This window comes from Priestia sp. ST2 (genome assembly GCF_055810735.1).
In genome coordinates, this window is the sequence record NZ_JBVVNT010000009.1 from 1 (window position 1) to 57671 (window position 57671).

Sequence of the window (57671 nt, forward strand, 5' to 3'; positions counted from 1 at the left end):
TAATCAGTTCGCTCGACTTGCATGTATTAGGCACGCCGCCAGCGTTCATCCTGAGCCAGGATCAAACTCTCCGAAGAAATGTTTGACTTGCTCAATTTAAAAAATAAAAATTAACGTTGACGTTTGTCGCTTTGTTCAGTTTTCAAAGTTCAACCGCCGCTCTTAAGCGACTTTATCATCTTATCAAGTTATCAACGTAATGTCAACAACTTTTTAAAATTCTTTTTTTAGCTTCGTTGTTAACGGTATGTCTCAACGACGCTTTATAATAATAAAATATATTTTAACTAAAGTCAACGGTTTTCAAAGAAAAAATTAAAAACTATTATTTATAGATTTGAACAACGACTGCTGCAACGTATTATAGTAAATATTATAGACAAAAGCCAGCTGTAACTTTGCCTTCTTTGCTCCTGCGCTTTTACGTATTCTTTTTTATTATTCTTATAGAAGAAACTAAGAAAGAGCTGTCCATTAGACAGCCCTTTCCTATTTCCCTTTAAAACTAGGTCTTCTCTTCTCAGCAAATGCTTGAAGCGCCTCGAGACGATCTTCTGTCGGAATCGTTAACTCATATGCTTTTCGTTCAATTTGCAAACCAGTCTGCAAATCGGCCTTCATTCCTTCTTTAATAGCAAATTTTGCTTGCTGAAGTGCAATTGGCCCATTTTTCAATAAAAGAGAGATAAAAATATCTATTGTTTCTTCTATTTCATATCCGGGAGCCACCTTCGTTACTAGACCACATTCTTTCGCTTCTGATGCTGAGAGACGCTGAGCTGTTAAAATGAGTTCCATTGCTTTTGCTTCCCCAACTAACCGAGGGAGACGCTGTGTTCCTCCTGCGCCTGGTATAATCGCTAAGCTTGTTTCCGTTAAACCCATAAGCGCTTCGGTTGAAGCAATCCGGAAATCACATGCTAAAGCCAGCTCCATTCCTCCTCCAAATGCATATCCATTGATGATTGCTATCGTTGGCTGCGGAAGCTGCTCTATCTTCGAAAACACTTCTCCTATCTTGTAAATATTGCGCTTTACCTCTTGATCAGAGAGAGTTTTACGTTCTTTTAAATCGGCCCCTACACTAAAAGACTTTTCACCTGCTCCTTTAAACGTCACAACTCGAATATCTTTTTGAATACGAATTCCTTCAATTACTTCTTCCAATTCTTTAAGCATATCGTAATTAAAAGCATTCATCGCTTCCGGACGGTTCAGTATCACATGGGCGACGTGTCCCTTCATTTCATAAGAAATAGATGACATCCTTTTACTACCTCCAACTTGGAATCGCTTTCATTTTATCGTTCCTGAGATACTTGCTGCTTCAATGCACGACGTAAAATTTTTCCCGTTGTATTTTTAGGAAGTTCTTTTAAAAATTCAATTTCACTTGGCACTTTATATTTAGCAAGGTGCTCTTTGCAATAGGCAATAAGCTTCTCTTCCGTTATCTCTTGATTATTGCAAACCACGTAACACTTCACACATTCACCTAAAGAAGGATCAGGGACTCCGATAACAGCCACTTCTACAATATCCCGATGCGCATATAGCACTTCTTCTACTTCGCGAGGATAAACATTATATCCTCCTACAATAATTAAATCTTTTTTACGGTCAACGATATAAAAATAACCTTCCTTATCCATTCTTGCTAAGTCACCTGTATACAGCCAACCATCTCGGAGAGCATATTCCGTGTCTTCTGGAAGCTTGTAATACCCTTTCATCACGTTAGGGCCTTTGACGATAAGTTCGCCAACTTGTCCTACTTCTACTTCTTCTCCTAGTTCGTTCACCACTTTATTTTCAACATTCATAATAGATGTGCCTATAGAACCGGCTTTTCTCTCTCGGTCAATCGGATTGAAACACGTCACAGGAGAAGCCTCAGATAATCCATACCCTTCTGCTACCATTACCCCAAACTTACGTTCAAAATTGGTTAGAAGTGCCACCGGCATTGATGCCCCGCCTGATATACAAAGCCTTACCGTGTGAAAGTGCTCTTTTTTCCCTTTGTCATGCTGAAGTAAGAAATTATACATTGTGGGAACGCCGGCAAAAATAGTCGCTTGTCGATTTTGAATTAATTCAAATATAGAAGATGGACTGAATTTTGGTTCAATTAATATCGTTCCTCCATTCATTAAAGGCGCATTCAATGAAACAGTTAAACAAAATACGTGAAACATCGGCAAAGCAGCTACGACTCGGTCATTCCCATTTATACTTAAATAATCTGCTACGTCTTGAGCATTTGAATAAATATTCTTATGTGTAAGCATAGCTCCTTTTGGTTTTCCAGTCGTTCCTGACGTATACAGAATGATAGCCACATCTTCTTCTTTTAACTCCAGAAAATCATATGTAGCTTCTCCTCTGTTTATAACTTGCGAAAACGTGTGAAAATAAGAAGGTATATTTTCCACTGTATCTGTCGTTTCACATAAGATAACATGTTCCAAAAATGGAGTGTGTCCAATGATTTTCTTTAAAATAGGGAGAAGTAAATCAACCGCAATAACTGCTTTTACATCTCCATCCTGAAGCATGTAGCTAATTTCATCCGCTGTGTAAATAGGATTAATAGGTATAACAGTAGCTCCTACTCGAAGAGCACCGTACAATCCAATCACAAAATGAGGCGAGTTGCCGACAATCAAAGCGATATGATCTCCTTTTTTTACACCTAATTGCTTCAGACCATCAGCAAACTTAGATACCGATGCATCAAGATTTGCATAAGATGTTTCCTGGTCCATAAAAACATATGCCGATTTTTGTGGAAATTGCTCAGCTGTTTTATGAAGCTGTGCTGACAAATTCATCTCATAACTTCCTCCTTTTAATAATGAATGAATGAACAACCATTCATTATTAAGTCATAATAATGTAAAAATTCTTACTTCTTCTATTCTATTATAATGTTACTGCTGTTCCATTGACAAGACTCATCTGTTTAAAAAGAAAAAAAGCCTGATGTAGCAGACTTTTTTCTTAATAGATTAATTCAACAAACTCTTCTTTTGTAATATTACCAAAATAATGTGGAATATCGATGTCTTCTAAGGCTTGTTCAATAGAAGCTTTTTCATAACGAACACCTGTTAATTTTTCCTGTACTTCCTCGACATCTCCCACTCCAAAGAAATCTCCGTAAATGGTGCAAGCATCGATTTTTCCTTTATTCACTTCTAAACGAACGTCGATTTGTCCCACAGGAAAGCGGTGAGAGTGCTGTAAGTTAAATTTAGGTGATTTTCCATAGTTCCAATCCCATGACTGATAGCGCTCTTTAGAAATTTGATGAATCGTTTCCCAATCTTTTTCCGTTAGTTTATATTCTGTTATATTTTCTTCTCCGTCAAAGATATATCGAAGCAGCATTTCTCTAAACTCTTCCACCGTTACTTTCTGTTCTAAAAATTCGCTGATATTTGCTACTCTATTTCGAATAGACTTAATGCCTTTGGATTCAATTTTATCTTTTTTTACTTTTAACGCTGATACGACGTTTTCAATCTCTGAATCAAAAAGAAGAGTTCCATGGCTGAACATTCTCCCTTTCGTTGAAAACTGAGCATTTCCAGAAATTTTCCGTCCTTCAGCCATTAAATCATTTCGTCCGCTTAGCTCGGCATTAACTCCTAATTTCTTTAACGCTTCCACGACCGGCTCGGTAAACTTTTTAAAATTATGAAAGCTATTTCCATCGTCTTTCGTAATAAAGCTGAAGTTTAAATTTCCTTTATCATGATAAACGGCCCCGCCTCCAGACAGACGTCTCACTACATGAATTTGCTGATCTTCAACATATTTTGTATTAATCTCCTCAATGGTGTTCTGGTTTTTCCCAATAATAATAGAAGGTTCATTAATATAAAACAGCAGATATGTCTCATTAATGTCTAGATGCTTGAGCGCATACTCTTCAATTGCTAAGTTAATTCGGGGATCATAGTTTTTTTGATTATCAATAAATAACATTCATTTTCCTCCTTGTTATTCCCATACATATCCTGATTCAGCTAACGTAAGCGTACCTCTATAATGAGCAGCAGCTTCCTCTACTAGCTGTTGATGTTCTCCATAGTGCGGAAGGTGAGTAAGCATGAGGTGTTTGACACTTGCTTTTGAAGCAAGTGTACCGGCTTCTGTACTTGTCATGTGTCCAGCGCCTCTTCCATCTTGGTTAGCATAAAAATTACATTCACAAATGAGAAGATCTGCTTCGTCTGAGAAGGAAATAAACTCTTCTAAATAGCTAGAGTCCGCTGTGTACACGACAGTTTGATTGCCGGCGCTTATTCTCATGGCATAACAAACGACTGGATGCTTCGTTTTCATAAATTCGATGGTAAAAGGCCCAACTTCAAGTTTTTGACTCGGATCATACTCTACCCCTTTAGTAATTCCTTTATGAGTAAGTTTGTTGAAGCTTTCCTGATCATATGTATGTCCATAAATAGAAAGTTCCTTAACAGCGTTTCCTAGATGAGTCTGAATGAGGCGTGCATATTGAAATACTCCGACATCAGCCACGTGATCATGATGATAATGAGATAAAATCATAGCATCTATTTCTTCTGGCTTTGCATATTTTTGCAGCTGAGCCAATGCACCGCTTCCACAATCAACAAGCATCTGAAACCCATCGTGCTCCACTAAATAGCTAGAAGTAGCTTCTGAAACCGCAGGATATCCTCCCCAAAAACCAATAACAGTTACTTTCATTTCAATCACCCTTTCGTACTATTTTTATTACGTTCAGTATACCCTACTTTTTTTTGAAAACTAACTGAAAGGCACTCGTTTCGGCGATTTTATCGAAATAACTCATTGTTATATAACAAATAACCACTTAGAATAGCAAAATAGGCTAAATTGTTATAAAACATAATTGACATTTTATCATCTGTTATAATACAATGTTAGTAACAAAAACAACGGAGGGGATTTAAAATGTTAGAAAAAATGACTGAATTTTTCAAAAGATTACCCAATAAAAAGTGCGTAGAATGCGGAAACGACATTGAGGAACAGCATGAATGCTACGGAAACAAATGTGATCACTGTCTAGATGTCATGAAATAAAAAAAGCTGAAACTGTTTTATAACAGTTTCAGCTTTTTTTATACGGTCAAACTGCGATACTCGTTTGGCGTAATGCCTTCTACTTTTTTAAACACTTTTCGAAAGTATTTATCATCATGATATCCAATCATATTCGCAATTTCATAGATTTTTAGTTCTTCATTTAGTAAAAGTGATTTGGCTTTATTCATTCTGACTTTCACCATATAATCTGAAATGTTTTCTTGAAATTCTTGCTTAAACTTCCTCGAAATGTATTCACGGCTTAGATAGAAACGTTCCGATATTTCTTGAAGCTTCACATCTCGATGAAAATTTTGCTGCAAATATTGTTCGATTTCATAAATAACGTCGCGATTGTTTTTCTTGCTATACCTTTTTACTACTTTTAAAAAGCGCTTTACTTCACGCTTCTTTCTCTCTACATACTTTGCTAGCTGAAACTGCCCATCTTGGTTATAGAAAAAAGAAAGAACATATTCAGGACCGTTATTTATCGTATAAGGAATGTGATATCTTTTTAACCAATGCTGGCTTAACAGCTGATATTCCTGCTCAAAATGCAGAATTTGCTTTAATGAGAGATAATTTTGTGCTTCAAAAGCTGTGATAATTTCGTTGAATACCGGCAAAAAGGCTTCAAACTTCCCGACTTGCAGCGCTTCTTCAATTTTACTATTATAATCCATCATATTTATTAATAAAGCACTTGCTAAAACGTCTTGCTCGCCGTAGACCTTCACTTTATTTTGATCAAGAACATTGCTTAATAAAAGCGAGTTTTTCGCATCTTCATAGGATTTCATTAGCTGATCAATAGAAGAAACTTTGCACCCTCTTGCAATCCGACAGCTCACGTCTAGCGTACGGCGAATGGCTGTATGTAAAGTCGTCAGTAAAGAGGTTATGCGTTCAAAATCATTCCAAAATATAATAATAATTTCCCACTTATTTGATAAATAACGGAAGGCTACCCCATTTTCTTCTGCCATCAGCATTTCATTGATTACATTTAAAATTGAAAAATAGGCTAAATCCCGGTCACCGCCAAAAGAACGAATGATGGATTCATCTACACGTACAATCCCCACTTCATACTCTCTAGTCAGATGGAAACCAAACTCTTCATAGATTGATTGATTTAGCAAATAATTGTTCATTAACTGCGTCAGTTTTCGATCTCGATAAATCGGCTTCATTTCATTGATTAAACGATAGCTGCTATTATGGACTTTTCTGGACTCTTCTTCTTTCTTCCATTGGGTTACAGCTCGTATAAGCGTATCGTTTAAAATCGAAGGATCCACTGGTTTTAGAATATAATCCGTACTTCCAAAATGAATAGCTTTACGCATATAGTGGTAGTCATCATACCCTGTTACCACAATCGTTTTGCTAGAAGGCGAATTCTCTTTAATCCACTCCAACAAAGCAATTCCATCGATATTAGGCATCTTCATATCAGTAAAAATGATTTCCGGTCCGTGATCCTCGATAAGCGCAATCGCTTGCTCACCGCTATCAGCTTCTATCACATCTGTAATTTCATGCTCTTCCCACTGTCCAAGCAGCTTTATTCCTTCTCTTACATGCTCTTCATCATCCACGATTAATACTTTCATCACTATCCCTCTTTTCTTCAATTGTTGTTAGCTTTATGACAACGGTAAAATCGTGATTTTCTTGACTGCTAATTTGCATTGAAGCATGATCTCCATAGTAGATGCGAAGTCGTTCATAAATGTTTTGCAACCCAATATGCTCATCTGTTTGATTATACGATTGCTGAAGTCTCGTTTTTAATTGATTCAACTCTTGTTGCCCTATCCCTTTTCCGTTATCAGAAACCGTTAGAATCAGTTCTTCACCGTTCAAATCCGCTGAAATCAGTAGCTTTCCGCTTCCTGTACGGGTTTCGAATCCATGCTTAAAAGAATTCTCAACAAGAGGCTGCAAAATCATTTTCGGTATTCGCATAAGCTCTGCTTCTTTTTCGATATTTAACTCATACTCAAACTTTGAACCAAACCGCTGCTTTTGCAGACTTAAGAAAGCTTTTACGTGATCGACTTCTTGCTTTAAGCTAACGATATCCTCTTTCATATTCATGCTGTAACGCATAATGTGCGAAAGTGAGGTTAATAAAGAATATACTTCAACTGCTTTATGCTTAAGAGCAAGAGTTCCAATCGATTGAAATGCGTTGTATAAAAAATGCGGATTAATTTGTGACTGCAGTACTTTTAGCTGCGTTGATTTATTTTCTAATTCCAATCGAAATTTACGTTCAATCAAGTCATTAATTGTTTCTACCATAGAGGTAAAATGCCTTCCTAAAACACCAAATTCATCGTTTCCAAGCGACTTAAACCGCACCTCAAATGATCCTTTTTCCACTTCTTTCATATTGCGAATCAATACGTTAATCGGCTGTGTAAAACGTACTGATATAAAAAGCGTAGCGATAACGAGCATACACAAAAATGGCAGGCCAATTAATACATTCATAAGTGCTGTCTTTCTTGCATCCTCATATAAAACACTGTAAGGAATTCGTTTCACAATGTACAAGTCCTCAAAGGGCTGTTTAAGCTTTTCATACATTAATACGCCTGAGAAGCTTTTATCTTCCCATTCCATGCTATGGTCTTTTTGAGAAGTGAGCGCCTTCACCCACGCGTAGTTTTCATTTTTTCCAATAACCTTTGAATTAGAGGAATACAAAACCTTCCCTTTATTGTTCATTAAATAAAAATCTTCTGACTCTTCATTATATAGACGCTGCGATATAGATTGAATTTGTGTCATATTAATGTCTAAAGATAGATAAGCTAACAACTTGTCTGATGGAATCTCATCAATCCGCTGATGAAAGCTAATAACTTGATTCGGCAGTGAATCAATTAACGTTGATAAATTATTGTAGCTATAAATTTCATGGGTAGGCTCAATCACAAGAAATTTATGATTTTTATTTAAATAAGAATAGTAAGGCTGAGTGTAAATATCATCGTACTTTCCTCTGCTGCTCACTTTCGAATTATAAGCTGTATACGAGTCATGCCCGTTTTCAATGTAAAGATGGAGCTGTTCAATCTCTGGACGAGTATTATATAAATAAAGAAGAGTCCGTGATATTTCCAGTTGATTGGCTCCTAAGTCACTTGATACACCTTCATCTAACACCTTAATAAATGGGTGGTAGCCGTACAGCCTTTTTGTAATATTAGCAATTTCATTTAAGTAATCGCTCAAATCATTGCTTCCGTTTTTAATAACTTGATAGTTGGTAGAAATAAATCGGTTCTTAACCGTTTCTTTTGTGTATTGATACGTAAAAATCGTTGAAATTAAAAATGGAATAACCGTTGCGAATAAGAAAAACAAAATTAATTTCTTGCGTATGCTCCAGCCTTTCACAAATAACCTCCTTTGACTAATGTCATACATTATGACTATTATTATACATTAAAAGCGCTTTCAATTAACTATTATTTTTTCATAACTATGAATCTAACCAGCTATTTTTTCACACCAAAAAGTCCGCGTTTTCCACGCGGACTTCTTGTTTATTTTTTCATTTTTGCCCAAATTGTATCTAATTTCTTCATAAATTCTTCTTCTGTCATTTGCTTGCCTGCGTAAGACTGCATTGCTGCGCCGACTTCTTGAACCGTTCCTTCCGGATACTTAAACCAGTTCCAAGATAATGTTTTACCTTCTTCAGAGTATTTTAAGATATCATCAGATAAAGAATCGATTCCTTTTCCATCGATGTTTTTGAACGCTGGAATGAACTTGAACTTTTCAACTAAGAATTTTTGACCCTCTTTAGAAGAAACCATCCAATTTAAGAATTCCTTCGCTGCTTTTTTATCTGCATCTGGCGCATTTTTGTTTACTACCCAGTTATTTGGAACTCCGATTGCTAATTTATCATTTTTCTTTGCATCGTTGCTGATTGGCATTGGAATAAAGCCCATTTTCATATCCGGATTAATTTTCGTAATCATATTTACCGTCCAGTTACCTTGTTGCATCATTGCTGTTTCACCAGAAGCAAATTGAGTAACTTGTGTATTGTAGTCTGTCGTTAGTGGATTTTTATTTCCATACTTTAACGTTAAATCGAACAGATTCATAAATTGCTTAAACGTTTCATTGCCTTCAAATTTTGCTTTTCCTTCGTTTAGACCTTTAATAAACGCATCTGGATCGTCTTGCTGTGCCATTGGAATATTAAATAAGTGGTTACCTAGCACCCACCACTCGCCGTATCCATTAGAAAATGGCGTAATGCCTTTTGCTTTAAGCTTCTTAGAAGCTGCTTCTAATTCTGACAGCGTTTTAGGTAATTCTTTAACGCCTGCTTTTTCAAATAAATCTTTATTATAAATAAAACCATAACCTTCTAAGTTTAGCGGCTGACCATAAATTTTCCCGTCCATTGTCATCGGTTCTTTGGCGATATCATACAGATTATCTACCCACGGCTGATCAGATAAATCTTCCAATTTATCCTTCCACGTTTGCGCTTCTTGGAACCCTCCATTGTTAAAGATATCAGGTTCATTTCCAGAGGCAAACTGTGCTTTTAATGCTGCACCATAGTCCGCGCCTCCGCCGACTGTTTGGATGTTAAACTTTACGTTTGGATGTTCTTTTGTATATTCATCCGTTAATTCTTTCAGCTGATCTGCAATTTCCACTTTGAACTGGAACATATCAATAACAACTTGATCACCTGAGCCTGTTGATTTACTTGCTTTTGAATCCGTACCTGAGTTTGAACATGCTGTCGCAAATAAAAGTGATGTTGCTAACACGCCAGACATTATTGAAAGCCTTTTCATTTTCATTCGTTTTGCCCCCCTTGATATCTATCTCTCTTTATTTTACCGATTCTAGGACATTTGAACAGGTAACAATATTGAACAACCGAGTGGAAAATATTGAACAACCCCTTCAGCACCCTTCGACAGGTCTCTCTTCTTCCGCAAAAATTTCTATAAATTTTTTGTCTGTTTTATTCCACCTAATAACATTTATAGACAAAATTATGTTAATATGTAGAGTGATAGATTCATAAGAAAATTTATGAATTTTTTTAACTTGTATAAACAAAGTGAAGGGGTTTACATGAAAACTAAAAAGCGCAAAAAAACACATGTCTCATTTCGAATTAACTGGCTGTTTATTGTGGTTTTCCTGCTTTTTTCTGCACTCATTTTACGATTAGGCTTCGTACAGATCGTGTACGGAGAGAACTATAAACGAGAAGTTGAAAAAACAGAAGATGAAACGGTAGATTCACCGGTTCCTCGCGGAAAGATGCTAGACCGCTATGACCGCGTTATCGTGGATAATAAACCGTTGAACGCTGTCACGTACACGCGTTTGAAAGGCGTCACTCAAGAAGACAAGCTAAAAGTAGCTAAAAAGCTTGCCACTCTTATTGATGTTCCTGTTACAACAGACGTGTTTGGCAAATCGGCTGAAAAGAAAGATAAAAATACGATTAAGCTAACAGAACGCGACTTAAAAGATTACTGGATTGCAACTCATCCAAAAGCAGCAGCGAAAAAAATTACCGCAGCGGATAAGCAAAAAGTAAAAGAAGGTCAACTTTCTGAAGATGATTTATATCCTCTTCAGCTAAAGCGCATCACAAAAAACGAACTTCTATCGGTGAAAGATGACCTTGAAGTGATTGCTATTAAAAGCAAGATGGAAGGCGGCTACGCGTTAACCGCGCAAATTATTAAAAGCGGATTAACCGATAAAGAGCTTGCCGTCATTAGTGAGCAGTTGGGTGACTTACCAGGCGTCGATACGACAACTTACTGGGACCGTATGTATACATACGACGGCTTACTTAGCACGCTGCTTGGTAAAATCACATCAGCAGATGAAGGATTGCCAAGCGAAAACTTACAGTACTATTTATCACACGGCTACAGCCGTAATGACCGAGTAGGAAAAAGTTATTTAGAAAAGCAGTACGAAGACGTTCTTCGCGGTCAAAAAGCCCGCGTGCAAAACGTAACAGACCGCTCTGGCAACCTAGTGAGCCAAGAGACCGTTACTGAAGGTCAGCGCGGCAGTGACTTAATTTTAACAATTGATATGGAGCTTCAAAAGCAAGTCGAAGATATTTTAACAAAAGCTGTGACATCCGGTGCTGCTGGTTCACGATTAATGGACCGAGCGTTTGCCATTATGATGGACCCTCATACAGGAGACATTTTAGCAATGGGCGGAAAACAGCTCGTTACAGATAAAAAGACCGGAGCACGAAAAGTACAAGATTTTGCTCTTGGTAACATGACTACTTCTTATGAAGTAGGTTCGGCTGTAAAAGGAGCTACTGTTCTTGCAGGTCTTGACTCAGGCGCTATTCAGCCCGGAACGGTGTTTTATGATGCACCGATGACATTTGCTGGGGGCACTAAGAAAAAGTCTTCACATAATATGGGAGCTACCGGAATCCAAAAAGCGCTAGAACAATCATCAAACGTGTTCATGTACCGTACGGTTATGAGCATGGCTGGTGAAACGTACCGCCCTGGCGGCAGACTGAACATTCCACCGTCTATCTTTAATAAGCTGCGCTCATACTATAGCCAGTTTGGTCTTGGAATTTCAACGGGCATCGAATTAGAAAACGAATCAACGGGTATTCGCAATACTGTAACAAATGAACCAGGTAAAGCGCTAGATTTTGGTATTGGACAGTATGATACGTACACACCGCTTCAGCTTGTTCAATACATTTCAACGATTGCAAACGGCGGCTATCGTATGAAACCCCATCTAGTAAAAGAAATTCGTGAGCCTGAGCTTGATAGTGAACTAAAAGGAAGCGTACAAAGCTCGTTTGAGCCGGAAGTATTAAACCGTATTACAATGAGTCAATCGGAAATTGACATTGTTAAGGAAGGCTTCCGCCGCGTAGTCACAAGCTCACATGGTACAGGGCGTTTACTTAATTTAGGGAAATATCGTCAGTATAACATTGCTGGTAAATCCGGGACAGCTGAAACCTTTAACAAAGGTGTAAGCGTACGTAACTCTACATTCGTTTCATACGCGCCTTATGATAATCCGGAAGTAGCAGTAGCGGTTGTTATTCCTTCTGCTTATGTAGCAGGTACATCTAACACGTTAAGTAAAACTATTACAGGTGATTCTATTAAAGCTTACTTTGACCTTAAAAAAGAAGGCGAAAAAGAAGTAGAGCAAAAAGAAGAAGATGCAAAAACAGGAAATACAGAATTAAACGGCGTAAAAAAAGATGATAATGAACAATAAAAAAGGTCTCGTCATGAGACCTTTTTTGTTTTTTCTATGAAAAAAGCCCATCTCACTGAGACAGACCGCGTAAAAAGTATAGTTCAATTAATTCAGCAATTTTTTCTTCTGAAAGCGGCTCATGCCGTTTTTCCCAATCATAGACGAGTGCAATGTACATTTTAAATAGTAAAAAAGCTGTGAGCTCCGGGTTGCACGGTTTGATTTCTTTTTTAGAAATCGCAATTTCGATTTTGTTTTTTATATAAGTCAAAATCTCTTCTTCTACTCGTACCAGCACTTCTTGCACTGCTGTAGTGCCTAACTGCTGTTCCTGTACCAGCTTCAGCATGAGCTGATGCTCAGTGCGGAATTCTAAGATTCGAAAAATGGCTGCTTGGGCATTTTCAAAAAAAGGACGGTTGCTATCAATGACAGTTTCAGCTGCATCTGTCATTTCTCGAATCATTCGTGTCACAATTTCATCGAATAACTCTTCTTTGTTTTTAAAAAAAGTATAAATCGTTCCTTTTCCGACATTTGCAAGCTTCGCCACTTGCTCCATAGTCGTTGCTTTATATCCAAACAGCGCAAATGATTTTGACGCTGCATCAACAACTGATTGCTTTCGGTCTATCGCCACGTTATCCCCTTCTTTCTGACCAAATGAATATTTCAGTCAACAAGTACGGTTTTACTATAGCATAAGTTTCTTTTGCTTTTCAACCACAATCTCTTCTCTTAGTATAACCTTTCTCTACAGGTAGTAGACAAAAAAGCGGAGCATTGATTCACCGCTCCACTTCTACAGTTGCTGCACATATTTAACCGCTTTTTTAGCCACATCTTCTCCTTGCTCTACACATTCTGGTATACCCAGACCTTCGTATGAGCTTCCCGCTACATAAAGACCGGCCAGCTCTTTTTCAAGCTGTTCGTTCATCGTATCTAGCATATCGTGATGTCCGACCGTATACTGAGGCATTGACTGCTTCCATCTCGTTACCGCGTAAAATTCAGGCTCAGCAGAAATGGTAATGAGCTTCTTCAAATCCTCCAGGACAATTTTGAAAATTTCATCGTCAGGCTGATCCACCACAGCTTCATCCCCGGTTCGTCCAACTAAACATCTCAGCAGCACTTTTCCTTCCGGAACCGCATGCGGCCACTTTTTATTTAGCCATGTGCACGCCGTAATCGTGTAATCGCTATTTCTTGAAACGGCGATGTTCATTGCATCTAGATTGTCTTGCAGCGCTTCTTGTGCAAAGGCTATCACAACAGTAGCTACTGAAGTGGAAGGCATATGCTTCAACGGTTCGAATATTTTATATTCCGAAAGCATAGACTGAGCAGCTGCATGAGGAGAAGTTACAATAACGCTGTCTGCTTTTATGACTTTCCCGCTATTTAACGATAATTCATATGTGGTATCTTCTTTATAAATTTTCTCTACTTTTATTCCTTTTGTAATAATATCAGGATCTATTGCTTTTTCTACCCCATCTACTAGCGATTGAAGACCTTCTTTTAATGTTAAAAAGACACTATTTTTTTTAAACTCCGAATCATCACCGTGCTGTGGGTGAATTTCTTTTAGCTTTTTCATTCCAACAATTAAGCTTCTGTACTTATGTTCAGCGTGCAGAAACTGTGGAAATGTTGATCGTAAACTCAAGCGATCAACGTCTCCTGCGTAAATTCCTGATAATAGAGGCTCAATTAAATTTTCAACAACTTCATCACCAAACCGTCTTCTAAAAAATACGCCTAGCGAACGGTCATCCTGATTTTTTGTCTTCGGTATGAAAAAATCAGCTGCTGCGCGCAGCTTGCCAACAGGTGAAAATAACCCTGTTGTGATAAAAGGAGATAACTTGGTTGGTATCCCCATTACAGCACCATCAGGCAGCGCATGCGGTGTATCTTTTACTAGAATATAGGATTTTCCTTTTTCATTTCCGACTAGCTCCCTGCCTAACCCTACTTCTTTTGCCAGTTTTGTAGCAGCTAGCTTACGCGCTAAAAATGAATCAGGACCTTTTTCAAATAAATACCCGTCTCGTTTGACCGTTTGAATTTTTCCACCAAGCCGATGCGTCGCTTCTATTAGTTGAAGATCAATTGGCAGCTGATGATCCTTTATTTTTTTTTGCAAATAATAGGCAGCTGAAAGACCTGTTATTCCTCCACCGATGATGACAACCTTTTTTCGTCTATCCGTCATGTTATCATCGCCTTTTCTGTAAAATTCAATATAAAGAGAAGCGATTATGGAAATCCATAGCTCGCTTCTTACTTTTCTCTATATTGATTATAAGTTACTTTTCATCCCTGTTCAACGTACAAAGAATCTATATTGACTTAGCGGGCAATCTGTTTTAAAACAACTGTAGCTAACCCATCGATAAATTCAGGCTGTGCATTTGGCATTTCAGGGCGGTAATAATCAGCCCCAATTTCATCTGTCACAACTTTGCATTCATAGTCGTTATCATAAAGTACTTCTAAGTGGTCTGCGATAAATCCAACCGGAGTATACACGAACGATGTATAGCCTTTTTCTTCATGCAATTCTCTTGTTAAATCTTGAACATCCGGACCTATCCATGGTTCAGGCGTATTTCCAGCACTTTGCCAGCCAATTTCGTAATGTTCAATACCAGCTGCTTGTGCAATTAAATCCGCTGTTTCTTGAAGCTGATTTGGATATGGATCTCCTGCTGCAATAATTTTTTCCGGCAAGCTATGTGCAGATACAATCAACACGGCTTTTTGGCGTTTCTCTTCGTCCATTAAATCAAACGTTTGTTTAACACGTGTAGCCCAGTACTGAATGAACTTTGGCTCACTGTACCAGCTTTCTACTGAATGAATGATTGGTCCTCCTAATTTTTCAGCCGTTTCTTTGGCGCGCCCATTATAGGATTTTACGCTAAACGTTGAAAAGTGAGGTGCAAGCACAATGCTGACCGCTTCTTTAATTCCGTCTTTATGCATGGCTTCTACTGCATCTTCAACAAACGGTTCAATATGCTTTAAGCCAAGATACGCTTTAAATTCAATTTCATCCTGCACTTCATTCAAGCGCTTTTCCAGACTTTCCATTTGCTGTTGCGTAATTTTGGCAAGAGGTGAAATGCCCCCGATTGCTTCGTAGCGGTTTTGTAAATCTTCTAAGGCTTCTGATGAAGGTTTACGTCCGCGGCGGATATGTGTATAGTAACGTTCAACATCTTCTTCTTTATATGGCGTTCCATATGCCATTACAAGTAATCCCATTACTTTTTTACTCATGTGTTCGACACCTCTTTATTAGATTCAATACTTGTCTTCATTTTGCCATGAATAAAAAGAAAAATTCAAAGTTTAGCGCTCCAAATTATTTGACAATTTATTGTCTATTTGCAGAATATTCATGAATAAAGGTTGTTAAACGCTTTAACGTTTCCGGCTGAACCTGTGGAAAAACGCCGTGCCCCAAGTTAAAGATGTAACCAGGACTGGCCATCCCTTTATCTAATATTTCTGTTACACGTTCTTCAATAACTTCCCATGGAGCTAACAAAATAGCAGGATCTAAGTTTCCTTGCAGTGTTTTTGTTAAGCCTAATGCACGTGCTTCATCCAGCTGTGTTCTCCAATCTAATCCCACTACATCCAGCGGCAGATCATGCCATTCTTTTGCCAAATGACTTGCCCCTACTCCAAACATAATGAGCGGTACATTTTTTTCACGTAAAGAGGTGAAAATTCGCTCCATAACAGGTTTTATAAAGTAACGATAATCCGCTACATTTAAAGCACCTACCCATGAATCAAAGATTTGAATGGCTTTTGCCCCAGCGTCAATTTGCGCTTTTACATATGTAATCGTCATATCTGCTAACTTATCCATTAGTGCAAACCATGCTTTAGGTTCGGTATACATAAATGCTTTTGTTTTATTGTAATTTTTTGAAGGTCCTCCTTCAATCATATAGCTTGCCACTGTAAAAGGAGCACCTGCAAAGCCAATTAGAGGTACGTTTAACTGTTCTGTTGTTAACAGCTTAATCGTATCTAATACATACGGAACATCTTCTTCCGGCGTAATTTCTCCTAGTTTTTCTACATCGCTTAAAGATTGAATTGGATTAGAAATTACGGGACCAATTCCTGACTTGATTTCAACATCCACTCCAATTGAAGGAAGCGGTGACATTATATCTTTATATAAAATAGCTGCATCCACTCCGTACTGTTCAACGGGCAGACGTGTTACGTATGCTCCAAGCTCTGGCTGATGAGTGATTTCAAATAAAGAGTACTTCTCTTTTAGCTTTCGGTATTCCGGCTGTGAACGCCCTGCTTGGCGCATATACCAAACCGGAACATGATCCGTTTTTTCCCCTCTACAGGCTTTTAAAAAAGTATCGTTAAACGTTCCTTGACTCATAATTTCCACCTTTCTCGATTGTCTTCCATCCGTATTTTCTTCGATTAGACAGACAATAATCAGCAAAGGAACATACCGGTTCCTCTACTGATTAAAGTTTCACGTTATATTCTCTACTTGTCACTATACCCATTTCTTTACGACTTGTATAGCCACCTGTTAAAAATGTCAAAAATTCGCCCTACTCTTCCTTTTTTTATTGAAAAAGAGCAGGTGTTACTTCGTTGGATTTTTTTCCTTTTTGTTTTGTTTGGGAATTGTAAGGAACTACATAATAAGTAGGACTGTCGAGCAGATTCACACGCTCTTTTTCAAATGCTCCTTTTCCCTTCACTTTGCCAATTACTTCGGCTTTATCTCCTTTTTTCTCATAAACATAATAAACAGCTCTTTTATCAGGTGAAGGTGTCCACGATAAATTTACCGTTAACAAACCAAATGGATGGAATGTTAATTCTTGTTTTAAGTCTTTAACTTCCTCTAAGCGTATTGGTTTTGGCAAATCTTTAACGCCTGCTGGCTTTTGAAATGCAGCTTCGTCGTAACCAGCTCTTGTGAGAATGTCTTTAAATAATAGCGTCGGATAAGAACTTCCTTTTGTTAAATAATGCTGGTCATTTGTAGAATCATATCCCATCCACACGCTTCCTACAACATCTGGCGTATACCCAACGAACCAAGCATCCCTTGTAGCTCCTTTAACATTCGTATACGAAGTAGACCCTGTTTTTCCTGCTAACTCTCCTTTAAACTCTCCATTTTTTGCCGTTCCTTCTTTAACAACTCCTTGAAGCATTTTTGTTATATACCAAGCCGTCTGTTTTGAAAATGCTTTGTGAGTGTCGGGAACAGCTTTTGCAATCACTTTTCCGTCTTGATCTTTTATTTCTTGAATAAAGTACGGTTGGATGTTTTCTCCATTTTCAGCAAATGCACGGTACGCTCCTGCTAATTGAAGCGGTGTAATTCCTTCCTTTAATCCTCCAAGAGCAATCGCAAGCCCTTTATCTTCTAAAGGAATTCCTAGCTTTGTGAGATACTGCTTACTTGTTTCAACTCCTAGCTGATTCAACGTCCAGACGGCAGCTGCGTTTTTAGAATCTTTTAGGGCATCGTACATCGTTACCTTTTTAGCATATTGACCGTCTACATTTTTAGGTGTGTATCCCCCGTAGCTTCTAAGCTTGTCTTGCAGCAAGGAATAAGGCTTGAATTGACCTTCTTCTAACGCAGGGCCATATACCGCAATAGGTTTCATCGTAGAACCTGGCTGTCTTTTGACATTTACGCGATTGAGCGACTTTTGTACATAATCTCGTCCTCCCATAACAGATAAAACTCCTCCGCTTTTGTTATCGACTAATACAAAAGCACCTTGGGCACTTTTATCTGTACCTGGAAAATAACGATTTTCTTTCATCAGCTCGTAGGCGGCTTCTTGTACTTTTGTACTCATAGGTACTTTGACCGTATAACCGCCGCGCAGAAGCTCATTGCTCGAAATACTGTATTTCTTCTCTGCTTCTTGAATAACCATATCGATATAGGTTAGATACGCTGGGTTTTTAGCCTGTTCCTTTACGTTCAACCCCAGCGTTCTTCCTTGCAAACGGACATTTTTTTCAGCTGATAAATAACCTGCTTTTTGCATGGCATTTAACACAACATTTCTACGTTCTATACTTTTTTCCGGATGTAAAATAGGAGAATAAGAATTCGGTGCTTTTGGCAGTGCAGCGAGCAGTGCACCTTCTTCTACCGTTAATTCGGAGACATCTTTATTGAAGTAAAGCTTGGATGCAGCTTGGATTCCATAGGCTCCGTGTCCAAAGTATATTTGGTTCAAATACATTTCAAGCAGTTTTTGCTTACTGTAACGCTGCTCCAAGTTAATGGCCACCACTACTTCTTTTGTTTTTCTAAGCAACGTTTTATCATTAGATAAAAATACATTTTTAGCCAACTGCTGTGTTAAAGTACTTCCTCCTTCAACACTTCCTCCAGCCAATATATCTCGGTATAATGCTCGACCAATAGATTTAAAATCGATTCCGTGGTGTTCATAAAAACGAACGTCTTCAATTGAAATAAATGCTTGTTGCACATGCTTTGGAATCTTATCAATTGAAACCAAGTCCCGATTTTTCACATAGAGCTTTGTTAATTCGTCTCCATTTTCGTCCACTAACCTCGTAGCCGAGTCCATGACGATCTTTTTCTCATCAATTACATAGTTTCCAAGAAACAAGATGATAATATATCCAATCAATCCTAATAGAAAAATTCCAACTAAGGCAGCAATTGCGTATAAGCCTTTTTTGTACATCGTGCCACCCCTTTTCTTTCGCTGAACTTTTGATAATATGGAAAACAACTTCATCAATGTTTTACTTTACCATCTTCATTAGAAGTTCACAATTTTTGAATTTTTGTGTGTAAAATTTTATAATTTTAGTATGATTTACAATTGTAAATTGTATGCAATTCCCAATTAGAAAGGAAGTATAATCCATGAAGATCTTTATTACTTACGGAACAGGCCCTTACCTTCAGAAGTTGATCGACGAACATCCGAGTGAACGTTTGCTACTGCTTCACAAAGATGACGATCAATTTGCACTAGTTCACGAAACAGATGGAGATACAATTTTTAAAGAAGGACATGCTTATGAGGTATTAGATGCTTCTGGAGATCTTGCAGATAGCGGATTTGCTGTACTAAATAATATTTCAGTTACAGATGAAGGCCGTCCTTTGTTTGAACAGCGATTTAGCCAACGAGCTCGTTTAATTGAAAATGAAGCAGGCTTCTCAGCTATTCGTGTGCTTCGTCCACTGCAAAATGACACATACATTATCTTTACAGGATGGAAAGATGAAAGTTCATTTAGCGATTGGCAGTCTTCAAAAGCCTATAATGAAGCACACAAAAAACGCGGTACGTCAGAAGGCGTGGATCAGCAGCCATCGATTTTCTCTCGCCCTTCTTATGTGACCTCATACCACGTAGTTAAATAAGTAAACATCCTCCTAGTAGGCGAGTATCACAATAGGCACAAACGTCATATTGTATACTATATCACCTATTGGGAGGAATTTTTATGGGCATAGAGCTTGGAGCTCTTCATTGGATGTATGTCCTTTTTATCGCTTTCATTATCGGCTTTATGATTATGCGGCGAGATACGAGTATCCTTTGTATACTCGGGATTTTTTTACTTTCCTTAACGGCTACCTCTTCGTTAAGCCACTCCGTCAGCGCTGTTTTTTCCAGCTTCATTTATGCCATTACAGAACTGCTTCCTACCATTTTAATTATTTCAATTATTGTATCCATGAGTAAAGTCTTAATGGCTACAGGAATAAATGAATCGATGATTTCACCTTTTGCTCGCCTCATTAAAACGCCTGCTCTTGCCTATTGGGTTATTGGATTAGTTATGATGACCATCTCCTATTTTTTCTGGCCTTCTCCAGCCGTTGCTTTACTTGGAGCCGTGCTTTTACCAGTGGCCATCCGCGTAGGGCTTCCAGCTATAGGCGTAGCCGTAGCGATGAATTTGTTCGGCCACGGCGTTGCGCTTTCAGGAGACTTTGTTATTCAAGCTGCTCCTAAGATAACTGCTGACGCAGCAGGTCTTCCAGTTCACGAGGTGGTTCAAGCAAGTGTCCCTTTGGTCATTGTGATGGGAGTTGTTACGACACTCTCTGCTTTTTACTTTTTAAAACAAGATATGAAGCACAATAGAATTCACGCTCAACCGACAATGTTAACAAGCAGTTCTTCTGTCCAATCCACACCTCTTTCTTCTTCAGTACGCCGGGCTTTAGCCATTATAGTTCCCCTTTTCTTTGCTATAGACGTATGGGCAATGTTCGCCCTTCATTTACAGGGAGGAGATGCAACTGCTCTCGTTGGCGGCACAGCCTTATTTATTTTAGTGGTGGTTTCACTTATTGCTCACAAAGGAAAAGGTCTCGAACAAACAACTTCCTACTTGATTGAAGGCTTGCAGTTTGGTTTTAAAGTATTCGGTCCCGTTATTCCCATTGCAGCTTTTTTCTATTTAGGAGATGCTGGATTCACAACAATCATCGGTGACTTTCTTCCGAAAGGGTCACATGGACTTGTAAATGACCTAGGCGTTGCGCTTGCTTCCACTGTGCCGTTAACCGCACAGGTCGCCACTGTAACGATAACTGCTCTAGGAGCTATTACCGGATTAGACGGTTCAGGCTTTTCAGGCATTTCACTTGTAGGCTCTGTCTCTCATTTATTTGCATCTGCTTTAGGATCGGGCGCTGCCACCCTAACTGCTTTAGGGCAAATTGCTGCGATTTGGGTTGGGGGAGGCACATTGATTCCATGGGCATTGATTCCAGCTGCTGCGATTTGCGGAGTCAGTCCGTTTGAACTCGCCAGACGTAATTTAAAACCTGTAGCGATTGGATTAGTCGTTACAACAATTGTCGCGATGTTCTTAGTTTAAACAAAAGCCCCCTTCTTTTTATGAAGGGGGCCATATGTATATATTTTTTACATGCCTTTTGGAAACTCTTTTTCCGCTGAAGGCTTTACATACGCATAAACAAGCGTATAGAAGAAAATGCCTACAATAAGCCACATAAGCCCTAAGCTGTAGCCAGCTAAGACATCTGTTAAAAAATGTTCTCTTAATAGAATACGGCTCACACCTATTAATAAAACAATTAAAGTAATTGCAAGCTGATACCGCTTGGCTACCTTTTGACTGTTCATATGCTTTGTGAGAAAAAAGATAATCAGACCATAAATAAGAATTCCCATCATCGCATGGCCGCTTGGAAAACTGTAGCCTTCGATGCCTCCAAGAGGACGCCCTCGTTCTACCGCATCCTTAACTGCTTTATTAATAATATCACCGCTTAAAATAAATAAAAATGCCGATATCATACCGATATAGTCCTTTTTAAAAAATAAAAAAACGAGAAGTACAGCTAAAAGAACCATAATCATCACTTTTGAAGCTAAAAAAGACAAGCCATGAAAAACAGATGACGCTGACTGAAGAACAGTGCTGTCATCTATAGCTGAAACAAGCCAGTGGTCTCCTTGAAAAGAATCTGTCGACACAACAAACAACACTCCTAAAAAAACGAGACCTGCCCCCCCAAACACCCACATCAATTTTTTGTACAGGGATACAGTTTGTGAATCTACCATATCGTTACCTCCTATTATCTCATGAGAAAATTGGCAAAAAACTCATTCTTTATCCCTATTCCTCATCTTATGTATCTATTATGTATATAAAATATTTCATGATTCAATTACTTTTTTCAATAACAACGCTTACATTCTTTTCTTTTTAATAGATAATGATATAATGATTAAAATGTCAAAAAATTCAAAACTTTATTCAACCTATACAGAAAGGATATGGTCACGTGAATTCCAAGCTACATACTTTACTTGAAGAAAAATTTGATGAAATGGTTCAAGTCCGCCGATATCTGCATCAGTATCCAGAACCGTCTTTTAAAGAATTTCAAACCGCTGCCTACATTCGATCTTTTTATGACAAAATCGGTATTTCTTACCGAGCAAATGTAGGAGGAAACGGCATTGTAGCAAGCATTCAAGGAGGAAACCCTGGTCCTACTGTAGCTTTGAGAGCCGACTTTGATGCCCTGCCTATTCAAGATGAAAAAGATGCACCATATCAATCAACTGTTCCCGGTGTAATGCATGCGTGTGGTCACGATGGTCATACAGCTACTCTTTTAGTCCTTGCTAAAGCGCTTTTTGAAATAAGGGATTCTCTCCCTGGTAAAATCATCTTCATTCATCAGCACGCCGAAGAGTACGCACCCGGAGGCGCCAAGTCCATGATTGAAGACGGATGCTTAGACGGTGTAGACGCGATATTCGGAACGCATTTATGGTCATTAACTCCAACTGGTGTCGTTCAATATCGAACGGGCCCTATTATGGCTGCTGCTGATCGCTTTGAAATTACGATCAAAGGAGCAGGCGGCCACGGTGCACAGCCTCACAAAACAAAAGATTCAATCGTCATCGCCTCTCAGCTTGTTGTTAATTTACAGCAAATTGTAAGCAGACGTGTAAACCCAATTGATTCAGCGGTTGTGAGCATAGGTTCTTTTGTAGCAGAAAATGCATTTAATATTATTGCTGATTCTGCTCGACTAATTGGAACGGTAAGAACATTTAATGAAGATGTACGAAATGACGTAGAAAAAGAAATCAAACGAATTGTCCAAGGTACATGCTTAACAGCTGACGCTTCTTATGAACTGAGTTATACGCGCGGCTATCCTTCCGTCGTCAACCACCCGGAAGAAACGGCCTTTCTTGCTTCTGCTGCTTCTCAAATCGATGAAGTTCATACAGTCGAAGAAACGGAGCCTCACATGACTGGGGAAGATTTCTCTTATTATTTGCAGCATATTAAAGGAACGTTCTTTTTTACAGGGGCTCAGCCAGAAGGTGTAGATGCTCCGTATCCTCATCATCATCCTAAATTTGATTTTAACGAAAAAGCAATGCTTATCGCAGCTAAAACGCTTGGTACGGCTGCTGTTGAGTATTTAAGAGAACAAGCTCCTTCTAAAAACGTAATAAAAGCGAATTAATCATTCAGCAAGCATTCGTACAGATAAGCAGACGAGTGCTTGTTGTTTTATTTGAGGAACCTTTTCCTCACTTAAAACGTAGTATTTATATCGACTGAAATGAGGTGATTTTTTTGAATACGTATGAAGAAAAAGTGTTACAAGAAGCTGAACATTGGAAATTCAGCATGTTGAAACGACCTTCTAAATTTCAACGGACCGCAAAATCTTTACAGCTTAAAATAAATGAAAAAATCCCTGCTAAAGTCCATAAAATTATGACTGAAAGCATAAAAAAAATGGTTGAAACCACGCTTGTTGGATCCGATTTCACCACTAAAAAAAGAGATGTCAGCGGTCTTTCATTTGAAGAAAAAGAGAACAGAATTTTGGAACTCATACCTAAGTACAAAAAAACAGCTGCTGTAGAAGGAGCTGGTACTGGTGCAGGCGGTATCCTTTTAGGTGCAGCAGATTTCCCGCTTCTTCTTTCCATAAAAATGAAGTGCTTATTTGACATTGCCGCTACGTATGGTTTTGATGTAAAAGAAAAAGAAGAACGCATTTATATGCTGTATATTTTTCATCTTGCCTTTTGCAGCGACGACCATAGAACGAAGCTGCTCGAAGTAGTAGAAAACTGGGAAGAAAAGAAAGAGGAACTTCTTGAGCTTGATTGGAAAGCTTTTCAACAAGAATACCGTGATTACATTGATGTTGTGAAAATGTTTCAGCTTATGCCGGGAATTGGAGCTGTTATAGGTGCATATGCTAATTATCAGCTTCTTGACCATCTCACAAAAGTAGCAATGAACGTCTATCGCTTCCGTATATTATCTTCGTCTCCAAAGTAGTCTAAAAACGTAAAAAAGCTCCTTTCGGAGCTTTTTTTTTACGTTAATTTTTTATTTACATATGCATGTACAAATAAGTGAATAAATATAGCACCTGCTGCCACGGAAAGCAGTGCAGCAACTATATTAGAAAAAGCCACCGCTATGGCGAGCACAAGAATTTGTACATACAGCGCTTTTTTCCATACGTCCAAAAATGCCTTTTTCCGTTCTTTAGCTTCAACCGGATAAAGAGAAAGCCATAAAATCTGTTTGTGCTGCTTCCAAAGCGGAAGTAATTGAAAACCCGTCATGTATACAACAAATAAAACAACCACTATATTGCCGTATTGAAACGGCGCAGCTACAATTAAAAATCCGCCAATGACAGTTAAGCGAACGAGCAAACTTAAATAATCTCCTGATCGCAAAAATGTTCTGGTGTATAAGTAATGGTAAGTGGCACTTTGACGAAATGGAATACGTGCTACTAGCCAATCTAAATATCTACGGCGTTTGATTCGCTCTTTCACCTGAGGAACGTCCGTAAATAAATTAGCTAATCGATAAAAATAGCCCATGCGCTTTTCTTCTAAGTCAATTAGCTTTTCCCATTTGATCGGCTTTCTTTTTGTAAGCGAGCGATAATAAATGGCTAGCGCAATCATAATCACCGCTACGATTCCTGTAAAGAATGCGTATGCATGGGAAAATAAGAAGTACGTAAAAACTGCGTTCAAGAAAAACCTGACGATATAATCTGTCCACTTCGCCCACTTTTCTTCAAACCATACAGCCCACCAAGACATGCCTAAGTTTACAACTTTCAAGATGAGTAATAGCAGAAAAAACACAAAAACGTTTGAGTAAGAATCATGCATTACCTTTACTTGAAGAGGTGCTGCTGCACCAGTTGCAAATAATAAAATATAAAGCTGAATCGTAAAGGTAAACCAAAAAGATTTTTTGAAATAAGGCTGAAGCTTCGTCTCCAAAGGAAGTAAAAAGACTAAATCAGGTCGTTTTAAAAACGTTTGAATTTGACCCATGGTTAAAATCAATCCCATAAGTATCGCAATCACTACAGCCGAAGGAAACGCAGGTGTTAATGTACTCAACCACTGTTGATAATAGTAGGCCAAACCGCCAATTGCAAAAATTAACACTAATTTAATGTGGTCATTTAAGATATATTTTGTATATCTTCTTATATCCACTAAATACTGCTGAAACCGTTGCTTCCATAATGCATCAATCTTACTCATAGCCTTCTTCCTTTGTTAATTCAATATAAATTTCATCAAGAGTAGCATTGCGCATTTGAAATTCTTCTTGAAGGTCTTTAAGCGTTCCTTGCGCTCTTACTTCTCCGTTATGTAAAATAACAAATTTATCGCAGTAGCGTTCCGCGGTCGCCAAAATGTGTGTGGACATTAAAATGCCTGCACCTTGCTTTTTCATATCCGTCATCAAATCAAGTAAAGATTGAATACCCAGCGGATCTAAACCTAAAAAAGGTTCATCAATAATATAAAGAGACGGCTGAACCAAAAAAGCGCACATAATCATAACCTTCTGCTTCATTCCTTTTGAAAAATGCGCAGGGAACCATTTTAACTTCCGGTCTAAACGAAACTCTTTTAAAAGCGGCTGCAGACGGGCTTCATATGTTTGAGGCTCAAGTCCATAAGCCATAGCTGTAAGGTCTAAATGTTCTTTTAATGTTAATTCATCGTATAACACAGGAGTTTCTGGAATAAACGTAAACTGACTTCGATAACCTGTTGGATCTTGTTGAAAGGTTTTATTATTAATGGATACACTTCCTTTTTTTGCTTCCATTAATCCAATGATATGTTTAATCGTTGTACTTTTGCCGGCCCCGTTTAACCCGATTAACCCGACTAATTCACCTGCATTTACATCAAACGATACATCTTTTAAGACGGGAGTTTTTGTATATCCCCCTGTAATATTGTTAATTTGCAATAAAGAACCCATCACGATCTCCTTTTATTTGTTCTTTTTGTCTCCAAGCGCAAGCGCTATTTGCTCTATTGTACCAAATCTTTTTCTTCCTCACATTGTTTTCAATTTTTTTCGGTTAATTTTTCCAGAATATAATCGAAATATCGGGACATTCTATATAGGGAAGAAGGAAAACAAGTTATTGATTACAACTAATCATTACAAAGCTTCTTACATTTGGGATGAGGTGTCTACAGCAGGCATATTTCAGAAAACCTTATTGTAAATCGATGTATGTTTGATTCATAAGGGGATGGTAGTCATGAACGTAGTAAGAATATATATAATGGGTAGACAATAATGTTCATTTATTACTGTGTAGATGAGGTGTTTGTCAAAGACCAAGAACGATTTCGTTCACATTGTATATTTTTTTAGCTCAATGCTTAAATGAGGTGTTTGTTAAAGAGAATATACTTTTTCAAGTTACTGTTTCATTAGGCAATGCAATTACGTAAATGAGGTGTTCCTTAAAGATCATATGCTGCATTAAAAGCTATTTTTTCCTTCTTCACATGACGGGATGCATAATCGTTTGCATCCCGTTTTTGTGTATAAAATGCCAACAGCTATTTCTTGTCTGCTGATTGCATTCCTACTTTGTGGTAAAATAAACGTACATGTATACCCATACATTTATATTGGTAACGGAAGGTGAATATAATGAGCACACATGATGAAAACTGTATTTTTTGCAAAATTATTCGCGGTGAAATCCCAGGTGCAAAAGTATTTGAAAATGAACATGTATTAGCTTTTTTAGACATTAGTCAAGTAACAAAAGGGCATACGCTGGTGATTCCAAAAGTACATAAAAAAGACATTCACGAACTAACGCCGGAAATTGCGCGCAATTTGTTTGAAGTGGTTCCTCAAATCGCAAATGCAATTAAAGAAACATACAGCCCAATCGGCTTAAACATCTTAAATAATAATGGTGAAAAAGCTGGTCAATCCGTGTTTCATTATCATATGCACATTATTCCTCGCTATGGGGAAGGCGATGGATTCGGTGCTGTATGGAAAGAGCATACAAGCGAATACACGCCTGAAAAACTTCAAGAAATCGCTGGCAATATTTCTTCTCGCCTTTCTTGAAACAAAAAAAGCTTACACATGTAAGCTTTTTTTGTTTTATCTATTCATTTAACACATGTTTAATCAGTTTGTGATACAAAACATCGTACAGCTTTTCACTTATTATGAACGACTTTCCGCCTTAACTTCTAAATTCATACGTTCTTCAATCAATTTTGTTAATGCTCTTGATCCTTCAGGTACCAAGTGGACACCATCTGATGTAAAGTATTCAGGGTGCTTAGAAGCCTCTGAGTACCAATCTACGAGCGTGACGTGATCAAACTTTTCAGAAGCAGCTTTCAAGTTCTTGTTCACGGTGCTTTCCCACGAACGAGGAACGCGCGTATTCACTAAGTAAACATCCGCGTGTGAAAAAGCTTTTAACAGTTGTTCAAGTTCTTCATTTGTAAAATAGCCGTTTGTTCCTAACTCAATAATCACTGCGCTGTTCGGATTATTAAATGCTTGATAGCTAGGAGTTAGCTGCAGTGCTTCATTGAGCTGCCTTCCTACTTTTCCGTCAATCGTAATACTAAGCGGCATCTCTTTAAGATTAGGAGCAATATCCAGCATGACCGAGTCTCCAATCGCAAGGACATCTCTGTAAGAATTCGGCTGCTGTTTTTCTTTGGCATCAGATTTTTCTTCCCCGGAACTCTTTTCCGCGTTCTCTGCTTTTTTATCATCCGCTTTGTTCTTGTCTTTGACAGAAGTTGAAGCATTTTCTTTATGATTCGTTTGAATTTTAACCTCTGTCTCTTTCGCTGTCGTTTCATCCTTTTGCTGCGTACTAATAGCAAAGCTTGTCATATCCGCTGTAAACAGCGCCAAAAAGAAAATGAGACTGCCCAAAACCGCTTGTCTCGAACGAGAGAGATTACGCCATTTAAAAAGCTCTCTCGGATGGTAGTGCCGGAAATAATAGCGAAAGCCGCGTGTGCGGATAGGCACTTCGATGTAACGGTAAGAAAGTTCAGCAATGATAAATGTAAGGCCTACTTGTAGCAGCGCATGCCAATAGACCGGGCGGCCAATCTCGGATACAGGTGTTGTAAGAACAATAACCGGATAATGCCACAAATAGATGCCGTATGATCTAGTACCAAGCCAGCGAAGCGGCTTAAACGACAGAGCTTTTCCTAAAAAACTACTAGGATGACTAATCGTTGCAACCAGTACAGCAGCGTTTAAACAAATCAGCAGCATTCCACCTTGATAAAGAAAAGATGCATGAGTATACTCATCAACGCTCCATACGCAGAGAATAAATACAAAGAAACTCACCATACTTACCGCGTTTAATACTTGCTTGCCTACGGCTGGAAGATTTTTTGATGATAAACGATACATCGGCCAGGCAAATGCAAGTAAACAGCCGATTAAAAGGGCAAACAGCCGAGTGTCGGTTCCATAATAAATGCGGCTAGGATCTCCTCCTGGCTCATATAAAAAAGACATTAGAATAGCTGAGGCCATTACTCCAGCTAAAATGAATAGAGAAAGAATTCCTCTCTTTTTGATAAATTTTAAACCCAACAATAAAACAAGTGGCCACACAATATAAAACTGCTCTTCAATAGCCAGTGACCATAAGTTCTTTAATGGTGACGGTGACCCAAAACTATCAAAATATGAAACTTTATGAAAAATAAACCACCAGTTACTCATATAAAAAATAGACGATAATGCATCGCCTCGTAGCGTTGTTAACAATGGCCGGTTAAATAAAATAACCCAAGCTGCAGTTAATACTACCATCACATACACAGCTGGAAGAAGTCTTCTCGTTCGGCTAATCCAAAAATGCTTCAAATTTTTCAAAGGATTTTCCCAAGATTGCACCAGTAAAATCGAGGTAATTAAATACCCTGATAATACAAAGAAAACGTCAACTCCTAGAAATCCTCCAGATGCCCATCCAAATCCTAAGTGATATGCAATGACAGACATAACAGCGAAAGCTCGAAGTCCATCCAAACTATATATATACCTATTTTTCTTTTCCTTTGCACTCATAAAAATGCCTCCAAGCAATATGTACAACAAATTTCTTTCTGAACCAACATTAAGAATATTACGTAATTGTTACATTTTTGTTACAAAAATCATTATATACAATATTATTACTTTCTTCAATATATCACTTACTTAAAATCAAAGAATAAGCAAAAAGAAACAAATTCATTATCTATCTTATTCATAAATTACTAATTTAGTAGTAGTCATATCGATTCTATCTGCGCAATACTAAAGCCTAACATCTTTCTTTCACCTTACCCGTTTCAGAAATAGAAAAACTTCACACAATTGGTGAAGTTTCTAAGGTGTCTTTAGCATATCTACGTGGGGAAGCCCTTCATCTGAATAAATATCGGAAACAGGTCTAAAACCAAACGATTCATAAAATGTTTGAAGTCTGCTTTGAGCTTGAATTTTAATTGTCTTCTCGTGCAATTCATTCTCTAAAAAATCAATTCCTCTTGCTACTAGTTCTCTTCCGAGACCCGTACCGCGCTGCGCTTGTTTTACAATAATGCGCCCAAGAGAAGCTTCCTGGTAGCTAATTCCTTTTGGTAAAACTCTAAGATATGCGATAATTTTCTCATTCTCTTTTTTGAACAAGTGATAAGCAAGTTTGTCTTTTCCATCTACTTCTAAGTAAGCACACTTCTGTTCGACAACAAAAATAGCGGTGCGAACCTGTAGAATTTCATAAAGCTCATCGTTTGTCAGCTCTTGAAATGATTTTATGCACCAAGTCATGATCCGCTCACCTTTTCTTATTGTTCTTTTTCAATTAAATTCAGCGTACGTTCAAGCCAATTGATATAGCTTGTCTCCCGGTCTTGAGCGCGAGATAGCACCAAATAATGACCAAATTGAGGAGACGAAACGGTAATGTGATGATTAACTTGTTCCAAAAGGTCATCCATTCGTTTCTTTAAAAAAGTTAGCTTCACTTTCCTGCTTGATAGCTGGTTATCTATTTGTTGCTTTAACTCTTCTATTGACATGGATGAAGCAAAATAAGCTTTTAACATAAATTCATCTTTAGTTGTTTCAGGAATAGGATCAATCGTAGTGAGCCACTTGCTTAACTCAGCTCTTCCTTCTTCCGTTATCGAATACATCTTTTTTTCTAATTTCTTGCCTTGAATCACGGTTTCATAGCGAATAAATCCCTCTTCTGTTAATCGCTTTAACTCGGGATAAATCTGGCTGTGCTTAGCACTCCAAAAATTACCGACCTCTTCTTTAAAAAGTCTGGTAATGTCATACCCGCTGAGCTCCTTCTGATCTAAGAGCCCTAATATGGCATATTTTAATACTCTCATTCTGTTCCTCCACATTATTTCTTCCATCAGTATAGCATATAAACATTTCATTTACATGTTTGCCAAAACATGTTTGCGTATACTTTTTATTTATCTTTTTTCTATTATTTTCTCTTTACAGATTAATTTAAATTTTTGAAAAGTTACCTCCACAATCAATGGTTTTCATGATAGTATAATGATATTCTTTCTGACATCAGTCATTAGCCATTTTGTATGATGAGTGTTCGAACTAATTTGAGGAGGAATTAATGTGATTACGTTAAACAGAGCTTATAATTTTAATGCAGGTCCGTCTGCGCTTCCCCTACCTGTCTTACAACTTGCTCAAGAGGAGCTAGTTAATTTTAAAAATACAGGTATGTCTGTGATGGAATTATCACATCGCAGCAAAGAGTTTGAAGATGTATTAACACATGCTAAAGAAACACTCACGGAATTGCTTAACATTCCAGATACACATGAAATTTTATTCCTGCAGGGCGGAGCAAGCCTGCAATTCTCTATGATTCCAATGAACTTTTTAGCTCCCGATCAAGTCGGTGCATATGTACTAACCGGATCATGGTCGGAAAAAGCATTAAAAGAAGCAAAGAAACTTGGAAAAACAGCAGTTGTTGCTTCTACTAAAGAAGAGAACTACCGCTCTATTCCAGCTTTAGATGACGTAAAGCTTCCAAAAGAAGAGATTGGGTACTTGCATATCACGTCCAACAATACCATTTTTGGTACACAATGGGCTGACTACCCTTCTATCGAAGGAGTAGACTTAATTGCCGACATGTCAAGCGACATTCTTTGCCGTCAAATTGATGTATCTAAGTTCTCACTCATTTATGCTGGTGCTCAGAAAAACCTCGGACCATCTGGTGTCACGGTTGTCATTTTGAAGAAAGAATTGCTTAAACGTATTCCTGAAGGTTTACCAACAATGCTGAATTATGAGACACACGTAAAGAGCAACTCTCTTTACAACACTCCTCCAACGTTTGGCATTTACATGCTTTCACTTGTTTTAGATTGGATTAAAGAACAAGGTGGCGTTAAAGCAATTGAAGCCCAAAATCATAAAAAAGCTAAGTTACTCTACACAAGCATGGAACGTTCAAATGGTTTCTATACCCCTCACGCTACAGAGGAAAGCCGATCAATTATGAACGTAACGTTTACTTTACCAACCGATGAGTTAACGGCTGCGTTTTTACAGCAAGCAAAAGAAAAAGGCTTCGTAGGATTAGCTGGACACCGTTCAATCGGCGGATGCCGCGCTTCTATTTACAATGCTGTACCGCTTGAAGCGTGTGAAGCTCTTGCCGCCTTTATGGATGAATTTGCACAGGCAAACGCATAATTGGCAGAATTAACTGATCCTTTTTTCACATAAATATGTTACAATCAGTATGTAAATATATGCAATGGGCATAGACGCACTATTGGTATATTTCGAGCTTAGCTTAGAAGAGGAGAGATGAGAAATGAATACAAAGGTTTTAGTTTCTTTAGCGTTATTAGTCGGAATTGGAGCGGTTCTCCACACGGTGGTACCTCCTATTTTATTTGGAATGAAGCCAGATATGATGTTAACAATGATGTTTTTAGCAATCCTGTTGTTTCCTAGCATAAAAAATGTTGCATTGGTTAGCTTAACCACAGCGGTTATTTCTGCTTTAACAACAAGCTTTCCTGGCGGACAAATTGCAAACTTGATTGATAAACCAATTACAGCATTTGTTTTCTTTGCATTATTTATGCTTGTGAAAAAAGCAATAGGCATTAAAACACCCGTTGCCGCTGCTTTAACAGCTGTTGGCACACTCGTATCAGGAACCGTATTCTTGTCTGCTGCCGCGCTAATCGTCGGCTTACCGGGCGGAAACAGCGTCATGGCGCTTGTTGCTGCGGTTGTATTACCTGCAACAGTAGTGAACACAATCGTTATGGTCGTTATTTATCCAATTGTTCAATCCGTTCTAAAACGCACAAGCATCAAAGCAAAATTATCGTAACGTCAAGAGCCTGATTTAATTAAGAATCAGGCTCTTTTTTTACACCAAAAGCTCAGGCTCGCCAAAGCGTGGCGGGCTTTTAGATAAAACGGTTCATTTATAGTATGTTGCTGATCTTTTAGAAACAATCTACAGTTCGACTCTTAACTTTTTGTTTAAAAAGAAATGGTACAGAATGCTTTTCACTTAAATTTCATTTGCAGCTCATACAATAGGTATGAAGACTTACTATGTAATAAAGGTTTAAGTTCTCCATCCTAGGTTACATAATAAAGTATAAGCGCCAATAAAAAACTCGCAAAAGCCACTGTCGCACATGTAAGAGACTTTTGTTTCAGCACATGTTTAGGTGGATATGATGCCGTTCTAGTCGTAAGGCTAAACCATTTAAAGGCAGCCAGAAAAAAACTCAGGCTAATTATCAAAAGAATGAATAAAGCTACCCCATGTTGATAACCTCCTTCTTTTGTATAAATCTATGCTATTTTTTTATGATTATGTCAGAAGGAAGTGTTAGCAATTACTTTACTACATAGGAGGAAATAAATAATGAGCAGAATGAAAAAACTAGCAGCTGGAGCAGCAATCGGAAGCACCGTAGCCGCTATTACAACGCTTCTTGTTACTCCATATTCAGGACGAGAACTTAAACAGCGTGTCAGCTCTCGAAAAGACCGAGTTAACGCTTCACAACAAGAGCTCTCAACAAAAATAAAAGCTGTTTCTCAACAAGTACAAATGACCGCCAGAGAAGGAAATACTATAGTGAAAAATATCGCAAGTGACCTTTCTACTACCCTTGGTCAGTTTAAAGAAGAAATTGTCCCTCATAAGGAATCCCTTCAGCATCATTTGAAAGAAATCCAAAATTCTTTGTCAAACCTTGAGGAACATGTACAGACAACTAAAAATCCCAATGAAAAAATTGACAAAAAAGAAGGTTGAAACGCCTTCTTTTTTAATTTTTTAAAATTTTGTAAATTTACATCTTTATAATTTTTTATTTTATTGGCATAATAGAAGATAAATAAAAAAAGAGACTAAGTAGGTGGGAGAAGATGAAAAAGACTAGTGATCAAGATTACAGTTTGAAAGAAGCACTTCTATTTAGCCAACGCATTGCCCAATTAAGTAAAGCCCTTTGGAAAACCGTAGAGAAGGATTGGCAGCAATGGATTAAGCCTTATGACCTTAATATTAACGAGCATCATATTTTATGGATTTCATATCATTTAAACGGGGCTTCCATTTCCGAAATTGCCAAGTTTGGAGTTATGCACGTTTCTACTGCATTTAACTTCTCCAAAAAACTAGAAGAACGAGGTTTACTTGAGTTTTCTAAAAAAGAAAGCGACAAGCGAAATACGTACATTCAGCTGACAGATAAAGGCGAGGCCATTTTATTAGATTTAATGGAACATTACGAACCTTCTAATAATTCAGTGTTCAGCGGCGCACTTCCGTTGCGCGACTTGTACGGCAAATTCCCTGAATTTATGGAACTGATGACCGTCATCCGCAAAATTTACGGTGAAGATTTTATGGATATCTTCGAGCGATCTTTCCATCATATCGAAGAAGAATTCACTGAAGAAGATGGCAAGCTCGTCAAGAAAGACAAAGAGAACCACCAGGAGACTATTTCAAACTCTTAATGGTTAGTCCCTTATCCATTGAATAATTTCAAAAAATTCATTCATCACATCTTGATAAGAAGGTTGATAACGAAGCGATTCGACCGTCTCTCTGGGAGTTAATTTATAATTCAGCATGCCAACAAATTGTGTAAGAAGCGGAACAAAGTCTGTTAGACCTTCCGCTTTTTGCTCAATATATTCGTTTTTTGTATCTTCACACAGAATTAAAATTTCCTCTACTTCCTTCTTTGTAAGCTGATTTCTTACCACTAAATCAATAAATGGTTTAGCTTCTTGTTCAGATGTCCCAGATAACAGTTTTATGTAATATTCTAAACGTGATACTCGAGATTCTAAAGTTTCCATCCGCTTCCCCTACTCCTTCAACGTTCATATACCTCTACTCCATATTGTACATGATTCATTCATGTTCTTCCAAATAATTCTTTCTGCGTCATTCACATTTCCTGTTTAAGTAGCACCGTATAAAGATTTTCATATACTGATTATGTACTCACTGCATATATTAATATAAATCCCTCTGTCTTTTTTAACAATCCTTTTGCACAATGGGTAATTGTTACTCATTTCTTATCCATTCACTTTGCTATTTCGTTTAAAACCTATTTCTCAACTTCTTAACTACCCTTTATAAAATAAAAACCGCATTTCTGTGTAAATACCTTTTGAAATTCTTTGCTCAACTGTATATATAACTATCTATTTTACCGCTTTTTTGGTAATGTTAATATAGATATTTGTAAATTCATACAAAGCTGTACTATATAAATGACTATAAGACTTTTTGTCTTCGTCACACTGATTTTGTTAGGGGGATTTTTATGTACATATTCTTTATTGTATTTGCACTATTCATTTTATTCTACATCAATGCACTAACAAATACATTGTGTATTCAAAAAGAAATTCCAGCTGAAAAACAGCCTAAAGTTTTTCGTACGATTAATGTATTAATTACCATTTTATTAGTTTCATCTTATATTGAAGTATCATTTACATAAAAAACGGTGAGATGTCTCACCGCTTTTTTATAGGCTTAGCAAAAACAGCTAGCTCCGATGATAACTAATAAGATGAATAATACGACTAATAGCGCAAATCCACTGCCGTATCCGCATCCGTAAGAACCCATATCTATCGCCCCTTTCCTTTTATATTCATCTGTTTCCTAGTGGTAACATGCACAACCAACAATGACTAATAAGATAAACAGTACAACTAATAGTGCAAAACCGCCTCCATATCCGCCTCCGCTCATTTGAGCACCCCCTTTGTTTACTAATACTGCATCTTATGCATCAGCTCAAAAAACGTCTAGGCTTTTAGCCCAAACTCCATAATTTATTTCTCTTGCTTCTCGTTTGGAGATTACTCTGTGAGTTTGTCCACCATTTTGAAAACGCTTTATAAAAAAGCCATCATCAGCGTATAATCACTCCATGCTTAGTGGAAAATAAATGTAAATTTACGTGGTTTTAACTTCATTTGCTAACATCAGGAAATGTGATATAGTAAATCTTGAGTCAAGCTACATAAGTAAAAATGATGAGTAGGAGTGTTTACGTATGAAAAAAAGCTTAGTTGCACTAACAACGGCAGCCAGCCTCGTTGCTTTATCAGCATGCAGTGGGGGAAATGATGCTTCAAATGCAAACGATTCTTCAAAAGTAATTGTAGAAACAAAAGCAGGCAATATCACTCAAGGTGATTTGTATAAGCAAATGAAAGATACAATCGGACAAGATCAATTTAATACACTCGTACGAAGCGTTACCGAAGAAAAAGTATTGAGTAAAAAATATAAAGTAACGGATAAAGAGCTTGATCAGCAGCTGAACATTCTAAGAGAACAATACGGTGATCAGGTGGATTCAGTTATTAAGCAAAAAGGCGAAAAAGAAGTCAAAGATATGCTAAAAGTCGATATTCTCCGTGAAAAAGCTGCTACGGCAGGCATTAAGGTATCGGACAAAGAGCTGAAAAAAGCTTATGATGAATATAAAGCTCAAAAACCTCAAATTCGCGCAAGTCATATTTTAGTAAAAGACGAAAAGACAGCAAACGAAGTAGAAGCGAAAATCAAAAAAGGCGAGGACTTTGCTAGTCTAGCAAAAGAATATTCAACCGATCAGCAGTCTGCAGCTAACGGCGGCGATTTAGGCTACTTCGGTGAAGGCCAAATGGTTAAAGAATTTGAAGAAGCGGCTTACAAGCTGAAAAAAGGTGAAGTAAGTAAACCAATCAAAACAGAGTACGGCTACCATATCATTAAACTAGTCGATAAAAAGAAAGTAGAATCGTTTGAGAAAAAGAAACCCGAACTTGAGCAGCAAATCAAACGTTCAAAAGTAGATCAAGCAGAAGCGAACAAGAAGATTCAAAAAGAGCTTGATAAAGCAAAAGTGAAACCAAAAGATAAGGATGTAAAACCAATTTTCGAAGAAGGTGCGACAGATAGTCAATCTGGCGTAGAAACTCCTCAGCAGTAATGCTAAGAGCCTGTCACTCATGTGACAGGCTCTTTTATATAATCAGATGGAATCGCTGTTGCGTCTTTCTTTTTCCACTTGCATTCTTTCGATGAAGACTTGTCCCTCTTTTTCAATAAACGAATCATCCACTTGCTTATCATGTTGTGCAGCACGAATCGCCATAAATCCACTAAAGAAAATGCCTGCTACAACTAAATAAATCCAAATTGGTAGTGTCACCATATATTGATCCCCCATCACAGTTATTTACAACCACTATATGCGAAGGAAGAAAGACTTATACCTTTTTAATCAATCGTTGGTTTATAAAATGAGCGATTATCAAGTGCAAAAATACGCTCTGTAAACTCACCGGGCTTCACTTTTGTTAATGCGCGGTCCAGCATATTCATTTTAGCGTCTACATTGTCAATCAAATGAAGCATCTCAGCCTCTTTAATTAACGGCTTTTTCGGACTTCCCCACTCTTCCTTACCGTGATGCGATAACACAAGGTGCTGAAGAAGCATAACCTCTTCTCCTTCAATCGCTAATTCTTCTGCCGCTTTTCCAATTTCATTCACCATAATCGAAATATGGCCAAGCAGGTTCCCTTCGACTGTATATATCGTCGAAACAGGACCTGAAAGTTCAAATACTTTGCCAAGGTCATGAAGAATAACTCCAGCGTACAGCAAGTCGCGGTTTAAGCTTGGGTAAAGGGTTGAAAATGACTCAGCCAGCTTCAGCATAGACACCACATGGTAGGCAAGTCCTGATACAAACTCATGGTGATTTTTAGTTGCTGCCGGATATTCTAGAAATTCCGTTTGATATTTTTTAAACAAATGGCGAGTGATGCGCTGGACATTCGAATTTTTCATTTCAAATATACTCTTTGTAATATGTTCGACCATTTCTTCTTGAGATAAAGGCGCCACTTCTAAAAAGTCAGATGTGCGCACTCCGTCTTGGGGCTGTGCAGGCCGAATGTTGCGTATTTTCAGCTGGTTGCGCCCGCGGTAATTCATTACTTCTCCAGCAGCTCGCACAATCTTTTGAGCAGCATAATTTTCCTCGTCATCTGGGGAAGCATCCCACAGCTTGGCTTCAATATCACCTGTTTTATCTTGCAGGATTACCGTTAAAAATGGCTTTCCATTGCTTGCAATTCCTCTCGTTGAGGATTTAATTAAAAAATAAAGATCAACTTGCTCTCCTACTTCGTATTGAGCAATTCCTTTTGTCATGATCTTTTCCTCCTTACCACTTCATTCTATGTATTTGATAACGAAGCTCTTATCGCTTCGTCCGCTTATTTACAGCTCTTTACATTTCATTTTACCATCGCTTGGCACCGAATGCACGGGTAGACGCTTTTTCATAAAAGATGAGATTGCGACATAACAAAATCAATGCAATCTAAAGAAGAACAAATTGGATAAAAGAGCTAAACTGCTCGAGACACCGCTGTTGATTTCCGTGCAAGACTTCGTTTTCTGCGTGAGGGCGCTGAGCCTCCTCGTCTCCTCCGTTCCTGCGGGGGTCTCACCTATCCCGCTTTTCCCTCAGGAGTCTTCGTCTTGCTCTCCAATTCACAGCTAGAAGCAGCCACATATATGAAAACTATGGTCACTATAGCAACAAAAAAATCCGAACGAGTTGGATTCTCCCTCAAGAATCTAGGTTGTTCGTTCGGATCTTCCTTCAACTAAACTACTTTTATCTCAGCCTCTCACTTCTTTATGTTTCTTTTTTCGTTAGCTGCAGCGCCTTTTTAATATCTTTAAAAGAGGTAGATTGCCCATACATAAGGACTCCTCCTTTATACACACGGGCACCAAATATAGCTAAAGCCGTAATCGTCACAACTAAAATCCCTATCGATACACTCACTTCCCACACAGGAACATTTAACATACCTACACGCAAAAACATAATCATCGGAGCAAAAAATGGGATAAAAGATGTGACCGTAATGATTGTGGTTTCAGGATCACCAAGTCCAAACATAGCAATTAAAAAAGCAGCCACAATCACAAGGGTCATAGGCGTAATCATTTGCTGTACATCTTCAATACGGCTCACAAGAGAACCTAAAAAAGCCGCGAGCGTAGCAAAAAGGAAGTACCCCAATATGAAGAAGACAAATGCATACACGAATGTAGTCAGCGGAACATCATTAAATCCGAGATAAGAAAAGATACCGTTATGATTTGTTTCCACACTGGCTTTTAACGATGTGTAGCCCACGCTCAGTATCACTGCAAGCTGTGTTAAGCTGAGCAGTGCAATTCCAATGATTTTAGCAAACATTTGTGTAATAGGTGATACGCTCGATACAAGGATCTCCATAACGCGGGATGATTTTTCAGTAGCTACTTCCATCGCAATCATGCTCCCATACATGATAACGGCAAAATAAATAACAAACAGCAGTACATATACAAGACCTCTTGCTTGATTTAGCTCTTGTTCTGTTTTGGCATTTTCAACTAACGCTTTCTTTTTAAATGAAACAGGGCTGTAAAGCTGATCAATTTGCTTTTCTTCTAAACCGATTTTTACTGTAGCCATAGCCACTTTTGTTTGCTGTACCGCCTGTTCTAAGGTAGAAGAAAGATTTGATTCGGCCAAAGAATTAGCTTTGTACACAGCTTGAGGCAGCTGCTTATCGTTTAAAGATAAGAGTAAATAGCTATCGAGCTCCCCGTTTTTTACCGCTTGTTTTGCCTTAGACTCAGACGTAAATTCTTTTAAATGAATGTCTTTATCCATGACATTTACATTTTGTTTGAACAATGTATATACGCTTTCCACTTCATAGATGACACCCACATTTGTTCCATTATCGTCTGAATTAAAAACGTCGATAATTTTCTCCATATTTGTAAGAGCAACTAGAATAAGAGCAGTAATAATCGTTGTAATAATAAAAGATTTTGTTTTTAATTTATTAAGATATGTATGAAAGACAATGACCCAAAATTTATTCATAGGAAGCACCTACCTTTTCAATGAAAATATCATTTAATGAAGGCTCTTCCACTGCAAATTTAGATACAAATGAAAAGTGTTTAAGTTCTTGAAAAATGAGTTGTGATACGGATTCATGTTGAATTTGAACAATCATGCCTTCAACCGTTTTTTTCACCTTTACAACGCCTTCAAGCTCTGTAATTCTCTCAAATGGACCTTTTCCGTGTACAATAACGTTTTTCTTTCCAAATGAACGTTTGATCTCCGGGAGCCTTCCATACACTACAGGCGTGCCATGATGCATAATACATAAATATTCACAAAGTTCTTCCACATGTTCCATTCGATGACTTGAAAAAACAATCGTCGTTCCGCGCTTTTTCAAATCAAGCACCGCTTCTTTTAATACCTCTACGTTTACAGGATCTAAGCCGCTAAAAGGTTCGTCTAAAATAAGCAGCTCGGGCCGATGAATAACGGAGGCAATAAATTGAATTTTTTGCTGATTTCCTTTGGATAGCTCTTCTACTTTTTTGGAAGCATATTGAGGAATATTAAATCGAGATAACCAGTGCTCCATTTCTTGCAGCACGTTCGCTTTTTTCATTCCGCGCAGCCGTCCAAGGTACACAAGCTGATCTTTGACTTTTAATTTTGGATACAGTCCCCTTTCTTCTGGAAGGTAGCCAACTAGATGACTTCTACTGTAAGTTAAAGATTTATCATTCCATTGGATGTGACCTGAGGTTGGTTCAATGAGCCCTAAAATCATTCGAAACGTCGTCGTTTTGCCAGCACCGTTTGCACCTAAAAAACCAAACACTTCGCCTTTTGGAATTTGCAGGGATAGCTCGTTTACAGCTGTAAATTCACCGTACCTTTTTGAAACTTCACCGATAGAAAGAGACATTTAATTCCTCCTTTGTAAATAAACCTATGTTTATTGTATGGAAAAAAATGATATCTGTAAACCTTAGCAGGATTTAAGGGAATAGGACGAGAAATATGTTGAATACGCTTACAATTATACTATAAGAGGAGAGTAGATTTTATGAGTACTTACACATTAACCGCTTTTGAAAAGACTGGAGAAAAATTAATAGATGAAAGTTTCGAAGCAGCTTCTGATACAGAAGCAAAGACTGTCGGCACCAAGAAGTTAGAAGAGCTTTCCTATTTAGAAAAAACGCATCGATGCGTTAGCTCTAGCGGAAAACTTGTATTGTTTCATCGTTAATACAAAACGCCGGAAAGTATTAGCTTTCCGGCGTTTTATATTACTTTACAGCTTCTTTTAGTTCTTTACCAGCTTTAAATGCCGGTACTTTTGATGCTGGAATTTGCATTTCTTCACCCGTTTGAGGGTTACGGCCTGTACGAGCAGCACGCTCGCGTACTTCAAATGTACCGAAGCCGATTAACTGAATTTTTTCACCTTCACCTAGCGTTGATGAAATTGTTTCTAGTAATGCATCAACTGCTTTAGATGCATCTGCTTTTGTTAACTCTGATTTTGTTGCCACTGCGTTTACTAAATCTGTTTTGTTCATTTCCAATCACCTCATTAGTTTCTACATTATCTTGTGTTACCACTGTTTTGCAACTTTTAAACATGCTCTATCAATATGATAGACAAAAATATTGGCTTTTAAACTAGTTCACTTAATTTTCGGAAATATCTTTTTCACTTTGATTAAAAACAGGCGCTCGCTTTTCCAGAAACGCACGTACACCTTCCTTATGATCCGAACTTCGGCTCATAGCAAACTGACTTCTTTTCTCAAGCGCAAGCACTTGCTTTAATTGTGAAACAGATGTCTCCACATAAATTCGCTTTGTTTCCTTCAAAGCACGTGAAGGTTTTTTTAGCCAATATGAGAGATAATCTTCTACATGCTTCGCCAAATCTCCTTCTTTTATTTCATCAATTATGCCAAATTGATGAGCTTCCTCTGCTTTTAACGTCTTTCCTTCCCAAATTAGCTGTTTTGCACGATGAGCACCGATGCGCTTTTCTAGTAAAAAGTGACCGCCTCCGTCTGGAATTAGAGCAATACCGATAAAGTTCATCGCAATTTTTGTGTGTCTTTCTGCAATAATATAATCAGAGGCAAGCGCGATGCTCAGCCCTAGCCCTGCTGCCGCACCGTGCAGTACACTTATCGTCATTTGAGGGAGGCTGTATAAAGTCAGCACGGCTTCATTAATCAAATCCATTACCTGCTCAAAACGTTCTGATTGTGAAGGTGACATCATCATATTAATATCTCCGCCTGCTGAAAATACTTTTCCGTTTCCTTTTACTATTAAAAAGTCCGCTTCACTTTCTTCGACAACTTTTAAACATTGAATAAACTGCTCTAGCACTTCTTCGTTTAATGCATTTAACGCATCCGGCCTGTTAAACGAAATTGTGGCGATACGCTCTTGCAAAACTAGTTCTACTACTTTTAATTCGACGGTCATCTTACTCACCCTTTCTGATAATGATTGAGGACTTGTTCACGAAGCCTACGTTTTAAGAACTTTCCTACCGTTGTCTTCGGGATCTCATCCATAAATAAAATGTCATCTGGAAGCCACCATTTTGCGAACTGCGGCGTTAAAAATTCGAGCAGCTCTTCTGACGAAACGATGCCTTTGTATGCATCTTTTAACACGACACAAGCCACTGGACGCTCTTGCCACACCTTATGAGGGACTGCTATTACACAGGCTTCGAAAACAGCTTCATGGGCAATAAGCGCGTTTTCTAGATCAACCGATGAAATCCATTCTCCTCCGCTTTTAATTAAATCTTTTGTTCGGTCTACGATTTTGATCGTTCCCTCTTCGTCAACCGTCACAATATCTCCGGTGTACAGCCAGCCGTCTTTAAACGTATCTTCTGTTCTTTTATCCTTGTAATATTCAGAAGCTACCCATGGGCCCTTTAGTAATAGCTCACCCATTTCCACTCCATCCCAAGCAATTTCTCCATTTTGACCTATTACTTTCATTTCAACGCCAGGAACTAAGAAACCTTGCTTCGCTTTTACGTTGAGCTGATACTCAAAGTCTTCGCTGTACTGATAGCTTTTTAAGCGGGAGACGGTCACCACAGGGCTTGTTTCTGTCATTCCGTATGCATGCATAAATTCAATTTGATATTTTTCTTGAAATTCTCGAATAACGCTTTTTGGGGCCGCTGATCCGCCGCATAAAATAGCTCGCAAACTATCGACTGCGTAAGGCCTGTTTTCTATCTCTTGTAAAAAGTTTAACCAAACGGTAGGTACTGCTGCAGCCAGAGTTACTTTCTCTTCTTCAATCAAAAAAGCAATCGTCTCTGAAGTACAAAAAGCACCCGGCAGCACAAGCTTTGTTCCAAACCAAACGGCAGCAAAAGGAATTCCCCATGCGTTCACGTGAAACATTGGAACGATAGGCATAGCGGTATCAGCTTCTGATAATCCAGCACTATCAGCAAGCCCTAGCGCCATACAGTGCAGATAAATAGCGCGATGAGAATATACAACGCCCTTTGGCTCTCCTGTAGTAGCAGAGGTATAACAAAGACCTGCTGGTTCTTCTTCGTTTAAATCTTGAACAAAAGAATGCGATGCATCCCCTTGCTTAATCCAATTTTCGTAATGATAAACTGGCAAGTCTGTTTCTGGCAGCTTATTTTCATCTGACATAATGATATAGGCTTCAACATGTGGAAGCTTTTGATGAATGCTTTCAAATAAAGGTAAAAAACATTCATCAAATAAAATGACTTTATCGCGTGCATGGTTAATGATGTATACAATTTGCTCAGGATCTAACCGGATATTGATGGTGTGAAGAACAGCGCCTATTCCAGGCACGGCAAAATAAGCTTCTAGATGTCTATGATGATTCCATGCAAACGTCCCGACTCTTTCTCCTCGCTTCACTCCAATTCGTTCTAGCATACTAGAGAGCTGCCGAGTCCGTTTTATTAACTGATTATAAGTTAAACGCTGAATTCCTTTTGAAGATTTAGAAATCACTTCTTTTTTACTAAACAGCTTTTCAGCTCTTTCCATCATAGATGGTACGGTTAACTGTACATTCATCATTAAGCGGCACCTCGCATCGCCATAATAAGAAAACGCTTACAACTTTTTTATATATTCAACAGATTCCGACATTTCCCTGCCGAAAATAAAAAAAGATCACTAAAAAGTGATCTTTTTATTTCCTAAACAATTCATCTAAAATCTTGAGTTTCTCTTGTGTGTAGTGCTCGAATCCATCGTTGTACGATTTTGGGTCTTTTGGATTCGCAAACCTTGTGATAATGCCTGTTTCTGGATGCACGAACTTACTAGATGCCCCGCATCCAAGACCAATAATCGTCTGCTTTTCTTCCATGATCATAATATTGTACAGGCTCTCTTGACCGGGGAATGAATATCCAACGTTCTCTAAATTACCTAAAATATTTTTTTGGCGATATAAATAATAAGGTTCATACCCTTGTTCTTGAGTCCACTCAGTCGCTAAATCCATCATTTTACCAATTTCATAGCGATCTGCCACTTTGTATTTCCGTTTATTTTGAGTCATTTCAGACGCGCGTTTAAATGATAGCGTATGAACCGTTAAAGATTCAGGAAGCAATTTTTTAGATTCGTCTAGCGTATGCTGAAATTCTTCTACACCTTCATTTGGAAGCCCAATAATTAAGTCCATGTTAATGTTATTCATCCCCATTTTTCGAGAAAGATGAAATTTATCAATAGTTTCTTCAACTGTATGATGACGTCCAATAGCTTTTAAGGTTTCTTGAATATAAGACTGCGGATTTACACTAATCCGGTCAATATTCCATTTGTTCAAAACAGCTAGCTTTTCTTCCGTAATCGTATCGGGTCTTCCTGCTTCTACCGTAATTTCACGGATATTTTGTACATCCGGGAACGATTCATACATTTCTTCATACAGCATGTCCATTTCTTCAGCGGTAATGCTCGTTGGTGTGCCTCCACCATAATAGACGGTTGTAATCTTGACGTTATTGTCTTTTAGCCATTTTCCTACTTCACGCATCTCATAATGCAAGCCGCCTAAAAATGACGTAACGGATCCTTGACGTCCGTTAATTGCATAGGCTGGGAATGTACAGTATGCACACTTTGTCGGACAAAACGGAATGCCTATATAAATGCTTACCTCGTTCTTTAACTCATGTAAATCTGGAATAGCTGCTAGTTGACGATCCACAATATGCTGCATTAAATTAATTTTGTCATCGGTAATTAAATATTCTTCCTTTAGCTCACGATGGGCTTGTTCTTTACTTTTGCCTGACTGCAGTTTCATATGAAGCAGTTTCGTCGGACGAATACCGGTCAAAATACCCCATTTTTGAACAATGCTTGTATACTCCTGTAGCACAGATAAGTAGACGCGAAGCACCACATTTTTTATTTGCTTAAATTTTTCTTTTTCTGTTTCATACGGCGTAAACGATTTAGCAAGCTCTTCGGTAAACACCTTGTCCGTTTCAGCATCATGCAGCACTGCTTTCGCATAAATTTCTTCATGAACTTTTAGCTCTACTTCGACTTTCAGCTGAGCTTCGTTATCATCCTCAAAGGAGACATTGCTTTCTTCAAAAAACAAATCTGAAATTCGGTGAAGCGGACGTAAAAAACGCTCATCTTCTATACCTTTTATATAAATGTTCAATATAATCACCTTTCAAATCAATTCTATCTAAGTAATCAGTTTACAAAACCTACGTATGTCCGGTCAAGGTGCTCAGCTCAAGGGAATGCGCGGACAGGAAACAAACGGAAAAAGAGATTGAGCCATAGCTACATTAATTCAATCTAAAGACGAACAAATGAGATACATGAGCTGAACCGCTTGTTACACTTTGTTGATTTCGGTGCAAGGCTTTGCTTTCCGCGGGCGGGCGATGAGCCTTCTCGTCGCTTGCGCTTTTCGCTCAGAAACCTTCGCCTTGCCCTCCAATCAACAGCTAGAAGCACGTACATATATGAAACCTACGTTCACTCTTCCAATAAAAAAATCCGAACGAATTGGATTCTCTATCAAGAATCTCGATTCATCGTTCGGATCTTCCTTCGGCTAAACTGCTTTTGTACTAGCCTCTTTTTTCCTTTATTTATTTTAAACGAAAGCTGTCAATTTGATGAAGATAACCAAGGCGCTGCTGCTTTCTAAATAGTTCTTTTACCATATAGGCTACACCATTTTCATTATTAGAACGAGTAACCCAATCCGCAAGCATTTTTAATTCTGTTGGTGAATTGCCCATGGCCACACCCATTCCCGCATGTTCAATCGTTTCTAAATCATCATAACAATTTCCAATTGCTACTACGTCTTCCATTGGTATCCCTAGACGATTTGCTACATAACGAACGCCGGCAGCTTTTGTGGCTCCTTTTGGCGTAATATAACATCTATTTTCATTTGGATACGAAAACCATTCAATATCTGGAACTGCACTAGCGATTGTTTGCTCGGCATATTCTTTTTCTCTACGATCTGCAAAATACACTTCTATTTTTGGCGTAGAAACAGGTTCATCACGAAGTGTATCTCCTAATGAATCTACGAACTGCACGGGATAAAAGAGCGGTTCTCCCGTTTTCAACACGCTTTTAGCTACGATATTATTAGGAAGCTTTACACGATTTCCAATTGAAAACCTTTCATGTAAAATGCGGACATGACAATTAAAATTTTCAAAAAGCTGAATGAGATTAAATGTTTTTTCCTCGCTAATTCTCTTATCTAGTATCGGTTTGTCTATCGATGTTCCGATAAAGGCACCGCTATGAGTAATGAGCATTGCTGGATGAACTTTAAGTGACCGAGCAATTTTTTTAGCAGACGGAAAATGCCTGTTTGTTACTAACGTAACGTAAACCCCTTTATTTTTAACGAATTGAATTGCGTCTTTCGTTTCTTTTGTAACGCGCCCTTGGCTATTTAAAATGGTTCCATCAATATTCAACGCTAGCAATCGATAAGCCATATGAGAACCCCTTCTTTCATAGATGTCTAATCCGTTAGGATACGGTTATAAATGACCTTTTCATGATAGTCGGCATGTGTAGCCTTGTTACTAAGCTTATGAGCAGAACTGCACAATTAGAAGGAATTTCCGCATAAAAAAAAGAGGAAAAGATTTCTCTTTTCCTCTTTCCTCTATCTCTTATTCAGCCGCACCGTAAAGTTCTTCAAGTGGCTTCATGATAATTTTGTTTAATTCACCAATTACCATGCTCATACGTTGCTCAGCTTCCATTAGCTTCGCGATATTTTGATCTTGCTGAACGATTGCAACTGTTTGTTGAGCTTGCTGAACTTCTTCTTCAGTGATTTCTTGGCCCATCATTTGCTTTTGTTGCAGCTCCATTTGCATTGTACGGAAACGCTCAAATAATTGTTTTGAACCTTGATCAGCGTTTACTGCTGCATATAAGTTTTTTAAGTTTGTGTAATCGTCGCTTTGACGAATTGCTTTTTCTAAATCATTTGCTACATCATGTAAGTTTACAGACACGTTAAGTTCCTCCTAATTAAGTTCTATAATTTCTTGACTTCCCTAACTATAACAAATTATTATATAAAATTCAGCTTAAGACCTTTATTTTCTTAGAAAACGATAAATTCTCTTCACAGATTGGGCTAATTCCTCATAGTATATATCAGCATTCGCCTACTAAAGGAAAGAAAAAGAGGATTCGTTTATGAATACTTTTACCATTTCTCTAAAACCACTAGAGAACCATATGAGCAGCGACATTTACATTAGTTCTGCTCTGTTCTCACGTGTGAAGTGCAAGCACGAGTTTACGTTAACAGTAGGTTCCATCACGAAAGAAGTCGAAGCCACCGTGTTTCAGCATCGAGAATGCTGTTTCATGATGTCAGAAGCTCTATTTACAGACTTTCGCTTTCCGTATGAAACACATCAGCTGAGAGGCATTTATGAAGAGAACACGTTTAGGTTGGGACCCGTAATTAGCATCGTAACAGAAGTTCGAGAAGATGAAGAACTCTTTGGCTCCATTTCTGTATTTTGTAAGGAATTTGTTCAAGCTTGCAAGGAGTTAGGGTGTTTTTGCTATGTGAGCAAATTAAGCGACGTGAAGTCATTATCCCCTAAAGGATATGTTTATCGCGCTGATCGATGGGTTTATTCAGACGTTCCCTTTCCTGGAATCGTACACAATCGGATTCATGCCAGGAAAACGGAGCAAACCGCTGATTTTCAAACCTTTAAAACATTTTTAAAAGAACATGACGTTCCTTTCTTTAACGCACGCTACTTAAATAAATGGACGGTTTTTCAACAGCTTAAAGATGTCGTACACTTGCTTCCATATTTGCCAAAAACGTATCAGCTTCGTTCACGTCAAGATCTTCTTGACGCTTTGGAACTTCATGACGATGTTTTTTTGAAGCCTGTTCATGGTAGCCAAGGAAAAAATATTTTTAAAATTTCAAAAAAAGAGAAGTATATTTTAGACTATACAACGTTTACGCAGACATATGAAAAAGAATATGAATCTCTTTATGACTTATTTGAAACGCTTTATAGTCAATTAAAAAGGCAAGGATTTCTCATCCAAGAAGGAATTTCACTGCAGACATACAAACAGTGCCCTTTTGATTTCCGCATTCTCTGTCATAAAAAAGACGACTTGACGTGGAAAATCACGTCCATTGTCACACGTGTATCAAAACCCGGCAATTTCGTCTCAAATCTTGCCCGTGGAGGAGATATTCATCCTCCTCAGCAAGTGTTAACTCAGCTCTATGATTCAAAAACTACGCGCCATATCCTTTCACTTTTAAAAGAGATTGCGATTGAAATTTGCACGCAGCTTTCTCATCCGTCTGAACTTTATGCCGAATTCGGTATTGATTTAGCGATTGATCAAGAAGGAAAGCCTTGGATTATTGAAGTAAATGTCAAACCTTCCAAACAATCTGATTCAAGCGCTTTCTCTGTCCGTCCATCAACAAAAGCACTGCTTGATTATTGTCTGCATGCAACGAATTTTCAATTTCCCAAGGAGGATTTATGATGATTTCATTAGGCTTTTTAACGATTCACCCACAGCAAGAAGTGGAGTACGTGACCGAAATTGCTAAACATGCTTCTGAGTTTTCGATTGAAATATACCGTTTTACTCCTTTTAACATTCATCCTAACACCGAAAATATTGAAGGCTTCCGCTACGATTTACAACAAAAGAAATGGATAGAAGATTCCTTCTTACTTCCTTCGTTTATTTACGATCGCTGCTTTTATCGAAAAGACTCTCTGTCTAAAAAGGCTCGCCCTATTGTAAACTGGCTTAAACAGCGGGAAGATGTTACATTTTTAGGCCATGGATTACCCAATAAGCTAGATGTCTATGAAATAATTAAAAAAGATAGCTATTTATCTTCATATATTCCTCCTACCACTCCAATCGAAAGTGTAGAGCAACTTGTTCAGCTGCTTCGAACAAACGATAGCCTAATGATTAAACCTGCCAACGGCTCACAAGGTAAAGGGATTGTGAAATTAAGACAGCGCGGACGTGAAATTGAAGCTGCATATCAACAAAATGACATTGTAAACACCATTCTATTTTCCTCTTTTCAAGAGTTTAAGAACTGGTTTACGAAAACCACCCGTGATGTACTGTATATTGCTCAGCCCCATATTTCATTTTTCCCTTATGAACGCACTCCTTTTGATATAAGACTGCTATTACAAAAAGGAAACGATGGCGCTTGGAAAGAAATTGGAAGAGGCATTAGACAAGGTGAACGGGACTCTATCGTAACAAATGTAAGTTCAGGAGCATCTATTGTACCTTTTGAGAACTTGCTGCCTCGCATCCCTCGCGTTCATCGTCAATATGTAATGGATGAAATCAACACCATTTGTAAAACGATTCCGTCCGTGCTGGAAAATCACTTTCCTTCTCTTTTTGAATTAGGTATTGATTTATGTATCTCGAGAGACTTCAGCATCTGGATTCTAGATTTAAATTCGAAACCGGGAAGAAAAGTAGTAATGGAAACAGCACCTGAACAAAAAGAAGTCATGTATAAAAATGTCCTGTCTTACTGCGTCTATTTAGCTAACACACTATCGTATCGTAAGGAGTAATGCTATGAAAAAAACTCTTACTCGCCTTGTTGTAGTAGAGCAGCTAGGCTGTGATCTTTCTGTTCCTGCATCTCTTTACAAAGACTCCTTGAAACAAGCAGCTTTTGGAACAATGACAGCTCCATGCCTTATACAATCTTCAGAACGTGAAGAAATTCAGATTTCAGCTGAGCTAATGACAAAACTTCAAATTCCTTTCGCCCATATGATGCATCCTATTATTGTGAATGAGACCATTCACTTAGGACCTTTAATCGGTGTGTTATCCGCTGGTTTTACTGGTTCTCTGCTGCGGCCAATTGGAAAGCGTTCCCTTCACTTAGCTAAACTTCTTTCTACTGCAAGTATAACAGGGGGCCTGCCTTTTATTTTTGGAACTCATCATATCAACTGGGAAACCGGGACCATAAACGGCTATTTTTATGAAGAAAGCGGCTGGACACAGCATGAAATCCCGCTTCCTAACGTTGTATATAATCGTTTGCCAAATCGAAAAACAGAAGGGTTAGCTCCTTTTAAGTTCATTAAAGAAAAGATGATGACTGATTATGGCATTCCATTTTTTAATCCTGATTTTTTCAACAAGTGGGAAATTCATGAGCTTTTAAAACTGAACGAGCAGACAGCCTATTTGTTACCTTACACGGTTGAAAGTCCTTCGTGTGAGCAAATAAAAAAACTTCTGCTTCTTCATCAAACCGTTTATTTAAAACCGAAAAACGGAAGCTTAGGCCGGGGCATTTATACCCTATCTTTTAAGGATTCCATGTACACGCTGACTTACAAAGGAGAAAAAGGTCTTCATGTTCAAGAAAAAGAAACCTTAGAGGATCTATTATCAGAATTTGAATATTTACTTACTAATCCTTCCTACATTGCTCAGCAGGGTATTTCATTAATCAAAAAAGAAAAGCGCTGTGTAGACTTTCGCGTGCATACAAATAAAGACGGGAATAACCAATGGGTGCTTACTGCTCTGGCTGCTAAAGTAGCGGGTCCCAACAGCATCACTACGCATCTTGATTACGGCGGAGAAATTGAAGCTACAGCTAAAATATTCACCAACCCTTCTTACAAAAAAGAAATTGAAAATAAGCTAAAAGATGCCGCTATCTCAATTAGTCATGTGCTTGAACAGGAGTTGAACGGATTAATTGGAGAGCTTGGATTCGATTTTGGAGTGGATTATCAAGGCAACGTATGGCTGTTTGAAGCTAACTCCAAGCCCGGTCGCTCTATTTTTTCACACCCTGCCTTACGAAAAGCGGATCAACAAACTAGAAAACTTTCTCTAGAATATGCGATTTACTTATCTGGATACTATCTAAATACACCTGAAGGCATCAGCATATGATTACAATTTACTATCACAAAGAAAAGCAGCAGTGGTTTCATCATAACCCTTCAGCGTCTTACACATGGGGAGTTCAAGAAATTGAACTTCCCTTTACTCAAAACATTTCTTCTACTCAAGCTTTTCTTCGTTTAAAAGGAGAAAAAGTCGGTCCTATTGTGGGAGTTTTAACGAACAAAGCGGTTTTGGAAAAACTGAATGTAAAACAGCGCCCTTTATTGGAACTCTTACATCATACCCTGCAAGAAAAAGGCGGCCTTCTTGCTTTATTCGCTGAAGAAACAATGTCTCATCACTTCTTTGAAGGGTATTGCTTTGACAGTGCAAAAAAGCAGTGGATCAAAACAACTTTGCCGCTGCCAAACGTTATATATAATCGTTATCCAGGAAGAAAATCAGAAACTAAGAAGCTGACATCTTTACATCAAAAAATTAAAGGCAAGCACATTCCACTTTTTAACTCCGCTTTTTTTTCAAAATGGAAAGTATATCAATTATTTTCAAAGGATCAACTACTATCTTCTCACCTTCCTAAAACCTATCGTTTAACACCAGAAATTGATATTGCTAAGCTCCTGCAAAAGCACTCTTCCCTTTACTTTAAGCCTATTAACAGCAGTAAAGGTGCTGGAATTTTTCGATTATCTTCCCATAAGCATACGATTATTTACCAAGATCATAAACGCAAAGAAGAATTTTCTTCTTTACAAGCAATTGACCTTCCCAGGTCTGCTTATCTCATTCAAGAAGCGATTGAGACGCAACCATTCAAAGACAGGCGCTATGACTTACGTATTTTAGCGCATCACAAAGATAGCGGATATGTTATTAGCGGCGTCGGTATTCGACATAGTCCCTATCAATCCATTACAACACACACGTTAAACGGCGGCAGCATTTCACCTTTTCAAGATTTTGAAGATGAAGTAGATACTTCCTTTCTTTCGTCCTTTGTAAATACGTGCGGGCAAGTCCTTCAAAAGTCCTTCCCTCTAGTTGAAGAATTTTCTCTTGATATGGCAAAGTCAGCCCAAGGGCAGTATTATCTGTTTGAAGTGAATGCAAAACCAATGATTTTTGATGAAACAGATATTCAAACGCAAGGTGCTAAACACATATGCAACATATTTTACAAATTAACAAAATTTTTAGATTAAATGATTTTTCATCTCCTTTTCTCATGGTAAGCTTATAATAACTAATTGAGAAAGGAGATTTTCTTTATGGTTGCACATTTTCAGATTAAACCGCTGTATCAAAATAATCGAATGCCGGGCTGGCACATCTCGTTTTATATGAATCAGGTTTATTATGAGGCTGATTATTTAAAAGATGGACAAATTGTATGGAAAACTGCGCTTTCTAATCAAATAGATGAAACACAATTAATTGATTATATTCATGAGCTTATGCTTTTTCACGTTTATGAATAGTAAGCTTTCACCGAAGGGAACGAGCACAGATGAAACAGCTGCACACACTATTTGGGGATAAAATGATTAAGGCTAAAATCCCTTCTCAATTTGAACGTTACAAATGGTTTTCATGTGATGAAGGCTTCATTGGAATTGAACACACGGCTTTATCTCAAAAAGAGCAGGCGTTACTTTCTGCTTTTTTAACCCCTTATGATGAGAAAGTTTCTTTACTAACGCCAGAGCAATTGTATTGGTCAAACCTGTTATTTGAAGCACCTGAAAAAGTCATTCACTCTCATCATACGCACCATTCTTTTCGCTTCACCCAGTTTTTAATTAAACGTTTGTTTGAACAAAAAATAGAGTTTGAAAATGCGCTTCACGCCTTGTATTCTACCTCCATTACTGTGTTGTGGATTGATAAACAATCAGGTATCGTTATCGAAACCTTTAATGATCCTAATGACTTAACTGAAAATTTATCAGATTCTATCGAGGTGCTATGTCATGATTTTGAAACTTCGATTCAGTTCTTTGAAGGAAAAATTCACTTTTTTCCGTCTTCACCGCAATTAATTTTTGAGCGTGAAAAGAAATGGTTTTATCAAATTAAGCATACAGTCGAACAAAACCATGTTATTCATTTTGCCGACGTTTTACCCCATTTGGTTCTGCAAGAGTCTTCAGAGGCAATCCAAAATCATATGATACATTTACTTGACTTAGTAAAAGATGATGGAGATCTTTTAGAAACGATTAAAGTTTATTTAGAATGTAATTTAAACGTATCTCTTGCTGCTAAGAAATTGTACATGCATCGCAACAGCTTGCAGTATAGAATTGAGAAATTTATTGATCGCACACACCTTGATATCAAACACTTCACAGGAGCTGTGTCTGCTTACTTAGCCATTCTTGCTTTAAAAAATTCGCAAGATGGAGAATGAAATGAAAGGGTTTTCGTAAATAGTGCACGAAAACTCTTTCTTTTTTTTGTGCATGTTTGCCATTTACCGTTTCATTTAAAAAAATTACACTAGAGTTAAGAAAACGGTTTCACAGAGTACATACAAGGGGGAAATGGAAATGGCTGAATTACGTTTAGAACATATTTATAAAATGTATGATAAAGATGTGACGGCGGTAAAAGATTTTAACCTTCACATTCAAGATAAAGAATTTATTGTATTTGTTGGGCCTTCAGGCTGCGGAAAATCGACAACGCTTCGTATGGTTGCAGGGCTAGAGGAAATTTCCAAAGGTGATTTTTATATTGACAGCAAGCGTGTAAATGATGTTGCTCCAAAAGATCGCGATATTGCAATGGTATTCCAAAACTACGCATTGTATCCGCATATGAGCGTATATGACAACATGGCTTTCGGCTTAAAACTTCGTAAATTACCAAAAGATGAAATCGAACGCCGCGTAAAAGATGCCGCTCGTATTTTAGGACTTGAGCAATACTTAGAGCGCAAGCCAAAAGCATTATCCGGCGGACAGCGTCAGCGTGTAGCCCTAGGTCGTGCAATCGTTCGTGATGCTAAGGTCTTCTTAATGGACGAACCTTTATCAAACTTAGACGCGAAATTACGTGTGCAAATGCGTTCTGAAATTGCGAAGCTTCACCAGCGTTTGGGTACAACGACAATTTACGTAACACATGACCAAACCGAAGCAATGACAATGGCTTCTCGTCTGGTTGTTATGAAAGATGGGATTATCCAGCAGGTTGGTACACCAAAAGAAGTATATGAAAAACCTGAAAATGTATTTGTAGGCGGGTTTATTGGTTCTCCTGCTATGAACTTCTTAACCGGAACGTTAAAAGACGGAAAGGTTCAAGTAGGCGATTCTCTTCTTGCAGTTCCGGAAGGTAAAATGAAAATACTTCGCGAGCAAGGATATTTAAACAAACAAATTATTTTAGGCATCCGTCCTGAAGATTTCCATGATGAGCCTGTATTTATTGAATCTTCACCTGGCACAAAAGTTACAATCAAAGTCGATGTATCCGAGTTAATGGGAGCTGAAACCATGCTTTATTCTAAACTTGGCGGACAAGATTTTGTAGCACGCGTAGATTCAAGAACAGATATTAAACCGCTTCAGTCTCTAGACTTAGCATTAGATATGAACAAAGCGCATTTCTTTGATGCAGAATCTGAACAGCGCATCCGTGCTGAACACGAATAAAAAAGACCCCCAGGGGTCTTTTTTTATTCCTGTATTTGCTTCAATTCTTCACTGTGACAAGTAGAACAGTAAAAGAGATGAATACATTGGTGATTTGCTAAATCACTAGGATACCCATTTTCTACTTTTAACTGATCGATTTCCATGTAAGCACTGTAATCATCAAAATAATCGCTGACTTTTCCCATATCCCCCAGCACTCCTCCACATGTTTTGCACGTCATTTGTACATCACTAAACCCATTACATAAGGAACAAATCGACATCCGCACACCTCGCTTTACCTGATCAATATGTACCTATAATATGCACGGAATAAAACTCTCTTACTCTTTATCAAACTCTACACAAAAAATTCTATAAATTACCAATAATTTTCTATGTATATGTTTTTTTCCCTTTCGCCATAATACTAGTAACAACCGAGCACAACAGCTCGCAAGCATTGAGTTACGCCGCGGTAGGCAAGCAGATCTAATCGATGCATCTGCTCGGCTGGTTCAACTCCAGCTAACTCAACCATTACAATCTATTTTATCTAACGAGGAGATGAATACACATGGCAAATTATCAAAACGCATCAAACAGAAATTCATCAAACAAGTTAGTAGCGCCTGGTGCTCAAGCTGCTATCGATCAAATGAAGTTCGAAATCGCTAGTGAGTTTGGTGTAAACTTAGGACCAGATGCAACAGCTCGTGCGAACGGATCTGTTGGTGGCGAAATCACAAAACGTTTAGTACAATTAGCTGAGCAAAACCTAGGCGGAAAGTACTAATATTAACTAATTTTATATTATGGCTTTAGCGCTCCAAGATTTCTTGGAGCGCTTTCTAGTTTCTTTTAATCAGCTTCCTCATTCTTATTCCCAAATGATTTTACGGAAACTTTGCGAATACGTCGATTTTCTACTTCCTTAATGGTAAACAATATCTCTTCATATGAGAAAAAGTCTCCTTTAGCAGGGATATGATCAAACTGCTCATATATCCATCCCCCTAAGGTATGGCACGTACTGTCAGGAGAACTAACCGCTATATAGGTTAAAAATTCATCAATAGGGATGTCGGCGTTAAATTCGTACTCCTTTTCCCCTATCTGGTGTACATACTTAACAGCTTCATCATGTTCATCCCAAATCTCTCCTACAATTTCTTCTAATATATCCTCTAAGGTCACAAGTCCGGCCGTTCCACCAAACTCATCAACTACAATTGCCATGTGCACCTTACTTTTTTGGAGCTCTGGCAATAGAATAGATATTTTCATGGATTCTACTACAAAAATAGGTTGTCTCAACAAATCACGAATAGAAATTTTTTTTCTTTGGATTAAACAGGTTAAAAATTCTCTTTCTGATAAAATGCCAATAATATTATCAATATGATCTTCATATACAGGCACTCTCGAATATCTCTCTTCAAGAAACATTTGACAAACCGAATCAATATCGGCATTTACGTCAACTGCTGTGACATCTATTCTAGGTTTTAAAATTTGCCCCACCACAATGTCATTAAAATTGAGTGAACGATGAACTAGCTCTTTTTCAATATTATTAATCGTTCCTTCTTCTTCGCTTAAATCTACCATCACTTTAATTTCATCTTCTGTAATCGTTGGTGTAGGAGCAGACGTTAACAAGTGAGAAGTTCCTTTTTTTACCTGTAAAAATAAGAAGGAAATCGGGGTTAACAATTTAATAATAATAAATAACAAGGAAGAAATCATCAGCGCAAAAGATTCGGCATGCTCTTTAGCTAACGATTTTGGCAAGACTTCACCAAAAATCAAAATGATGATGGTCATAACGATGATACTAATCACAAGTGCTAGGTTTCCTTTAAACATATCGAGGGCAATTTTAGCTGCCAAAGAGGACGCAGCAATGTTTACGACAACATTTCCTACTAAAATTGTCGATAGCGTCTGCTCAAAGTGTTCAGCAATATGCAGCGCTTTTTTACTTCCCCGATATTTTTTCTCAGCGTAATGTTTTAAACGAATTTTATTTACGCTTGAAAAGGCTGTCTCAGCAGATGAAAAGAAAGCTGATAACATAAGCAAAACGACTAGTATCATCATTTGATTCAGAGGCAAGTCTCCCAAAAGACATTCACTCTCCTATTTTTTTGATTTTTCTGTCTTTTTATCATATCAAATTTTTTTGTTGTTGAATATTTCATTCATCAACTTTGTATTACTTTATGCTACGCATGCTTTTTATTATGAATAAGTATACAGATTGTATATCCTAAAGAATAGATGCTATCTTTTATAGAGGGGTGTAGCCAATGAAAATTTTACTATTAGGCTCTACAGGGCGAGTTGGACAGTCTTTATTAAAAATGATGCTAAAAGATGAAAACGACGTTACTGTACTTGTTAGAGACCGCAATAAGCTACAGGTTAGCCATCCAAACCTACATATCTTACAAGGCGATGTACTTCATCAAGAAAATATCAACTTTGCCCTCAAGCACCAAGATATCGTAGTCAGCGCGTTAAATACAGATGGTGCAGAGACAATTTCAAAAAGTATGCCGCTTATTATAAACAGCATGAAGTATTACGGCGTTCATCGTATTCTTACCATTGGAACTGCAGGCATCTTACAATCACGAACAGAACCAGAAAAGTATCGTTTTCAATCAAATGAATCAAAGCGTAAAACGACCAGAGCAGCAGAAGATCATTTAAAAGGATAC

At 38.0% G+C, this 57671-nt stretch carries 57 protein-coding genes and 1 rRNA gene (1 of these 58 running past the window's edge); 23 read left to right on the top strand and 35 right to left on the bottom strand.

Features of this window, described 5'->3' with window-relative positions; all coding sequences use genetic code 11:
- The 5 genes from AC0KUU_RS26310 to AC0KUU_RS26330 all read right to left on the bottom strand — a co-directional run.
- Window positions 1-77, bottom strand: a 16S ribosomal RNA gene (locus tag AC0KUU_RS26310); the annotation flags it as partial.
- Window positions 78-489: 412 nt separating this feature from the next.
- Window positions 490-1266: an enoyl-CoA hydratase-related protein gene (locus tag AC0KUU_RS26315; RefSeq protein ID WP_043981729.1), complete on the bottom strand. Its 777-nt coding sequence runs from the start codon at window positions 1264-1266 to the stop codon at window positions 490-492.
- A 35-nt stretch (window positions 1267-1301) separates the two neighbouring features.
- Window positions 1302-2834, bottom strand: coding sequence for a fatty acid--CoA ligase family protein (locus AC0KUU_RS26320; protein WP_043981728.1), 1533 nt, complete (start codon window positions 2832-2834; stop codon window positions 1302-1304).
- Between the two features lie 169 nt (window positions 2835-3003).
- Entirely contained in the window at window positions 3004-3993 is a 990-nt protein-coding gene (locus AC0KUU_RS26325; protein ID WP_043981727.1) for a lipoate--protein ligase, read from the bottom strand.
- A gap of 15 nt (window positions 3994-4008) precedes the next feature.
- Window positions 4009-4740: an MBL fold metallo-hydrolase gene (locus tag AC0KUU_RS26330; RefSeq protein WP_162213603.1), complete on the bottom strand. Its 732-nt coding sequence runs from the start codon at window positions 4738-4740 to the stop codon at window positions 4009-4011.
- Between the two features lie 228 nt (window positions 4741-4968).
- Between AC0KUU_RS26330 and yhfH the strand changes: the two genes are divergently transcribed.
- Window positions 4969-5100, top strand: coding sequence for a protein YhfH (gene yhfH / locus AC0KUU_RS26335; protein WP_080781675.1), 132 nt, complete (start codon window positions 4969-4971; stop codon window positions 5098-5100).
- 38 nt (window positions 5101-5138) lie between these two features.
- Here yhfH and AC0KUU_RS26340 read toward each other — a convergent pair whose 3' ends face one another.
- The 3 genes from AC0KUU_RS26340 to AC0KUU_RS26350 all read right to left on the bottom strand — a co-directional run bounded on the left by AC0KUU_RS26340 (window position 5139) and on the right by AC0KUU_RS26350 (window position 9959).
- Window positions 5139-6722, bottom strand: a complete 1584-nt coding sequence (locus tag AC0KUU_RS26340) for a response regulator (RefSeq protein ID WP_043981725.1) — start codon at window positions 6720-6722, stop codon at window positions 5139-5141.
- Window positions 6700-8520, bottom strand: coding sequence for a cache domain-containing sensor histidine kinase (locus AC0KUU_RS26345; protein ID WP_043981724.1), 1821 nt, complete (start codon window positions 8518-8520; stop codon window positions 6700-6702). Before AC0KUU_RS26345 ends, AC0KUU_RS26340 begins: the two co-directional genes overlap by 23 nt.
- A gap of 149 nt (window positions 8521-8669) precedes the next feature.
- The gene (locus AC0KUU_RS26350) at window positions 8670-9959 is read right to left on the bottom strand and encodes an ABC transporter substrate-binding protein (RefSeq protein WP_028410288.1); all 1290 of its coding nucleotides are present in this window, start codon (window positions 9957-9959) and stop codon (window positions 8670-8672) included.
- Window positions 9960-10239: 280 nt separating this feature from the next.
- On the opposite strand from AC0KUU_RS26350, the gene AC0KUU_RS26355 reads away from it, so the two are divergent.
- Entirely contained in the window at window positions 10240-12411 is a 2172-nt protein-coding gene (locus AC0KUU_RS26355) for a peptidoglycan D,D-transpeptidase FtsI family protein (RefSeq protein ID WP_237075251.1), read from the top strand.
- A gap of 52 nt (window positions 12412-12463) precedes the next feature.
- On the opposite strand, the gene AC0KUU_RS26360 is transcribed toward AC0KUU_RS26355, so the two are convergent.
- The 5 genes from AC0KUU_RS26360 to AC0KUU_RS26380 all read right to left on the bottom strand — a co-directional run bounded on the left by AC0KUU_RS26360 (window position 12464) and on the right by AC0KUU_RS26380 (window position 19154).
- Window positions 12464-13033: a TetR/AcrR family transcriptional regulator gene (locus AC0KUU_RS26360; protein WP_013081690.1), complete on the bottom strand. Its 570-nt coding sequence runs from the start codon at window positions 13031-13033 to the stop codon at window positions 12464-12466.
- Window positions 13034-13195: 162 nt separating this feature from the next.
- The gene (gene hemY / locus AC0KUU_RS26365; RefSeq protein WP_013055331.1) at window positions 13196-14617 is read right to left on the bottom strand and encodes a protoporphyrinogen oxidase; all 1422 of its coding nucleotides are present in this window, start codon (window positions 14615-14617) and stop codon (window positions 13196-13198) included.
- Window positions 14618-14754: 137 nt separating this feature from the next.
- Window positions 14755-15687, bottom strand: a complete 933-nt coding sequence (gene hemH, locus AC0KUU_RS26370) for a ferrochelatase (protein WP_322551713.1) — start codon at window positions 15685-15687, stop codon at window positions 14755-14757.
- Between the two features lie 97 nt (window positions 15688-15784).
- Window positions 15785-16828 carry a uroporphyrinogen decarboxylase gene (gene hemE, locus AC0KUU_RS26375; RefSeq protein WP_013055329.1) on the bottom strand — a complete coding sequence of 348 codons (1044 nt, stop codon included), beginning with the start codon at window positions 16826-16828 and terminating at the stop codon, window positions 15785-15787.
- 196 nt (window positions 16829-17024) lie between these two features.
- Window positions 17025-19154, bottom strand: coding sequence for a transglycosylase domain-containing protein (locus AC0KUU_RS26380; protein ID WP_322551712.1), 2130 nt, complete (start codon window positions 19152-19154; stop codon window positions 17025-17027).
- 185 nt (window positions 19155-19339) lie between these two features.
- Between AC0KUU_RS26380 and AC0KUU_RS26385 the strand changes: the two genes are divergently transcribed.
- Both AC0KUU_RS26385 and AC0KUU_RS26390 read left to right on the top strand, forming a co-directional pair.
- Window positions 19340-19846, top strand: coding sequence for an antibiotic biosynthesis monooxygenase family protein (locus AC0KUU_RS26385; RefSeq protein WP_013055327.1), 507 nt, complete (start codon window positions 19340-19342; stop codon window positions 19844-19846).
- Window positions 19847-19929: 83 nt separating this feature from the next.
- Window positions 19930-21318 (top strand): hypothetical protein, encoded by a 1389-nt coding sequence (locus AC0KUU_RS26390; protein ID WP_043981719.1) that lies wholly within the window; start codon window positions 19930-19932, stop codon window positions 21316-21318.
- Between the two features lie 47 nt (window positions 21319-21365).
- Here the strand turns inward: AC0KUU_RS26390 and AC0KUU_RS26395 are convergent, their stop codons facing one another.
- Window positions 21366-22031 (bottom strand): phosphatase PAP2 family protein, encoded by a 666-nt coding sequence (locus tag AC0KUU_RS26395; RefSeq protein WP_162213599.1) that lies wholly within the window; start codon window positions 22029-22031, stop codon window positions 21366-21368.
- A gap of 224 nt (window positions 22032-22255) precedes the next feature.
- On the opposite strand from AC0KUU_RS26395, the gene AC0KUU_RS26400 reads away from it, so the two are divergent.
- Together AC0KUU_RS26400 and AC0KUU_RS26405 are read left to right on the top strand one after the other, a co-directional pair.
- Window positions 22256-23464, top strand: coding sequence for a M20 family metallopeptidase (locus AC0KUU_RS26400; protein ID WP_322551711.1), 1209 nt, complete (start codon window positions 22256-22258; stop codon window positions 23462-23464).
- A gap of 113 nt (window positions 23465-23577) precedes the next feature.
- Window positions 23578-24297 (top strand): EcsC family protein, encoded by a 720-nt coding sequence (locus AC0KUU_RS26405; protein ID WP_165575579.1) that lies wholly within the window; start codon window positions 23578-23580, stop codon window positions 24295-24297.
- Between the two features lie 38 nt (window positions 24298-24335).
- Here the strand turns inward: AC0KUU_RS26405 and AC0KUU_RS26410 are convergent, their stop codons facing one another.
- Window positions 24336-25541 carry an ABC transporter permease gene (locus AC0KUU_RS26410; RefSeq protein WP_237075254.1) on the bottom strand — a complete coding sequence of 402 codons (1206 nt, stop codon included), beginning with the start codon at window positions 25539-25541 and terminating at the stop codon, window positions 24336-24338.
- A complete protein-coding gene (locus AC0KUU_RS26415) occupies window positions 25534-26277 on the bottom strand; it encodes an ABC transporter ATP-binding protein (protein WP_043981714.1) in 744 nt (247 codons plus the stop codon). The genes AC0KUU_RS26410 and AC0KUU_RS26415 overlap by 8 nt, the downstream gene beginning before the upstream one ends.
- 690 nt (window positions 26278-26967) lie before the next feature.
- Here AC0KUU_RS26415 and AC0KUU_RS26420 point away from each other — a divergent pair.
- The gene (locus AC0KUU_RS26420) at window positions 26968-27402 is read left to right on the top strand and encodes an HIT family protein (protein ID WP_014461670.1); all 435 of its coding nucleotides are present in this window, start codon (window positions 26968-26970) and stop codon (window positions 27400-27402) included.
- A 102-nt stretch (window positions 27403-27504) separates the two neighbouring features.
- Here the strand turns inward: AC0KUU_RS26420 and AC0KUU_RS26425 are convergent, their stop codons facing one another.
- The 3 genes from AC0KUU_RS26425 to AC0KUU_RS26435 form a co-directional block, all read right to left on the bottom strand.
- Window positions 27505-29400, bottom strand: a complete 1896-nt coding sequence (locus AC0KUU_RS26425; RefSeq protein ID WP_043981713.1) for an acyltransferase family protein — start codon at window positions 29398-29400, stop codon at window positions 27505-27507.
- A gap of 303 nt (window positions 29401-29703) precedes the next feature.
- Window positions 29704-30147, bottom strand: a complete 444-nt coding sequence (locus AC0KUU_RS26430) for a GNAT family N-acetyltransferase (RefSeq protein ID WP_013081678.1) — start codon at window positions 30145-30147, stop codon at window positions 29704-29706.
- 17 nt (window positions 30148-30164) lie between these two features.
- The gene (locus AC0KUU_RS26435; protein WP_025752934.1) at window positions 30165-30719 is read right to left on the bottom strand and encodes a PadR family transcriptional regulator; all 555 of its coding nucleotides are present in this window, start codon (window positions 30717-30719) and stop codon (window positions 30165-30167) included.
- A 253-nt stretch (window positions 30720-30972) separates the two neighbouring features.
- Here AC0KUU_RS26435 and serC point away from each other — a divergent pair, with 253 nt between their 5' ends.
- Complete coding sequence (gene serC / locus AC0KUU_RS26440) at window positions 30973-32070, top strand: 3-phosphoserine/phosphohydroxythreonine transaminase (protein ID WP_098332973.1); 1098 nt, start codon at window positions 30973-30975, stop codon at window positions 32068-32070.
- 124 nt (window positions 32071-32194) lie between these two features.
- Window positions 32195-32725: a tryptophan transporter gene (locus AC0KUU_RS26445; RefSeq protein ID WP_322551710.1), complete on the top strand. Its 531-nt coding sequence runs from the start codon at window positions 32195-32197 to the stop codon at window positions 32723-32725.
- A 257-nt stretch (window positions 32726-32982) separates the two neighbouring features.
- Here the strand turns inward: AC0KUU_RS26445 and yhzF are convergent, their stop codons facing one another.
- Complete coding sequence (gene yhzF, locus AC0KUU_RS26450; protein ID WP_464722081.1) at window positions 32983-33201, bottom strand: membrane protein YhzF; 219 nt, start codon at window positions 33199-33201, stop codon at window positions 32983-32985.
- A 73-nt stretch (window positions 33202-33274) separates the two neighbouring features.
- On the opposite strand from yhzF, the gene AC0KUU_RS26455 reads away from it, so the two are divergent.
- Window positions 33275-33670, top strand: coding sequence for a YtxH domain-containing protein (locus AC0KUU_RS26455; RefSeq protein ID WP_013055314.1), 396 nt, complete (start codon window positions 33275-33277; stop codon window positions 33668-33670).
- Window positions 33671-33783: 113 nt separating this feature from the next.
- Window positions 33784-34380 (top strand): HTH-type transcriptional regulator Hpr, encoded by a 597-nt coding sequence (locus AC0KUU_RS26460; RefSeq protein WP_014461677.1) that lies wholly within the window; start codon window positions 33784-33786, stop codon window positions 34378-34380.
- 3 nt (window positions 34381-34383) lie between these two features.
- On the opposite strand, the gene AC0KUU_RS26465 is transcribed toward AC0KUU_RS26460, so the two are convergent.
- Complete coding sequence (locus AC0KUU_RS26465) at window positions 34384-34728, bottom strand: DUF1878 family protein (protein WP_013081673.1); 345 nt, start codon at window positions 34726-34728, stop codon at window positions 34384-34386.
- A 476-nt stretch (window positions 34729-35204) separates the two neighbouring features.
- On the opposite strand from AC0KUU_RS26465, the gene AC0KUU_RS26470 reads away from it, so the two are divergent.
- Entirely contained in the window at window positions 35205-35384 is a 180-nt protein-coding gene (locus tag AC0KUU_RS26470; RefSeq protein ID WP_013055312.1) for a hypothetical protein, read from the top strand.
- Window positions 35385-35419: 35 nt separating this feature from the next.
- Here the strand turns inward: AC0KUU_RS26470 and AC0KUU_RS26475 are convergent, their stop codons facing one another.
- Window positions 35420-35515 (bottom strand): YjcZ family sporulation protein, encoded by a 96-nt coding sequence (locus AC0KUU_RS26475; protein ID WP_016762974.1) that lies wholly within the window; start codon window positions 35513-35515, stop codon window positions 35420-35422.
- 36 nt (window positions 35516-35551) lie between these two features.
- Complete coding sequence (locus AC0KUU_RS26480; RefSeq protein ID WP_016762973.1) at window positions 35552-35641, bottom strand: YjcZ family sporulation protein; 90 nt, start codon at window positions 35639-35641, stop codon at window positions 35552-35554.
- Between the two features lie 307 nt (window positions 35642-35948).
- Between AC0KUU_RS26480 and AC0KUU_RS26485 the strand changes: the two genes are divergently transcribed.
- Window positions 35949-36872, top strand: a complete 924-nt coding sequence (locus AC0KUU_RS26485; RefSeq protein WP_016762972.1) for a peptidylprolyl isomerase — start codon at window positions 35949-35951, stop codon at window positions 36870-36872.
- A gap of 42 nt (window positions 36873-36914) precedes the next feature.
- Here AC0KUU_RS26485 and AC0KUU_RS26490 read toward each other — a convergent pair whose 3' ends face one another.
- The 4 genes from AC0KUU_RS26490 to AC0KUU_RS26505 all read right to left on the bottom strand — a co-directional run bounded on the left by AC0KUU_RS26490 (window position 36915) and on the right by AC0KUU_RS26505 (window position 40743).
- Window positions 36915-37097: a sporulation YhaL family protein gene (locus tag AC0KUU_RS26490; RefSeq protein ID WP_013055310.1), complete on the bottom strand. Its 183-nt coding sequence runs from the start codon at window positions 37095-37097 to the stop codon at window positions 36915-36917.
- Between the two features lie 65 nt (window positions 37098-37162).
- A complete protein-coding gene (gene yhaM, locus AC0KUU_RS26495; RefSeq protein ID WP_013055309.1) occupies window positions 37163-38104 on the bottom strand; it encodes a 3'-5' exoribonuclease YhaM in 942 nt (313 codons plus the stop codon).
- Window positions 38105-38597: 493 nt separating this feature from the next.
- Window positions 38598-39851, bottom strand: a complete 1254-nt coding sequence (locus AC0KUU_RS26500; RefSeq protein ID WP_060745402.1) for an ABC transporter permease — start codon at window positions 39849-39851, stop codon at window positions 38598-38600.
- Window positions 39844-40743 carry an ABC transporter ATP-binding protein gene (locus AC0KUU_RS26505; RefSeq protein ID WP_028410272.1) on the bottom strand — a complete coding sequence of 300 codons (900 nt, stop codon included), beginning with the start codon at window positions 40741-40743 and terminating at the stop codon, window positions 39844-39846. Before AC0KUU_RS26505 ends, AC0KUU_RS26500 begins: the two co-directional genes overlap by 8 nt.
- A 141-nt stretch (window positions 40744-40884) precedes the next feature.
- Between AC0KUU_RS26505 and AC0KUU_RS26510 the strand changes: the two genes are divergently transcribed.
- The gene (locus AC0KUU_RS26510; protein ID WP_025752944.1) at window positions 40885-41070 is read left to right on the top strand and encodes a YhzD family protein; all 186 of its coding nucleotides are present in this window, start codon (window positions 40885-40887) and stop codon (window positions 41068-41070) included.
- A 40-nt stretch (window positions 41071-41110) separates the two neighbouring features.
- Here the strand turns inward: AC0KUU_RS26510 and AC0KUU_RS26515 are convergent, their stop codons facing one another.
- From AC0KUU_RS26515 to AC0KUU_RS26540, 6 genes are all read right to left on the bottom strand, one after another.
- On the bottom strand, window positions 41111-41383 hold the full coding sequence (locus tag AC0KUU_RS26515; protein WP_013055305.1) for an HU family DNA-binding protein: 273 nt from the start codon (window positions 41381-41383) through the stop codon (window positions 41111-41113).
- Window positions 41384-41495: 112 nt separating this feature from the next.
- Window positions 41496-42299, bottom strand: a complete 804-nt coding sequence (locus AC0KUU_RS26520) for an enoyl-CoA hydratase (RefSeq protein ID WP_098600673.1) — start codon at window positions 42297-42299, stop codon at window positions 41496-41498.
- Between the two features lie 5 nt (window positions 42300-42304).
- On the bottom strand, window positions 42305-43918 hold the full coding sequence (locus AC0KUU_RS26525; protein ID WP_043981709.1) for a long-chain fatty acid--CoA ligase: 1614 nt from the start codon (window positions 43916-43918) through the stop codon (window positions 42305-42307).
- A 115-nt stretch (window positions 43919-44033) separates the two neighbouring features.
- Window positions 44034-45536: a coproporphyrinogen III oxidase gene (locus AC0KUU_RS26530; RefSeq protein ID WP_170943847.1), complete on the bottom strand. Its 1503-nt coding sequence runs from the start codon at window positions 45534-45536 to the stop codon at window positions 44034-44036.
- 439 nt (window positions 45537-45975) lie between these two features.
- A complete protein-coding gene (locus AC0KUU_RS26535; protein WP_013055300.1) occupies window positions 45976-46854 on the bottom strand; it encodes a Cof-type HAD-IIB family hydrolase in 879 nt (292 codons plus the stop codon).
- 180 nt (window positions 46855-47034) lie between these two features.
- A complete protein-coding gene (locus tag AC0KUU_RS26540; protein ID WP_013055299.1) occupies window positions 47035-47385 on the bottom strand; it encodes a YlbF/YmcA family competence regulator in 351 nt (116 codons plus the stop codon).
- A gap of 187 nt (window positions 47386-47572) precedes the next feature.
- On the opposite strand from AC0KUU_RS26540, the gene AC0KUU_RS26545 reads away from it, so the two are divergent.
- The 7 genes from AC0KUU_RS26545 to AC0KUU_RS26575 all read left to right on the top strand — a co-directional run bounded on the left by AC0KUU_RS26545 (window position 47573) and on the right by AC0KUU_RS26575 (window position 54963).
- Window positions 47573-48916, top strand: coding sequence for a YheC/YheD family endospore coat-associated protein (locus AC0KUU_RS26545; RefSeq protein WP_043981708.1), 1344 nt, complete (start codon window positions 47573-47575; stop codon window positions 48914-48916).
- The gene (locus tag AC0KUU_RS26550; RefSeq protein WP_241771385.1) at window positions 48913-49995 is read left to right on the top strand and encodes a YheC/YheD family endospore coat-associated protein; all 1083 of its coding nucleotides are present in this window, start codon (window positions 48913-48915) and stop codon (window positions 49993-49995) included. Before AC0KUU_RS26545 ends, AC0KUU_RS26550 begins: the two co-directional genes overlap by 4 nt.
- A 4-nt stretch (window positions 49996-49999) precedes the next feature.
- Window positions 50000-51349, top strand: a complete 1350-nt coding sequence (locus tag AC0KUU_RS26555; protein ID WP_013081661.1) for a YheC/YheD family endospore coat-associated protein — start codon at window positions 50000-50002, stop codon at window positions 51347-51349.
- Window positions 51346-52506, top strand: coding sequence for a YheC/YheD family endospore coat-associated protein (locus tag AC0KUU_RS26560; RefSeq protein ID WP_043981706.1), 1161 nt, complete (start codon window positions 51346-51348; stop codon window positions 52504-52506). Before AC0KUU_RS26555 ends, AC0KUU_RS26560 begins: the two co-directional genes overlap by 4 nt.
- Window positions 52507-52572: 66 nt before the next feature.
- Window positions 52573-52782 (top strand): YheE family protein, encoded by a 210-nt coding sequence (locus tag AC0KUU_RS26565; protein WP_043981705.1) that lies wholly within the window; start codon window positions 52573-52575, stop codon window positions 52780-52782.
- Between the two features lie 29 nt (window positions 52783-52811).
- Window positions 52812-53714, top strand: coding sequence for a PucR family transcriptional regulator (locus AC0KUU_RS26570; RefSeq protein ID WP_043981704.1), 903 nt, complete (start codon window positions 52812-52814; stop codon window positions 53712-53714).
- Between the two features lie 139 nt (window positions 53715-53853).
- Window positions 53854-54963 carry an ABC transporter ATP-binding protein gene (locus AC0KUU_RS26575; RefSeq protein ID WP_025752961.1) on the top strand — a complete coding sequence of 370 codons (1110 nt, stop codon included), beginning with the start codon at window positions 53854-53856 and terminating at the stop codon, window positions 54961-54963.
- A 23-nt stretch (window positions 54964-54986) separates the two neighbouring features.
- On the opposite strand, the gene AC0KUU_RS26580 is transcribed toward AC0KUU_RS26575, so the two are convergent.
- On the bottom strand, window positions 54987-55151 hold the full coding sequence (locus AC0KUU_RS26580; RefSeq protein ID WP_013055291.1) for a hypothetical protein: 165 nt from the start codon (window positions 55149-55151) through the stop codon (window positions 54987-54989).
- A gap of 371 nt (window positions 55152-55522) precedes the next feature.
- On the opposite strand from AC0KUU_RS26580, the gene AC0KUU_RS26585 reads away from it, so the two are divergent.
- Window positions 55523-55741 (top strand): alpha/beta-type small acid-soluble spore protein, encoded by a 219-nt coding sequence (locus tag AC0KUU_RS26585; protein ID WP_013055290.1) that lies wholly within the window; start codon window positions 55523-55525, stop codon window positions 55739-55741.
- A 65-nt stretch (window positions 55742-55806) separates the two neighbouring features.
- On the opposite strand, the gene AC0KUU_RS26590 is transcribed toward AC0KUU_RS26585, so the two are convergent.
- Window positions 55807-57072 (bottom strand): hemolysin family protein, encoded by a 1266-nt coding sequence (locus tag AC0KUU_RS26590; protein WP_043981703.1) that lies wholly within the window; start codon window positions 57070-57072, stop codon window positions 55807-55809.
- Between the two features lie 185 nt (window positions 57073-57257).
- Here AC0KUU_RS26590 and AC0KUU_RS26595 point away from each other — a divergent pair, with 185 nt between their 5' ends.
- On the top strand, window positions 57258-57671 hold the 5' portion of the coding sequence (locus tag AC0KUU_RS26595; RefSeq protein WP_013081655.1) for an NAD(P)-dependent oxidoreductase. 207 nt of this gene lie beyond the right edge of the window; only the first 414 of its 621 coding nucleotides appear in the window; its start codon is at window positions 57258-57260; its stop codon lies off the right edge, out of view.

Bases quoted from the DNA above. Each gene is read 5' to 3' on its own strand.
- AC0KUU_RS26315 (WP_043981729.1), bottom strand. From the start codon at position 1,266: ATGTCATCTATTTCTTATGAAATGAAGGGACACGTCGCCCATGTGATA.
- AC0KUU_RS26320 (WP_043981728.1), bottom strand. From the start codon at position 2,834: ATGAATTTGTCAGCACAGCTTCATAAAACAGCTGAGCAATTTCCACAA.
- AC0KUU_RS26325 (WP_043981727.1), bottom strand. From the start codon at position 3,993: ATGTTATTTATTGATAATCAAAAAAACTATGATCCCCGAATTAACTTA.
- AC0KUU_RS26330 (WP_162213603.1), bottom strand. From the start codon at position 4,740: ATGAAAGTAACTGTTATTGGTTTTTGGGGAGGATATCCTGCGGTTTCA.
- yhfH (WP_080781675.1), top strand. From the start codon at position 4,969: ATGTTAGAAAAAATGACTGAATTTTTCAAAAGATTACCCAATAAAAAG.
- AC0KUU_RS26340 (WP_043981725.1), bottom strand. From the start codon at position 6,722: ATGAAAGTATTAATCGTGGATGATGAAGAGCATGTAAGAGAAGGAATA.
- AC0KUU_RS26350 (WP_028410288.1), bottom strand. From the start codon at position 9,959: ATGAAAATGAAAAGGCTTTCAATAATGTCTGGCGTGTTAGCAACATCA.
- AC0KUU_RS26355 (WP_237075251.1), top strand. From the start codon at position 10,240: ATGAAAACTAAAAAGCGCAAAAAAACACATGTCTCATTTCGAATTAAC.
- hemY (WP_013055331.1), bottom strand. From the start codon at position 14,617: ATGACGGATAGACGAAAAAAGGTTGTCATCATCGGTGGAGGAATAACA.
- hemH (WP_322551713.1), bottom strand. From the start codon at position 15,687: ATGAGTAAAAAAGTAATGGGATTACTTGTAATGGCATATGGAACGCCA.
- hemE (WP_013055329.1), bottom strand. From the start codon at position 16,828: ATGAGTCAAGGAACGTTTAACGATACTTTTTTAAAAGCCTGTAGAGGG.
- AC0KUU_RS26380 (WP_322551712.1), bottom strand. From the start codon at position 19,154: ATGTACAAAAAAGGCTTATACGCAATTGCTGCCTTAGTTGGAATTTTT.
- AC0KUU_RS26385 (WP_013055327.1), top strand. From the start codon at position 19,340: ATGAAGATCTTTATTACTTACGGAACAGGCCCTTACCTTCAGAAGTTG.
- AC0KUU_RS26390 (WP_043981719.1), top strand. From the start codon at position 19,930: ATGGGCATAGAGCTTGGAGCTCTTCATTGGATGTATGTCCTTTTTATC.
- AC0KUU_RS26395 (WP_162213599.1), bottom strand. From the start codon at position 22,031: ATGGTAGATTCACAAACTGTATCCCTGTACAAAAAATTGATGTGGGTG.
- AC0KUU_RS26410 (WP_237075254.1), bottom strand. From the start codon at position 25,541: ATGAGTAAGATTGATGCATTATGGAAGCAACGGTTTCAGCAGTATTTA.
- AC0KUU_RS26415 (WP_043981714.1), bottom strand. From the start codon at position 26,277: ATGGGTTCTTTATTGCAAATTAACAATATTACAGGGGGATATACAAAA.
- AC0KUU_RS26420 (WP_014461670.1), top strand. From the start codon at position 26,968: ATGAGCACACATGATGAAAACTGTATTTTTTGCAAAATTATTCGCGGT.
- AC0KUU_RS26425 (WP_043981713.1), bottom strand. From the start codon at position 29,400: ATGAGTGCAAAGGAAAAGAAAAATAGGTATATATATAGTTTGGATGGA.
- AC0KUU_RS26430 (WP_013081678.1), bottom strand. From the start codon at position 30,147: ATGACTTGGTGCATAAAATCATTTCAAGAGCTGACAAACGATGAGCTT.
- AC0KUU_RS26435 (WP_025752934.1), bottom strand. From the start codon at position 30,719: ATGAGAGTATTAAAATATGCCATATTAGGGCTCTTAGATCAGAAGGAG.
- AC0KUU_RS26445 (WP_322551710.1), top strand. From the start codon at position 32,195: ATGAATACAAAGGTTTTAGTTTCTTTAGCGTTATTAGTCGGAATTGGA.
- AC0KUU_RS26455 (WP_013055314.1), top strand. From the start codon at position 33,275: ATGAGCAGAATGAAAAAACTAGCAGCTGGAGCAGCAATCGGAAGCACC.
- AC0KUU_RS26460 (WP_014461677.1), top strand. From the start codon at position 33,784: ATGAAAAAGACTAGTGATCAAGATTACAGTTTGAAAGAAGCACTTCTA.
- AC0KUU_RS26465 (WP_013081673.1), bottom strand. From the start codon at position 34,728: ATGGAAACTTTAGAATCTCGAGTATCACGTTTAGAATATTACATAAAA.
- AC0KUU_RS26470 (WP_013055312.1), top strand. From the start codon at position 35,205: ATGTACATATTCTTTATTGTATTTGCACTATTCATTTTATTCTACATC.
- AC0KUU_RS26475 (WP_016762974.1), bottom strand. From the start codon at position 35,515: ATGGGTTCTTACGGATGCGGATACGGCAGTGGATTTGCGCTATTAGTC.
- AC0KUU_RS26480 (WP_016762973.1), bottom strand. From the start codon at position 35,641: ATGAGCGGAGGCGGATATGGAGGCGGTTTTGCACTATTAGTTGTACTG.
- AC0KUU_RS26485 (WP_016762972.1), top strand. From the start codon at position 35,949: ATGAAAAAAAGCTTAGTTGCACTAACAACGGCAGCCAGCCTCGTTGCT.
- AC0KUU_RS26490 (WP_013055310.1), bottom strand. From the start codon at position 37,097: ATGGTGACACTACCAATTTGGATTTATTTAGTTGTAGCAGGCATTTTC.
- yhaM (WP_013055309.1), bottom strand. From the start codon at position 38,104: ATGACAAAAGGAATTGCTCAATACGAAGTAGGAGAGCAAGTTGATCTT.
- AC0KUU_RS26500 (WP_060745402.1), bottom strand. From the start codon at position 39,851: ATGAATAAATTTTGGGTCATTGTCTTTCATACATATCTTAATAAATTA.
- AC0KUU_RS26505 (WP_028410272.1), bottom strand. From the start codon at position 40,743: ATGTCTCTTTCTATCGGTGAAGTTTCAAAAAGGTACGGTGAATTTACA.
- AC0KUU_RS26510 (WP_025752944.1), top strand. From the start codon at position 40,885: ATGAGTACTTACACATTAACCGCTTTTGAAAAGACTGGAGAAAAATTA.
- AC0KUU_RS26515 (WP_013055305.1), bottom strand. From the start codon at position 41,383: ATGAACAAAACAGATTTAGTAAACGCAGTGGCAACAAAATCAGAGTTA.
- AC0KUU_RS26520 (WP_098600673.1), bottom strand. From the start codon at position 42,299: ATGACCGTCGAATTAAAAGTAGTAGAACTAGTTTTGCAAGAGCGTATC.
- AC0KUU_RS26525 (WP_043981709.1), bottom strand. From the start codon at position 43,918: ATGATGAATGTACAGTTAACCGTACCATCTATGATGGAAAGAGCTGAA.
- AC0KUU_RS26535 (WP_013055300.1), bottom strand. From the start codon at position 46,854: ATGGCTTATCGATTGCTAGCGTTGAATATTGATGGAACCATTTTAAAT.
- AC0KUU_RS26545 (WP_043981708.1), top strand. From the start codon at position 47,573: ATGAATACTTTTACCATTTCTCTAAAACCACTAGAGAACCATATGAGC.
- AC0KUU_RS26550 (WP_241771385.1), top strand. From the start codon at position 48,913: ATGATGATTTCATTAGGCTTTTTAACGATTCACCCACAGCAAGAAGTG.
- AC0KUU_RS26555 (WP_013081661.1), top strand. From the start codon at position 50,000: ATGAAAAAAACTCTTACTCGCCTTGTTGTAGTAGAGCAGCTAGGCTGT.
- AC0KUU_RS26560 (WP_043981706.1), top strand. From the start codon at position 51,346: ATGATTACAATTTACTATCACAAAGAAAAGCAGCAGTGGTTTCATCAT.
- AC0KUU_RS26565 (WP_043981705.1), top strand. From the start codon at position 52,573: ATGGTTGCACATTTTCAGATTAAACCGCTGTATCAAAATAATCGAATG.
- AC0KUU_RS26570 (WP_043981704.1), top strand. From the start codon at position 52,812: ATGAAACAGCTGCACACACTATTTGGGGATAAAATGATTAAGGCTAAA.
- AC0KUU_RS26575 (WP_025752961.1), top strand. From the start codon at position 53,854: ATGGCTGAATTACGTTTAGAACATATTTATAAAATGTATGATAAAGAT.
- AC0KUU_RS26580 (WP_013055291.1), bottom strand. From the start codon at position 55,151: ATGGGAAAAGTCAGCGATTATTTTGATGATTACAGTGCTTACATGGAA.
- AC0KUU_RS26585 (WP_013055290.1), top strand. From the start codon at position 55,523: ATGGCAAATTATCAAAACGCATCAAACAGAAATTCATCAAACAAGTTA.